This window comes from Marinobacterium sedimentorum (assembly GCF_024267675.1).
Taxonomy (GTDB): Bacteria; Pseudomonadota; Gammaproteobacteria; order Pseudomonadales; family Balneatricaceae; genus Marinobacterium_A; species Marinobacterium_A sedimentorum.
This window is the reverse complement of the sequence record NZ_JALDYX010000007.1, coordinates 1-57,155: the sequence shown is the minus strand read 5'-3', so window position 1 is coordinate 57,155 and position 57,155 is coordinate 1. Positions and strand designations below refer to the sequence as shown.

Here is a 57,155-nt window from a genome sequence, read left to right as displayed (position 1 = left end):
GGCGGCGTCACAGCCCTGGGCTGCAGCCTCAACATCCTTTGGCCGGCTGATGTCGCCGATGCGCCAGTCAATGGCGTCGGCGGGTGCGCCGATCTGGCGCAGGATGCTGCGCTCATCCCGTACATCCAATACTCTGGGCTCAATGCCTCGGCGACAGAGTTCGTGAATAATCCAGCTGCCAATAAAGCCACTGCCACCGGTTACCAGTACACGCATGGGGACCTCCGGTTATTTGTTATCGGGTGGGGCGGATCGCGTCAGGGTGTCGGTGCTGCGCTAATCACCTCCTCTTTTTGAGCTGCCGGCTAGGTTGTTTAAAGGCAGGCTTTATGGCTTAACGCTGCGGCAATCCCGGAATCTGCGCCATGATGCTGTCGCTGAAGCCGCCGTCGGCGGTGATCACCTGGCCGGTGATATAGGCGGCATCGGGGCTAGCCAGAAAGGCCACGACGGCGGCGATGTCATCGGGAGTGCCGATGCGTCCAAGCGGAATCACAGCCTCGCGTTTTGCCGTTACCTCGCTGTTCTGATAAATGCTGTCGGTCAGCGGTGTATGGATCATGCCGGGGGCGACTGCATTAACCCGAATGCCGTCAGCGGCTACTTCCTGCGCCAGCTGACGGCACAGCATGCTCAGCGCGGCTTTGCTGCTGGAATAGGCGCCACCGGCGGGTGTCGGGTTGTCGCCGGCCATGGAGGAGACCGCCACGATGGTGCCGCGACTGGCACGCAGTGCCGGTAAGGCGGCCTGGGCCAGCAGCCAGGGGGCGCGGACGTTGACATCAAACAGGCGGTTCCAGGATTCGAGTGACAGATCGCTCAGGCGGCCAGGGCCCATCATGCCGGCGTTGGCAATCAGCGTATCCAGTCCATCGGCGAATTCTACGGCCTCTTTGACAAACCGCTGGGCGACCTGCGGATCACTCAGGTCGCCGCTGAGCAGCAAGGTTTTGGCGCCGAGTTGCTCCAGTGCCTGCAGCGTTTTGTCCGGCGCGGGTTTGCGACCCGAGCAGGTCATCACGAGGGTTGGGGATTCATTGCGCGCCAGTGCCGCGCGTGCCAGACGCAGGCAGATGGCACCGCCGATGCCTTCGCTGACGCCGGTGATTAATGCTTTCATCGAAAGGCCTCCTGTGGGTTCAGGTGTTCTGTGCACCAGCGGCGTGTTGCTTCTAGGCCGCGACGTGCGCGCTCTTCGGACGTGCCCAGCTGCGGATTCGGGATTTCCACGCACAGGGGCAGTGCTGCCGGCAAGCGCGAAAAAATGTCGGCCAGCGGCATCCCGCCTTCGCCGGGCAGCAGGCGTTCCTCGCGCGCGGCACGGATCAGTTCGTCAATGCTGGTCGGCTTTTCGGCTGGCGCATCACAGATCTGGGCGTACTGCAGCCAGGCTGCCGGGATTTTCGCCAGATCGTCCAGATGGCTGTCGGAGCGGTCGAAATGAATCGCATCGACCAGCAAACCGGCATTAGACCGGTCGGCGGCTCTGAGAATATCCAGTGCCAGCTGTAGATTCGGCACCGCGGTCCAGGGCATGAACTCGATATTTGGCTTCAGATTAAAGGGTGCGGCTGCATCGCACAGGGTGGCGAAATTGGCGGTGAAGCGGCTGATATCGGGGTCATCGCCGGCCACGAGGATGCACTGGGCGCCGAGGGCAGCACCGGTTTCGAGAAAGGGCAGAAAATCATCGCAGTTGAAGTGCTCATTGATGCGCACGATTTCGAGGTCAAAAATTCGTATCCCGTTATCGCGCATGCGCGCCAGCGTTTCGCGCAACATTCTGCTGTCGCCCATCAGGGGGTAGGCGATGCCCTGCGGAGTCGCCGGCAGCAAGCGCAAGCCGGCATAATCATAGCCTGCGCGGGCGGCAACATCGACGACTTCCGGCGGCGCCAGATCCAGTACTGTCAGGGGGCCCAGTGCAAAGGGTCTTGAATCCTGCATCACAGTCTCCTTTAAGTTGCGGCAGGCTGGTGGCCTGCCGCAGTGGCTATGGGTTGTTATTTCAACGGCGATATCGCGGTGGGCAGGGCAATGGTGGATTTCATGTTGGTGGTCAGCCAGGCGGGTCCACCCTTGGGCGGCCAGACGCCGATCTCCACCGATTGTGCGCGGATGCGGGCACGCTCTTCCAGGCTGGCATAGGGCCAGATATGGGTGATGCGCTGGACGCCATCCACGCCATAGAGGCTAATGGTCAGAGGGGAAAGTTTGCTGCGCTCGGGTACGGCGTTGGACCAGGCTTCCAGCGTCGGCGCAAGGCCGCCCTGCTTGAGCTGATAGGTGCGAATTTCGTAAATGGGTCCTAAGTCACCCGGCTCGACCGGCGGCAAAAACGGGAAGGGCGCGTAGGATTCCAGCTTCATGTCGACCAGGTATTCCGCGCAGCCAAAGGGGTTGGCTGCGGTACGGGTACGCTCTCTTTCCTGGTCCAGTTGTTCGAGTGTGTCAAATCCGCGTAACACCGTCATTTCGTTCAATGCGCCGATTTCAGAGAACCAGCAGCCCAGCAGTCTGCCGCTGGCATCCGTTTCTTCACAGAAGGTCTTGATCGCTGCGGCAGCTTTTCCGGCGGTGCCCAGGTTCAGGGTCAGGGTGGCGATTTCATAACGTTGCATGTTGATCTCTCCGGTTCAGGATGAAGGTTTCTGGTGGCTGGCGATATGGTTGGCCGCGATAAAGCCAAAGGTCATGGCGGGGCCCAGGTTGATGCCGCCGGCCGGGTAATGCCCAGCCATGATGCTGGCCATGTCTGTACCGACGGCATAGAGCCCGGACACAGGGTCACCGTCGCCGTTAAGCACCCGTGCAACGGCATCGGTTTTAAGTCCGGCAAAGGTACCGAGGCTTCCCGGACGTACCTGCACAGCGTAAAGGGCAGCCTGATCTATAGGCGCGACACAGGGATTGGGTTGTTGATCGGCATCGCCCTGAATCCGGTTGTAGGCTGTGTCACCCCGGCCAAATTCCGGATCCTGGCCATTGCGGGCATGCCGGTTGTAGTTGTCCAGCGTGGTCTGCAGGCCGGCAGTATCCAGGCCACAGGCAAGCGCCAGCGCCGCCGGGCTGTTGCCACGCTTGAGGTAACCGTCGCGCAGGTGCGATCCGAACGGCAGCGGAAAAGGCTTGATGTTGCCCAGGCCATAGCGACGCAAAAAACGGTGATCGCAGACAAGCCAGGCCTCGACCGGCTCCCCGGTCGGGCAGGCATCCAGCAGCGCCTGAACAAAATCGTGATAGGAGTCTGCTTCATTGACGAAACGCTTGCCGCTGCGGGTGACGGCGATCAGACCTGGTTTTGCGCGTTCCATCAGATGCGGAAAGTGGGCCGTCTCACCGGATTCGCGCTGGACCAGCGAGACCGGCGCCCAGGCACCGGCGGCGGGGTAACCGTCTTCCAGTTGCCCGCCCGCGGTTTCACCCAGGCGGATACCATCACCGGTATTGGTTTTGGGTGCCGCCGAGTAGTGTTCGGCGCCCGTCGGGGCGTGCGGAAACAGTTGCTTGATACGCTTTTTGTCATGGGGAAAGCCGCCGCAGGCCAGCACAACGCCTGCGCGTGCATGAATTTCCTGCAGGCCTTCGGTTGTCGCGACCATGGCGCCTGTCACGCGGCCATCCTTGTCTTTCACCAGCGTCTCTACGGTTGTGGATAGCCGTATTTCGACAGACAGATCCAGTGCCGAGCGGGCGAGTCTTGCCACCAGTGCATTGCCATTCACCAGCAGCATGCCGCGGCGGTGCAGGGCCAGATCCAGCAGGTGGCGCGTCATGCGCTTGCAGACATGCCAGGTCGAGGGCACCGAACGCAGAAACTTGAGAAAGTGTCCCAGGTCCTGGCCCGAAGCGATGCCCATGCCCCAGAAGGACATTTCCTTCAGTGGTGGGCGCAGCTGGTCGATCATGGGGCCCAGTTCCCTGCCGTTGAAGGGGGCTGCGGTCACACTGCGTCCACCGGTGCCGGCGCCGTCGATGTTGCCGTGAAAGTCGGGCACCGTGTTGCCCGGCAGAAACTGCAGCGCGGTATTGCGGTGGAAAAATTCAACCATGGCGGGGCCGGCGTCGAGGAAGGCATCGACACGGGATTCGTCGTAATGCTCGCCCAGTTCATTGCGCAGATAGGTTTTCGGTGCTTGCGGGTCCTCGTCGATGCCGGCCTCGCGGGCCAGCGGATTACGCGGTATCCAGAGCCAGCCGCCGGACCAGGCCGTAGCACCGCCAAACACGGCTTCCTTTTCGATCACGATGACCCGCAGGCCATGCCAGGCGGCCCGAACGGCGGTCGCAAGGCCCGCAGCGCCGGAGCCTATGACCAGTACATCGCAGTCTGCTGTGTGTGTTTTCATGCTGTTGTTCTCGCTTCTTGTGGGCATCGATCGCAGGCTCTTAGCCGAGGCTGATCGTCTGTCCGGTCTCGGCGGCCCGGTGCAGCGCCATGACGATTTCAAGGTTGCGGGTCGCTTCGCGTACCGACACCACGGGCTCGGCGGTGCGGGCGATCAGCTCACCGAAATGCTGCAGCTGCGCGGCGAAGGGATCACCAGACTGATAGGTGCAGCTGAGTTTGGTCATTTCCTCTGTCCAGCTGATATTGCCGTCGTGGCGCCAGAGCTGGAGGCCCGGCAGGCTAATGCCACCTTCGGTACCGCAGAGGTAATGAGATAGCGCATCGTGCGCCGGGAAGCGCTCGACCTCACCCGAGGTCATATCCCAGCTCCAGGGCGCGGCCACGGTATCGGATATGGCGATCGAGGCGATGGCGCCATTGCGAAAGTGCAGCAGGGCGCCACCACTGTCCTCGACATCAAGCCCGCGTACAGCACTGGATTTCAGTGCCGCGACGCCGTCAATTTCGCCATAGAGGTGGCGCAGCAGGTCGATTTCATGGATCAGGTTGATCAGAAAGGGACCGCCCACAGCACGCTCGCGGTGCCACGGAATCTGGAAATAGTCCGCGGGCTTCATCAGCGCACAGCTGACCGATGCCATGACCGGCCGGCCAAGCGCGCCGTCGTCGATCAGCTTTTTGGCGGCCTTGATAATCGGGTTGTGACGCCGGTGATGTCCCACCAGCACCGGCACGCCGGTCTGCTCGCTTGCCTCGACCAGTCGCATCGCGTCACCCACCGTATTGGCAACGGGCTTTTCCAGCAGCACGGGAATGCCGCGATTCAGGCAGTCGATACTGACATCCACATGCAGTTCGTTGGGGGTGGCGATGATCACCCCGTGGGGCTGAACGCTATCCAGCATGCATTTATGGCTGGCGAACCAGGGTACTTGCAGCGAGTCAGCGATCTCTGCGGCGTTCAGGCCAGGGTCTGCAATGGCCACCAGGCTAAAGCCCGGTTGCTTCAAGATCGTGCTGATATGGGTCTGGCCGATGGCGCCGGCACCGATTAACGCGATTTTAAAATCACTCACAGAGATTGCCTCTTGCACTGTTTCTTGTTCTGTCGTTCCGCGCCGTGACGGGGTCGTGGAATGTCGCATTCACAGCCTGGGGATGCGAAGTTGAATAAACACTAACACTGTTCTTTTTGGAATAAAATATAAAACTTGAACAAAGTTCTAAAATATACAAATATGACGATATTCCCGAAGCGAGTGGATGCTTGCTTATCCCCGGGCTTACCCCACAAAAATTCGAAGTGACAGAGGTAGAGTGATGACTAACGCAACAGCGGCTGCGCAAACACTGAACATTCAGCTTGATGGTGCCACTCAGGTGATTCCCATTATTGGATCGCCGATAGCGCAGGTCCGGTCGCCAGCCGGCATGACCCAGGAGATGCAGTCCCACGGCTATAACGCCATTATCGTTCCTTTTCACGTTCAACCCGCTGACTGTAAAGGCTTTTTTGATACCGCCAGCAAGATGGGAAATGTTTCGGGAGTGATAGTGACGGTGCCGCACAAGGTGATGGCTTCTGGGGTCTGTGCCCGGTTGACCGAGCGGGCGCAGCTGCTGGGTGCAGTGAACGTCAGCCGGCGGGACAGCGATGGGACCTGGTATGGCGATATGTGTGACGGTGCCGCCATGGTCGGCCCCATCCTGGCCAATGGCTGTGAATTGAACGGCAAGAAGGCACTGCTGGTTGGAGCTGGCGGGGCCGGTATCGCCATTGCGCATTCACTGCTGCTGTCGGGTGTGGCTGAACTCGCCGTCTGCGAACTGGACGGGGCGCGCTTTGAGGTGATGGCGCAGCGGCTGTCGGCCTGGAGCGATCGCATCCGCCGGGCCGAGCGGGCGGACCCTTCGGGCTTTGACGTCATCGTCAACGCATCGCCCTGCGGTATGCGCGATACGGACCCTGTGCCCGTGGAGGTGGATAAGCTTGAGCCCCATATGTATGTCGCCGAAATCATCACCAAACCGGTCATAACCAAGCTGTTACAGGCCGCTGCCGAGACCGGTTGCCGTACGCAGAATGGCGGTGACATGTTCATTGAAGCGCAGCGGCTGATGGCCCGCTTCCTGATGGGTGCCGATGACGCCTGATTGGCTTTGCGATACTGGCTGGTGCCAGAAACCCACAAGCTTGATGCCGCCCGCAGCACATTCGACAGAGCGCTGCGCCGGTTCCTGGAGACTTCCACAATGAGCAAACTATCGATGTCACTTGAGGATATTGCTGAAAACGCTGTGTTTGATGTGGCCGTGATCGGTGCCGGCGGTGCCGGCATGGCGGCCGCACTTTTTGCCGCCCAGCAGGGGCAGCGGGTGCTGCTGGTAGAGAGTACCGAGTACGTCGGCGGCACGACTGCCTGGTCCGGCGGCACCACCTGGATTCCGAACACCCGTCACGCTGCGGCTGTCGGCGCCCAGGACAGCCGGGAAAAGGCGTCGTTGTTTCTGGATCTGGCCGTGGGTGAGCGTTCATCCCGGGTCATGCGCGATGCCTTTCTGGAAGCCGGACCCAAAGCCGTAGGTGTACTGGAAGATAATACCGAGATGAAATTCCGGCCGCGTCCTTTCCACCCGGATTATCTGTCGGAGCTGGAGGGTGCCACCCTGTGTGGCCGCGCGCTTGAGCCATTGCCTTTTGATGGCCGGCTGCTGGGTGGGGATTTCAAGCTGATACGCCCGCCCATCCCCGAATTTACGGTACTGGGCGGGATGATGGTCGATCGTGATGATATTGCCCATCTGCTGCGCCTGAGCAAGTCGATCAAATCCTTTGGGTATGCCATGAAGTTGGTGTTGCGCCATCTGTGCGATCGCCTGCGCTACCCCCGAGGTACCCGCCTGGTGATGGGTAACGCCATGATCGGCCGTCTGTTGTATTCATTGCGTAACCAGGGTGCGAGTCTGTTGATGCAGACCCAGCTTGAAACGCTGGTGCAGGACAAGGGCGCCGTGGTCGGGCTTGCTCTGCGACAGGGGGACGTAACACGCCGGGTCAGCGTTTCCGGTGGTGTGATTCTGGCCAGTGGCGGCTTTGCCCGTCATCCGCAGAGGCGCACAGAGCTGCTGCCCCATCCAACGCCGGCTTACAGCCCGGCAGCCCCCGGACATACCGGCAAGGCACATGACCTGGCTCTGCCCTTGGGCGCGCATTACGGAGAGACGAACCTGGAAAATGCCTTCTGGGCGCCCGTGTCGGTACGAAAGCGCACGGATGGCAGTACCGCAGTGTTCCCGCACTTTCTGCTCGATCGCGGCAAGCCGGGCATGATCACGGTCAATATAAAAGGGCAGCGCTTCGTCAACGAATCGACGTCCTATCATCTGTTCGGCCGCGCAATGTTCCAGGCCAACGAAGAGACGCCCTGTATTCCGGCCTACCTCATTACCGACAGCATGGGCCTGAAAAAGTATGGTCTGGGCATGGTGCGACCCGGCGGACGCGGGCTTAAACCCTTTCTGCAGGACGGCTATCTGAGCTGCGGCAACACACTGCACGAATTGGCGGATCGCCTGGGCATTGACGGCAATGGGCTTGCACAGACCGTTTCCACCTTTAACGACTATGCAAAAACCGGTGTCGATGCGGATTTCCAGCGCGGCAGTACACGCTATGAGCGCGCCAATGGCGATGCCGGCCATACGGGGCCCAACCCCTGTCTGGGCGCACTTGAGACCGGACCTTTCTACGCCGTGAGACTGTACCCCGGAGACATAGGTTCCTCTGCCGGGCTGGTCACTGATACTGATGGCCGGGTGCTGGGGCGGGATAATCAGCCGATTGCCGGTCTCTATGCCTGCGGAAATGACATGCAGTCCATTATGGGCGGAACATACCCTGGCCCCGGCATTACCTTGGGGCCGGGTATCACCTTTGGCTATGTCACGGCACTGCATGCCAGCAAACGAGCAGCAGGTGCGCAGCAAGCGCCGGTCTTCGAAACGGTCAGTACCTGATGGCGTCCGGATAGCCGGCAACGTCTGAACAGTCTGGGAAAGAAAACCCGACGGGCGATTTCAGCGACTATAGCGTTGGGTTTCGCAATATTCTACCCAGCCTTCGAGCCTGACCAGGGCGGCCGTTGACGGGTCGCCCTTTTTTCATTCAGGGCTTTGTTGTGCGCAGGTATTCGGATAAAACACCGATGCTCGAGATGTCTTTGGCTGTCTGCTGCAACGCTGGTGCAATGTCGGCCAGGGCTTGAGCCGTCAGCCTTGCGCTGGGGCCGCCGATGGCCAGTACGCCAATTACTTTTGCACCGCCTGCATCGGTCACTGGAACGGCAATGGCCGACATGCCGGGCGCCGACATGTCGTGAACCTGGCTATAGCCTTGGGTGCGCGCAGCGTGCAGGTGAGGCAAAATATCGGTTAGAGTGCGGGGGACATTGGGTCCTCGGTTTTCCAGATTCATGGGGCCCTGGGCGGCAATGATTCGTAAGGCTTCATCATCGGAAAAACTCGCCAGCCAGACAAATCCCGTTGCGGTGCAGAACAGGGGCGCGACCTCACCCGAGGGGGCATCGTAGCGCAGGCCCGAGCGGGCGCTACCCTGGGCCTTGGCGACAAACACCAGGCGCTCGCCATCGAGCACGGCCAGGCGTACCAGTTCACCACTGGCCTCGGCCAGCTGATCCAGATAAGGCTGCGCCACATCATCGAAACCGCTGTTAGCAAGATGCTGCATGCCCAGTGCCGCCAGCCGGGTCCTAAGCACATAATCACCGCTGACCTTGTCCTGGGCCACATAGCCAAACTGATTCAGGTCATTCAGCAGACGCTGGGCGCCGCTTTTGGGCATCGCTGTACGTTCGGCAAGATCCACCAGTCCGAGCCCGTGTGGATTCAGAGCCAGCTGCTCGATCATGCCGAGCGTGCGAGTAATCAGACTGGCCGCCATTAATAGCCTCTTTGGGTTGTAAAGTTGAACTTTGTTCAGATAGTTGGCCCGAATCGCCGGGCTTTTGCAAGTTGCCATGCTCTCAGATTTACCGGTGTCTGACGGGAAGCCCTGAAATGTACCGGCGGTTCAATGGCTGTCGACGCTTGTGCCTACGGTAGGTAAAGGCTGGTGACTGCGCACGCGCTCGCGAAATTCGGTGGGCGTCAGCTGCGTCTGCTTGCGGTAGAAGCGTGAAAAATAGGCCGCATCTTCAAAGCCCAGAGATTCGGCGATCTGCTGCACGCTAAGGAACCTATGAATAAGTCCCAATGAGTCTCTGGCTTTCAGCGCGATCCGGAATCGCGGCGCAGTTTCGATAGCATGCCGGGGCCTGTCGAGAAGCTGCAACAAAGAGTCCGGTTCGCGCTGAAAGCCCCGAAGGGCGGGCCCTGAAGCATGCATCTGCGTTGTTGCAGCGCTTGACAAGGACTAAGGCCAAGGTGCCCTTTAGGGTATTGCCTGCACACTGCGCCTAGCAGCTGCACGCTTCAGGACCCGCAGAGGACAACTGGGACTTGTTCATAGGTTCCCTAAGAGTTGAGTAGGCCAGATCCCTCTGGGCTGCGTGTACTGATCTGCCGGTTAGCTCTGCTAATTAATCTCAGTTTATCGCTATAGATGCCAATGTATGCAGCTACGGCGCCGTGTGGAATCATGCAGGGCGATCATCGAGGCATTGCCGTGCTCTGTTGCAGAGCCCGCAGCACGCTGTATTTGATTTGTCAGTGCCCCGTAATTAACCCATTACGTTAACGTTAGAGTAAAAAGTCCATCGCGTTTGTTGATCAATCAGCCAGTTTAAATACTTTCCAGTACGGCCAGGGGCGATAAAAGTCTGTCGAATCTCTGTTGCATAACGAACTGTGGCCGGAAAAGTCGGAAACTTAATTATCGAAAAGACGAATTTTATTAAAGCCATAAGAAATTTATTATGGCTAAAGGACTAATCCTAAAATATGACTAAAAAAGTCACAATTTCCCCTCGACTGAAACAATTGAAACACATACATTAGGCTAAATTAGACCCCAGGCTCGGTCGTCAGGGGCCGCCGGCCAGCTTGCCCAAAGACAATAAGGTGTCGTTATTGGTGAGATGGGGGCGTCCGAATTACGGCATAATCGAGTGACTTCAGCTGTCTGTGCGGCAAAGACTGTGAGCTTATGGTCGCGTGCGAATTTCAGGTGAACTGCCCGGCTTTGGGCAGCACCGCCCGTTTTTAAAAACCTTTAGTGTTGCGGAGCATAAAACAAGATGCGAATAGGTGTCCCCAAGGAGATCGACGACGGAGAAAAGCGCGTAGCGCTGACTCCCGATGTGGCGATTCAGTTAAAGAAACTGGGCTTTACCCTGGCGATCGAAACCGGTGCCGGCGACGCGGCCAGTTTCGACGATGACCAGTACCGCGAAGCGGGTGTCGAAATTGTCGAAGACCCGAAAGCGCTCTGGCACTCGTGCGATATCGTTATGAAGGTGCGCCCACCCAGCCCGCATCCGGAACTGGGTTTTTACGGTGTCGAGTTGCTGGGCAAGGGCCAGACCCTGATCAGCTTCCTCTACCCGGCGCAGAACCCGGAGATGCTGCAGGAACTGTCGGATCGCGGCGTTACCGCGCTGTCGATGGACTCTGTGCCGCGCATCTCCCGGGCGCAGAAAATGGATGCGCTGAGCTCGATGGCCAACATCGCCGGCTACCGTGCCGTGGTCGAGGCCGCGCAGCATTTCGGCCGTTTCTTCACCGGCCAGATCACCGCGGCCGGCAAGATTCCGCCGGCCAAGGTGCTGGTGATCGGTGCCGGTGTCGCGGGCCTCGCGGCTATCGGTGCGGCCAAGAGCATGGGTGCCATAGTACGCGCTTTCGATACCCGCCCCGAAGTCAAGGAGCAGGTCGAGAGCATGGACGCCGAGTTCCTGCTGCTCGACTTCAAGGATGAGGACGGCAGCGGTCAGGGCGGCTACGCCAAGACCATGAGCCCCGAGTTCATCAAGGCCGAGATGGACCTGTTCGCGGCCCAGGCCGCTGAGGTGGACATCATCATCACCACCGCGCTGATCCCGGGCAAACCGGCGCCGGAGCTGATCACCGAGCGTATGGTCGCGAGCATGAAACCGGGCAGCGTCATTGTCGATCTGGCGGCCGAAGCCGGCGGCAACTGCAAGCTGACGGTCGCCAACGAGGTGGTGGTCAAGCACGGCGTGACCCTGATCGGTTACACCAACCTGCCGAGCCGTCTGGCGGCGCAGGCGAGCCAGCTGTACGCTACCAACCTGCGTCACCTGCTGACCGATCTGTGCCCGGAGAAGAACGGCGAGATCGTCGTCAACATGGAGGACGAGGTCATCCGCGGTGCCACCGTGGTGAAGGAAGGCGAGATCACCTGGCCGCCACCTGCGCCGCGCCTGTCGGTCGCACCCAAATCGGACATGGGTGACAAGGCCCGGGCGGCCGTGGAGAAGGCGGCACCCAAGCCCGCCCATCCGCTGGCATTCCTGGCGCCGCTGGCGCTGGCCGGCCTGGTGCTGTTCGGGCTGGGTTCAGTCGCGCCGCCGGCCTTTATCGGCCACCTGACGGTGTTCGTGCTGTCCTGCTTTATCGGCTACATGGTGGTCTGGGGCGTGTCCCACTCGCTGCATACGCCGCTGATGAGTGTGACCAATGCCATCAGTAGCATCATCGTCATCGGTGCGCTGATCCAGATCTCGAGTGACAGTGCGCTGGTGGTGGTGCTGTCCACCCTGGCGGTCTTTATCACCAGCATCAACATCGTCGGTGGTTTCGCCGTCACGCAGCGCATGCTGCGGATGTTCCGCAAATAAGGTCCCCCAGATGAATACAGGTATCATCACAGCTTCATACATAGGTGCCAGTGCACTCTTCATCCTGGCGCTCGGTGGTCTGAGTCACCAGGAAAGCGCGCGGCGCGGCAACTTCTACGGCATGCTGGGCATGGGTCTGGCACTGGTCGTCACCATCTTCGGCCTGGTCACCAACAACCAGTTCTTCCTGATCGTCGGCATGCTGGCCGGCGGCGGTATCGGCTGGTACCTGGCGAAAACGGTCGAGATGACCCAGATGCCGGAACTGGTCGCCATTCTGCACAGTCTGGTGGGTCTGGCCGCGGTCTTCGTTGGCTACGCCAATGCGCTGGATCACGGCAGTAGTATCAGCGGCGTCGAGAAAACCATCCATGATGTCGAGACCTACCTAGGTATCCTGATCGGTGCGGTGACCTTCTCCGGCTCCGTCACGGCCTACCTCAAACTGAGCGCCAAGATCGGCGGCAAGCCACTGCAGCTGCCGGGCCGGCACCTGTTCAACCTCGGCTTGCTGGTGCTGTCTGTGCTGTTCGCCATCTTCTTCGTGCAGGGTTCGGCCGCCGGTGGCGGCCTGGTCTGGCTGGTGCTGATGACGCTGCTGGCGCTGGTATTCGGCGTGCACATGGTCATGGCCATTGGCGGCGCTGACATGCCGGTGGTGGTGTCGATGCTCAACAGCTACTCCGGTTGGGCCGCGGCAGCCATGGGCTTCATGCTCGGCAATGACCTGCTGATCGTGGTCGGTGCCCTGGTGGGTTCCAGCGGTGCCATCCTCAGCTACATCATGTGCAAGGCGATGAACCGCAAGTTCGTCAACGTCATCCTCGGCGGTTTCGGTACAGGTCCGAGCAAGGGCGGAGCCCCGGCGGGCCCGGCGGGGGAAGCCGGCGATGTCCAGCCGATCGAGGCGGAAGAGGCGGCAAACCTGCTGGCTGACGCCCGGGAAGTGATGATTCTGCCGGGTTACGGCATGGCCGTCGCCCAGGCACAGCACACGGTGTTCGAGATCACCAAGAAGCTGCGCGAGAAGGGCGTCAATGTGCGTTTCGGCATCCATCCGGTGGCGGGCCGCATGCCGGGCCACATGAACGTGCTGCTGGCTGAGGCGCGGGTGCCTTACGATATCGTCTACGAGATGGACGAGATCAACGGCGACTTCCCCAAGGTCGATGTATCCATCGTTATCGGTGCTAACGACATCGTTAACCCGGCGGCGCAGGAAGTGCCGGACAGCCCCATCGCCGGCATGCCGGTGCTGGAACCCTGGAAAGGCAAGACCACCATTGTGCTCAAGCGTGGTATGAGCACCGGCTATGCCGGCGTCGACAACCCGCTGTTCTACAAGGAGAACACGCGCATGCTGTTCGGCGATGCCAAGGACAGCGTTGATGCGCTGCTCAAATTCCTGAACGAGTGAGCAAGTAATCAGGGCGACCAGCTCCAACTGGTCGCCTCCTGAACCTGAAAATGCCGGTCAGTTGACTGGCATTTTTTATGGGTGTCTCAATAAGTGCGGCAAGCCGGCAGGCCTTGTCTGCGAAGGCCAACAGAAGCTATGAAAACTCCGGATAGCGCTTGCGCATGTCCTCGAGCAGGATCCGGAACAGCTCAGTGGCGGCCTGGGTCATGATGTCGCGTTTGGGTGTCACCATTGAAATCAGGCTGTCGGGAATGTTTTCGACCAGCGGCACTATGCTCAGCTCCGCCTTGATGTGGTCGAACTCCAGGGCTTCGAGGGAGTAGAGCGCAGCCAGGTTCGTGCTTTGAAGCAGCATGCGCGCCAGCATCATGGAAGTGCATTCCCGCACGCTCGTCGGTAGTGGCAGGCCATTGACCGCAAATAACTGGTAGTAATAGGTGCTCTGGTCCTGCGGCGGATCGAGGGTGATCCAGTCGGTTTGCTGCAGTGCGCGCAGTGATCTTGTATTGCGCAGGGGGTGATCCTTGCGTACCACCACGACATTGGGAATGCGGCAGATCGGCTGCCATTCCAGTGCGCTTTCCATCATCGGCACCTGGGATGTAATGGCGAAGTCGATGCCGCCCTGGCGCAGCTGTTCCAGTAGCTGGGCCGGACGCATCTCCAGCATGCGCAGCCTGGCAGCGGGGTGGCGGCGCTGAAATTCGTTGAGGCTGCCAACCAGCGGCTTGAGCAGCGACGACACCGGCGTGATGCCGATAGTCACCTCGCTGTTCAGCGCCCCCTGCATGCTTGCCAGGTCCTGTTGTGCCCGCCGGGCCGTTTCCTGCATCAGGCGGGCATAGCCGAGCAGGCGCTGGCCGTAGGGGGTCAGGGTGATGCCGTGAGCGCTGCGGTTGAACAGGCTGACGCCATACTGGTTTTCCAGTTCCTTGATCGCCTTGCTCAGGGCGGGCTGGGTTATATGCAGTTGCCGGGCGGCGGCCTGCAGGCTGCCGGCTTCGTGAACCGCCAGAAAAGCTCTCAATTGATGGGTTTTCATGGCGTTATTCTACACCGGGCTAGGAGGTTGTCTGGCAATATTCAACCTACTGCGATCCATCTGAGTTTGGCTGTTTTTTGTGCTGTTTTTCGTTAAATAGAACCACTATTCGCCTTAAAACACCGCAAAAACCCGCTCAAATCAGCCGGCTCTCGCTACGGCCAGTATTATCGGACAGCCTCCTGGTCGCAGGTCACCTGTCGCGGTCAGCAAAGGTAACGTTTTACCAGCTCGGCCCAGCAGGCGGCACCGAGGGGCACCAGTCGATCGTTGAAATCATAGTGGGGGTTATGCACAGAGCAGCCGACCCACTCACCGGTGCCGTTGGCCAGCAGGAAGTAGCATCCCGGCCTTTCCTTCAGCATCCAGGCAAAGTCCTCGCTGCCCATCAGAGGCTGGGCCTCATTTCCCTCTACAAAATCGGCGCCCAGTACCTCGCTGATGCAGTCGTGCACCAGCTGGGTTTGCGCCGCGCTGTTTTGCAGTGGAGGTACCAGGTGGTGGTACTCGATATGGGCATCGATGCCATAGGCGCTGCACTGACCCTGGACGATTTCGCGAATGCGTTTTTCCAGTAGTTCCCGGCTCTCGGGCGTCAGGGCACGCACTGACAGTGTCAGCGAGGCCTGATCCGGTATCACGTTGGAGGCGGTACCGGCTTCAAGCCTGCCGATGCTGAGTGCCGCCGCTTCGCTGGGGGCGAGGTTGCGCGAAATGATGGTTTGCAGTGCCAGTACGATGCTGGCCAGGGCTGGAGTCGGATCTATCGAGAGATGGGGCAGGGCGGCGTGTCCGCCCCTGCCCTGCAGGCGAATTTCGACGCGATCCGACGACGCCATGAAGACTCCGGCCTTTGCTACGCCGTGGCCCACCTCCTTGCCCGGCATATTATGCAGCGCATAGACCGCATCGCAGGGGAAGCGATCGAACAAGCCGTCCTCGATCATCGCCTTGGCCCCGCTCAGGCCTTCTTCATCGGGCTGAAAGATCAGGTTCAGGGTGCCGTTGAAATGGCGGTTGTGGGCCAGATACTGGGCCGCTGCCAGCAGGATGGCGGTATGGCCGTCGTGACCACAGGCATGCATTCGACCCTCGGTGGTGCTTGCATGGGGCAGCCCGGTGCGCTCCTGGATCGGCAGGGCGTCCATATCGGCCCGCAGGCCGATACTGCGGCCGCCGGTGCCGTTGCGCAGCACGCCGACTACGCCCTGGCCACCGATGCCGGTATGGGTCTCGTATCCCCAGTCTTGCAGCAGGCGGGCGACCAGTGCAGAGGTACGCGGGACCTCTGCGCCAAGTTCCGGGTGGGCATGGATATCCTGGCGGATGCGCACGAATTCTGCGCAGCTGTGCAGGAAGTCGGGATCTTCAATTAGTCGGGTCATTGGGGGGCTCCTGCTGTGTCCTGGTCTGCACGGGGCGGTGTGGGGAAGCGCCACATGGCAATGCTGCTCACCAGTAGCGCGGTCATGAGGTAATAGGCAGGCGCCATCTTGTCGCCGCTCCAGACAATCAGCATCGAGACCAGAAGCGGCGTGAAGCCACCAAAGACGGTGACACCGAAGCCATAGATGGCCGACATGCCGCTGGCCCGATATTGCTGGCGAAAGGCTTCCATGATCAGTACGAAGAGGGAGGACGAGCAGGTGGCAAACAGTGCGATCAGCACGCCGATAATCAACAGTGCCTGCCACAGGGCGCTGGTGTCGTGCAGGAGTGCGAACGCCGGGTAGATCAGTACGAACGCCAGTGCCATGCCGATCATTGGCAGGGTCTTGCGACTTTGCAGCTGATCGCAAAGGCGGCCAAGTATCGGGGGCAGCACAAAGAGGGTCAGGCCCGCGAGTACGGCAACCGCAAAGGCGGTGGTGGCCGGATAGTTGAGTTCGCGGATCAGGTAGGTGGGCATGTAGAACACTTCGACATACATCGAGGCGGTACCGGCCCAAATCATCAGCATGCCGCAGAGAATGGTACGCCACTGGGTTTTGAGCACGGTTTTGATGGGGGATGCCTCGGTACTGGTTCCGGCATGGGTCTCGTCCAGATTGCGGCGTATATAGAGTCCGACCGGGCCGATCAGCAGGCCGAGAATAAACGGAATCCGCCAGCCCCAGGCGAGGATCTCATTCTCTTCAAGCAGGCCGTTGACGGCAAAGCCCACCAGAGCGCCGGCCAGCGCGGCTGCGCCCTGGCTGGCGAGCTGCCAGCTGACCATGTAACAGCGGCGGTGACGGTTGTCCGATTCCATCAGGGCGGCGGAGGCGGCACCAATCTCGCCACCGGCGGAGAGGCCTTGCAACAGTCGGCCCAGAACCAGCAGCACTGTTGCTGCCAGGCCGATACTGTCGTAAGTGGGCGTCAGCGCAATCAGGGCGGTGCCCAGAGTCATCAGCGCTATGGTCAGTGTGAGGGCCGCCTTGCGGCCGTGGCGGTCGGCATAGTTGCCAATCAGCACGGCTCCGAGGGGGCGCATGACAAAGCCCACGCCGAAGGTGGCCAGCGACAACAGCAGGGCGGCGGCCGGGCTTGCGACGTTGAAAAACAGCTGGCCGATGACGGCGGCGAAAAAACTGTAGACGGTGAAGTCGTACATCTCGAGGCCATTGCCGATCGAGATGGCGATCACGTTTTTACGTGCTGTCCTGGCGGGCCGGGCCGAAACTGTTTCCCCCAGCGCTAAGGTTGTTTCCAGAGTGCCGCTCATAGTCTTCTCCTGTTTGTTATTTGGATAGATATGGAATGAAGTTGTCAGCATGCTGGTTATTGATAATACAGAGTGGGAAGTAATTGGCTTGTAACTAAAAGCTATTGGTATTCTTTATGGTTTGTTTGTGTTGTGGGGTTTCGGTAGAAGCGCACCGGCTTGGGGCGCCTGCTATATTGATGTGCCAGGTTGGGGTAGGGGTTAGTCCCGTTTTGGTAGCGTGATTGTGGCAGTTTTATTGGTGATGCTGAGGTCAGATCGGCGGGTAGGTGACGTTGCGGTTGCGGAACTGTCAGTTAGTCGCGATTAGCGCTAATTTTATTTTTAGTTATACATATAACTAATATTCATTGTTTTTTTGATTATTCCGGGGTGGTGTCGAAGTTGTTTTCGCTACGAAATCGGCCGGCGGTCAGCCCGGTGGCGCGCTTGAAGAAGCGAGAGAAATAGGCTGGATCCTGGAAGCCCAGGTCATAGGCGATTTCATCCAGGTTGCTGCGGGTATAGATCAGGCGACGTTTGGCCTCCAGCAGCAGGCGTTCATGGGGGATGGCCTTGGCGGTCTTGTCGAACAGCTGCTTGCACAGCCGGTTGAGGCGGGCTGCCGAGGTGCCAAGGGCGGCGGCATAGTCGACCAGGGTCCAGTGGTCGCGAAAGTGCGCCTCCACTAGCTGCCGAAAGGCCGCCAGGGTCGCGCTCGGAGTGGTGCTGGCGCCCTCGGCAATACCATGCAGATCGAGCTGGCGACGCAGGGTCATCAATACCGCCCGCGCCAGCCATTCGCACATCAGCGCCCCCCCGGTATCGGGTCGGTTGAGTTCCCGGTCGATCTGCTGCAGAAACTGCTGCAGCTGGGCGAACAGCGTGCCGTGCGGGTCGAAAGCGATGGTCAGCGGCTGGGCGAACAGCGGATCGAAATACGGCTGGCAGCGGCTGTAGGATTCGTCGGTCAGCATGGGTTCGGCCAGGGTCAGCACTATGCCAAGGGTCTCGGGCTCGAAGCGAAATCCATGTACAGCGCCCGGCGGTATGGTGATGGCCCAGGGGCCTTCCAGCTTGTGTACCTTTTCATCAATCTGTACTTCGACGGCCCCGCTGAACATGCAGATCATCTGAAACATGCGCCCGTGACGATGCGGTTTGATGACCCAGCCATGTGCGCTGCTGCGACTGGTGATGTTCTCTATGTGGACAAAGGCCGGGTCTTCAATGGTGGCGGCTTCACCATAGAGCCCGAAGTGGGGAATTCGGGCCTGGTCTGAGGGTGCGCGGGAACGGGTGGGTGCTGTCACGGGGCCGGCCTGCTGTAATTGTTTGACGGGGTTGGCGAGCGCTGGGGTCTGCGGAAAAGTACAGTTTGAACGCCTGTGGGTTGACCTTCTTCTTGCGATGAAAGCGGCCTGTCGCTTCTATCAAAAGCTGGGCAGGTAGAAGTGCAGGATAGCTGCGTTGCCTTGATGACTGGAGAACTTTCATGAACGAAAAGTACAAGTTTTTATTGGAAATGTGAATTCCTTCAGGCGCTCTATAGGCCGACTATAGAGCCATGCCAAGGGCTCGGCCTGGTACGGCTGCAGCTGAAACGAATAAAAATCACAGCGGAGATCATGTCATGAAAACGCAGGTCGCGATTATCGGATCAGGCCCGTCAGGCCTGTTGTTGGGGCAGTTGCTGCATTTGCAGGGCATCGATACGGTTATCCTCGAGGCGAAGAGTCAGGACTATGTGCTGGGGCGTATTCGTGCCGGTGTGCTGGAACAGGGCTTTGTCGATCTGCTGCGTGAGGCCAGGGCAAGCGAGCGCATGGATCGTGAAGGCCACATCCACGAAGGGGTGGAGTTTTCGTTTGGCGGGCGCACGGAGCGCATCGATCTGAAGGGGCTCTCCGGCGGCAAGACGGTGATGGTGTATGGCCAGACAGAAGTCACCCGGGACCTGATGGAAGCCCGGGCCAAAACCGGCGCCACCAGCATCTACGAAGCCAGCGACGTTCAGCTGCACGATTTTTACAGTGACAAGCCCCGTGTCACCTTCGTCAAGGATGGCAAGACGGTTGAGCTGGAGTGCGATTACATCGCCGGCTGTGACGGCTTTCACGGGGTCTCGCGCAAGTCCGTGCCCAAGGACAGCATCAAGACATTTGAGCGCATTTACCCCTTTGGCTGGCTGGGTGTGCTGTCTGAAACACCGCCGGTATCCGCTGAACTGATCTATGCCAACCATGAGCGCGGCTTCGCGCTTTGCAGCCAGCGCTCGGCAAACCTGAGCCGCTACTATATTCAGTGCCCGCTGGATACGAACCTGGATGAATGGAGCGATGAACGTTTCTGGAGCGAACTCAGGGCCCGCCTGCCCGCAAAGACCGCTGCCGCGCTGGTGACAGGTCCGTCCATCGAGAAAAGCATCGCTCCTCTGCGCAGTTTCGTGGTGGAGCCCATGAAATTCGGCAACCTCTTTCTGGTCGGCGATGCCGCCCATATAGTGCCGCCCACCGGCGCCAAGGGTCTGAACCTGGCGTCCAGCGATGTCTACACCCTCTACCATGCGCTGCGCAAAACCTACCAGGAAGGCCGCGCTGATCTGCTGGAAAAATATTCCGAGATCTGCCTGCGTCGCATCTGGAAAGCGGAGCGCTTTTCCTGGTGGATGACCTCGCTGCTGCACCGGTTCGATGGCGATGAATTTTCCCAGCGCATGCAGCAGGCGGAGCTGGAGTACTACACCCAGTCTGACGCCGGTCGGCGCACCATTGCTGAAAACTATGTCGGCCTGCCGTACGAGGCGGTTGAATAACGACTCGGCAGTTGCCGCGCGCAGCGCGGCTCGCCTCAGTTCAGTTTGATCACCACAACCGGAGCATAAAAATGATAACGCTCAGAACTCAATTTGCCGCTTTGCTGCTTTCGATCCTGGCCGCCCTGTCTTTTCTGGCACCTGCGGCTATGGCGCAGACCGATGTCGTTATTCTCGGGACCGGCACGCCGGTGCCGGATGCCGATCGTTCAGGTCCCTCAACGGCAGTGATTTATAACGATCAGGCCTATGTGTTTGATGCTGGCGGTGGCATGGTGCAGCGGGCCATTGAGGCGGCGCAGAAAAAGGGCATCAAGGCGCTCTATCCGACCAGTATCAAGCATCTCTTTCTGACCCATCTGCACAGCGATCATGTGCTGGATTACCCCGAGCTGGCTGCTACCTACTGGTGGCGGCGCACCGAGCAGCTGACCGCCTATGGCCCCACCGGCCTCAAGGCGATGACGGACGGCTACTATGCCATGCTGGCGCGGGATATCGAACTGCGTACCGATGGTCATCAGCCGGTCGAAAATCCGACTTTCTATCAGGTCAAGGTGAACGAGTACAGCGAGGGTGGTTGGATTGTGCAGGATGGCGACGTAAGGATCGAAGCCTTCAGTGTGCTTCATGGCAGCATTGAGCCCGCCTTCGGCTACAAGATCACCACGCCCGACAAGGTGGTGGTGATATCCGGCGATACCGCCTACAGCGAAAATCTGGCCGAAATAGCCAAAGGTGCCGATGTACTGGTGCATGAGGTGATCAATGAAGCGGGCCTGTCGAAACTGCCCGAATTCTGGCAGCGCTATCACGGCAGCTCCCACACCAAAACCAGCGAGCTGGCCAAGCTGGCGTCCGTTGCACAGCCGGGCGTACTGGTGTTGACCCATATACTGCACTACGGTGCACCCATCGAGTCTACCCTGACAGAAGTGCAGCAGGGCTATGACGGCAAGGTGGTGCTGGCCAACGATCTGGATGTTTTTTGAAGCGTCGGCCGAGCTAGGGTTTGCATATCGAAAGTGATATGTGACAAGGCAATAAATTCATTAGTGAAACACACCGGCAGGACTTAGGTTGAATGCCACCAGGCCCGCTAGGCACAACACCGAAGTCTTTGAATAGGGATGGCTTTCTGCTTGCAGGGCCGCCCTTTCTCCGAGTTCGGAACGCCGTTTTCGAACCGAGTTCTGTCGAGTCAGGCAGCCCGGCTTCGGCGCCATTGCTATAACAACAATAGACAGGTAGACCCATGAAAAAATTGACCACACTTGCCAAGACAACCGCCAAAACTGCCGCCGCCACGGCGCTGCTGAGCCTGCTGCCCTACAGCAGTGCCATGGCCGCCGACTTCAATCTGCGTTTTGCCCATTTCTGGCCGGCGAGCTCCGGCGTGCATGCAGGCTTTGAAGCCTGGGGCCAGTCACTGGAAACCGCCTCCGATGGCCGCATCAAGGTCGAATTCTATCCTTCCCAGACGCTGGCCAAGGCGCCCCAGAGCTACGATGCGGTCAAGAACCGCATCGCCGATATCACCGCCACAGTGCAGGGCTACAGCGCCAACCGCTTTCCGCTGACCCAGGTCGTTGAACTGCCGGGGCTGGCCAAGACCGCCACCCAGGGCTCCTGCGTGATCCAGTCGCTGTACGACGAAGGCCTGATCAGCAGCGAGTACGACGATACCCATGTGCTCTTTCTGTTCACCCACGGCCCGGGGGATATTCACACCCGCGAGAAGGCCATCAAGACCCCCGAAGATCTGGCGGGGCTGAAGATTCGCCGCCCGACCACCGTCGTCGCCGACATGCTGGAAGGTCTGGGGGCTCAGCCTGTCGGTATGCCGGCACCGGAGACCTATCCCTCCTTGCAGCGCGGCGTGATTGATGGCGTTGCGATGCCCTGGGAAGCCATGACCAGCTTTCGCCTGAATGAGCAGGCGAAATATCACACGGAACTGGGCCTCTATACGCTGTCTTTCGTGGTGACCATGAACAAGGGTGTCTACGACAGCATGCCGGCCGATCTGCAGCAGATCGTCGATCAGCATTCCGGCAAGGAGTGGGCGCAGAAGCAGGCGGTCAAGTTTGATGAACTCGACGCCAAGGGGCGCGCCGAAGCCGTTGCCGAAGGTCACGAGATTATTACGCTGGAAGGCGGCACTGAAAACGCGGCCTGGAAGCCGGTACTCGACAAGGCCACCGAAGGCTACCTGGCCGACCTTGAAGGTCGCGGGCTGGCCGCACGGGATGTCTTCGCCCGCGCCAAAGCGCTGAGCCTCAGCTGCGATAACTGAGACTGATCAAGACCGCGCGCCTGGTTGGCGGCGCGGTCTAGCGACGTTAAATTCCCGGCGCGAGGTGTGTGATATGAAGTGGCTGATCAAGGCAATAGATACGCTGGCGCTGATCCTGTATCGCCTCAGCGGCCTGCTGCTCGTCATGATGATGTTCAGTGTGGTGGCGGATGTCGCGGCACGCAGTCTGTTCGCCATGACGGACGGTACGGTGGACCTGACCTTCGTCGGCGGCATTGAGCTGGTTAAGTACGGCCTGCTGTTTTCGATGCTGTTTGCGTTCCCCCATGCCGTCGACAAGGGGCAGGTCGTGGTGGATCTGTTCACCCACAAGATGCCGGCGTCCCAGCTGCGCTGGTTCGACGGTTTCTACACTGTCTGCTTTGGCGTGTTCGGCGCCCTGCTGTGCTGGCGCTTTCTTGAGGCCGCCGAGGCCTCCCGCATGAGTGGCGAGCTGACCCAGGACCTGCTGGTGCCGCTGGCGCCCATGTATCTGGTGTCCGCCGTTGCACTGGCGGTACTGGCTCTGCGCGGCTTTAGCTGCGGGATTCTGGAACTAATGGGCAAGAAGGACGTAACGGCATGAGTGCACCCCTGATTGGATTGGTCTGCATGGGCCTGATGCTGGTGATGATCGCGCTGCGCTGCCCCATCGCTCTGGCCATGGCGGCCACCGGGGTCATCGGCTTTGGCACCATCGTCGCCTTTGATCCGGCGTTCGCCATTCTGGAGGCCGGGCCCTTTGAAACCCTGAGCAACTACAGCTTCAGCCCTATTCCGATGTTTCTGTTGATGGGGGTGCTGGCGTCCCATGCCAATATGTCCAGCGAGCTGTTCAATGCCGCGCGTTCGCTGTTTGGCGGCTGGCGCGGCGGTATGGCGCTGGCGGCGGTATCGGCCTGCGGCACCTTCTCGGCCATTTCGGGCTCGTCGGTGGCCACGGCTGCAAGCATGGCGCGGGTGGCGCTGCCGGAGATGCGCAAGCACGGCTATGCCGACTCCCTGGCCACCGGCACCCTGGCGGCCGGCGGCACCCTGGGGATCATGATTCCGCCCAGCATCGCGCTGCTGCTCTATGCGCTGATCACCGAGCAGTCGGTGGGCGACATGTTTATTGCAGGCCTCTTGCCGGGCATTCTGGGGCTGGCGCTGTACTGTGTGACCATCGCCCTGCTGGTGCACTTTTATCCGCAGCTGGCACGGGCCGGCGAGCCGACCACGCTGAAACAGAAGATCGTCGGCATGTGGGGTTTTGTGCCCTTCATGTTCGTGTTTGCGATCATTATCGGCGGTATCTACACGGGTATCTTCACCCCGACCGAGGCGGCCGCCATAGGCGCCTTTGCCACCCTGCTGGTAGCGCTGTACCGGGGGATGAAGTGGGCGGGCTTTATGTCGGCGGTGGAGGAGGCGCTGGCGCTCAGCGCGATGATTTTCTTCATGATCGTGGGAGCGGAGATCTTCGGCTACTTCCTCTCGGTGTCGCGCATTTCCTTCTTCCTGACGGAAACCGTGAGCCAGCTGGGCTGGCCGCCCTACGGCGTGCTCTTTGCCGTGCTGCTGCTGTTCATCCTGCTGGGCTGCGTGATGGACAGCATCGCCATGCTGCTGCTGACCGTGCCGGTGGTGCTGCCGCTGATCCTGGAAGCGGGTTTTGATCCGGTCTGGTTTGGCATAGTTACGGTCATCACGGTGGAACTGGGACTCATTACACCGCCAGTCGGTATGAACGTCTTCGTCATCAAAAGCGTGGCGCCGGACGTGCCCATGGGACAGATCTTTCGCGGCGTGTTCCCGTTCGTGCTGTCGGATGTGCTGCGCCTGTTCCTGCTGATCCTGTTCCCGGTGCTGGCGCTGGGGCTGGTATAGCCGCAGCACCGGACGCGTTTTACCTTGCATCATTGTGGTTGCCTCCGCTATGGCTCTTCGGATCCGTGGCGGGGGCTTTTTTCGTTTTGGCGCTTTTTAGGCGTTACCTTCCAATACCGCTGTCAGAAACGGCTTTGATAGAGTGCGGCCGGAGTGATGTCGCTGATGCGGGGCGTGCCGGCCAGGGCCATGCAGACCTCCAGTTCTTCGCGCAGTACGCGCAGCATATGGGCAACACCGACGGCGCCAGCCACGGCCAGGGCATAGATCTGCGGGCGACCTATCAGCACGGCGTTGGCGCCCAGCGCCAGGGCCTTGAACACATCGGTGCCGCGACTGATGCCGCCATCGAGCAGCAGGCTGAAGTCCGGGCCTGTGGCGGCGCGAATCTGCGGCAGCATCTCGATGGCAGAGGGAACGCAGTCCAGCGCCCGGCCGCCGTGGTTGGAAACGACCACGCCGGCCAGACCCATGCCCGCCACACGGATGGCATCCTGAGGGTGCAGCACGCCCTTGACGATAATCGGCAGACGGCTGTGGCGGGACAGCCATTCGAGCTGCTCCCAGCCGGGGGCTTCGCTCATCATGCCCTGAAATACAATGCTCTGGCTCGGCTCCAGCAGGGCCCGGGGCAGCGGTGGGCGCTCACGCAGGTTTACCGCTTCGACATCGTCTGGCAACACGAAGCCTGCGCGCTGGGCACGGTTGCGGATGCCGTGCAGCGGTGCATCCACCGTGACCACCAGTTTGCTGTAGCCGGCCTGTTCGGCACGCCTCACCAGGGACAGAGTGAAGTCGCTATCCTGCTGAAAATACAGCTGAAACCATTTTCCGGCCCGTGTTTCGGTGGCAATATCCTCCAGGCTGCGGGAGGCCAGGGTGCTGACCACCATGGGGGTGTCCAGCGCATCGGCGGCCCGGGCCGTGGCCAGCTCGCCGTCTGGGTGCACCATGCGCTGAAACGCCACCGGTGCCAGCAGGATGGGGTGGCGCAGGTCTTCATGCAGCACTCTTGTGTGGGTGGAGCCGGCGGTGACATCGCGCAGTACCCGGGGTAGCAGGCTGATGCGGTCCAGCGCGCTGCGGTTGCGTTGCAGTGTCAATTCATCGGCACCTCCACCTGCGATGTACTCGAACAGCTTGTGGGGCAGCAGCTGGCGTGCGTAGCGCTCGTAATCGGACAGGCTAACAAGGTCGGCGGGGATTTGGCTCAGGGGGGCATGCATGCGGTTTTTCCGTGCTGCGTCTACAGGCGGGCTGGAGGGGCTTGGAGGGCTCATGTCTCGGCCCACTGGCGTACAAGGTTGTGGTAGAGCCCGCTCAGGCGCATCACGTCTGCATGGGTCTGGCCAAGCTCGCTGCCCAGCGACTGTAGGCTCTGATCAAGATCGAACAGCATTTCACGCTTGCTGCTGTCGCGCACCATGCTCTGCAGCCAGAATACGGCGCAGGTGCGGTTGCCGCGGGTGACCGGCGTGACGCGATGCTGGCTGCTGGCCGGATAGAGGATCAGGTCGCCGGCTGCAAGCTTGATGCTCTGGGCGCCGAAGCTGGATTCTATTTCCAGTTCGCCGCCGTCGTAGTCATCGGGGTCGTTGAGGAACAGGGTGGCCGACAGGTCGGTGCGCAGCGGGGTCGCCGAACCCGGCGGGTAGCGTACGGCGTTATCGACGTGCAGGCCGTAGCTTTCGCCTGCTTCGTAGCGGTTGAACAGCGGCGGCATGATGCGCAGCGGCAGGGCCGCCGAAATGAAAGTGGGATGGCGCGACAGGGCCGCCAGTATGACGTCGCCCAACTGTTGGGCCAGCGGGCTGCCGGCGGGCAGCTGCCGGTTGTGTTTGACTTCCAGCGCCTGGGCGCCGGCGCTGCTGCGACCATCGATCCAGTCGGCACGGTCGAGCAGGGCGCGTATCTGGGCCAGCTGAGCGCTGCCAAGCAGTGAGCCTATAGGGGTAATCAAGCGGCCTCCGTTACACGGGTGAAAGAGGAAAGTGGACAGTTGCAAGGATAAAAGCGGCGAAGATAAACGTCCGGCAGGCGCTCAGGCAGGAGCGGGGCTGCCGGGCATATGCATCAGAACTTGTAGTTCAGGCTCAGGTTGGCGGAGCGGCCGTCACCGATGTAGACGATGCTGCCACCGCGATAGACCGCGGTGTAGTAGTCCTCATCCAGCAGGTTCTGGATGTTGGCGCTTACACTCAACTGCGGGCTGAACGCGTAGCGGGCAAAGGCATCGAACACCCAGTAATCCGGCAATTCGATACTGGTGCGTGCCGCCGCATCGGGCTGGCCGCCAAAGATCTCGCTGGAGTAGGTGGCGGTACCGCCGAAGGCAAACGCGGGCGTGGCCTGGTAGCGCAGCTGCAGGTTGGCGCTCTGCTCGGCAAAGTTGGCCTTGGGCTTGCCGATGTTATCGGCGTTGTAGGAATCCAGTGTCTCGGAGTCCATTAAGGCAATGCCGAACTGGCCGCTGAGGCGTGATGTGAGGTTGCCGGACAGACCCAGCTCGATACCCTCGACCCGGTTTTTGCCGGTATTGAGGTGGCCGCCGCTGGCGTAGGAGTCGCCGTTGTCTTCGATGACATCGTCCTTGGTGGTCTGGAACAGGGCAGCGGTGAGCAGCAGCTGTTCGTCCATCAGGTTCCATTTGGTACCCAGCTCCAGGTTAACGGACTGCTCGGGTTCGGCGGCACTGAAGTTGCCGTCGGCATCGGTGCACAGGCCACCGTAGCCACAGTTGGTGCCGGCATCGGACTCGCCGCCGTTGATGTTGGACGAGGTGCTCCAGCTGGCGTAGACGTTGCCGTGCTGCCAGGGGGAGTAGACCGCACCCAGGTGGCCGTTTACAAAGCCGTCGCTGTACTGGTAGCGGGTTTCGGGGGTTACCGAGCCATCGCGGTTGGTTTTTTCCGCCGCCCAGAGGTCATAGTCGAAGCGGTCGTAGCGCAGGCCGCCGAACAGTTCCCAGTCGTCGTTCAGGGTGAGGGTATCCATCACGTAAGCCGAGAGGGTGGTCAGGTTCAGGTCTGTTGCGGCGCTGTTGCGCCGGGTGGAACCCTGCCAGCTGCCGTTGTCCGGATTATAGGGGTCAATTGAGACACTGTCGGTGGTGACGCTGTAGTTGCCGGCCTTGGTATCTTCGCTGGCGTACTCGATACCGGTGATCAGGGTGCGCCGCATGCCACCCAGGCGGGTATCCAGTATCAGGTTGGTCTGGTTGCCGAGGTAGTCATTTTCCTGCCAGCCGGTGAAGTTGCGCAGGCTGCCACTGCGGGAACTGTAGGTGGAAATGATGTAGTCGTTGCTGGTGGAGCCCAGACGCGTCTTGTTCTCAAGTCGCAGTGCATTGCTGAGCTGATAGTCGAGCTTGAGCGTGGCGATATCGGCGGCGGTGTCCTGGAAATCGAGCCCGTGCTGGCCGACGTACTGCACGCGCTTGTCGGGTTTGCCGGCGCTGAGGAAGGTGCCGCCGTCGGTCTTGTCGTTGCCCCGGAAATAGTAGTAATCAGCGGAGATTTCCAGGTCGTCGGTGGCCTGGTAAACGCCGGAGATCAGCGCGCCCTGGCGCTGCTCGCGGGCCGGTGCCCGGTCGGGGACATCGGCGTCGGTGTAGAGGGCATTGAAGCGCAGGGCCAGGTCGTCACTGACGACCTTGTTGGCATCCAGGCTGTAGCGCTGGTATTTGTCGCTGCCAAGCCCGGCCTGCACACTGCTGAAATCATCGTCCAGCGAGGCTTTTTTGGTGACGCTGTTGACCGCGCCGCCGGTGGAGCCGCGGCCGGCGAAGGTGGAGCTCGGGCCCTTGGCGATTTCGATCTGCTCCAGCGCGAAGGTTTCGCGGGTGATAAGACCCGGGTCACGCAGACCGTCGGTGTAGATGTCGTTGCGTGCTTCATAGCCGCGGATGATGTAGCGGTCGCCGAAGGAGTTGCCGCCCTCACCGGTGCCCAGGGTAATGCCGGGCTGGGCGCTGAGGATGTCCTTGAGTTCAGTCTTGCCGGACTCCTCGATCACGGACTTGGTCAGTACCGTCATGGTCTGGGGCGTATCGGCGATGTCGCGCACGTGGCGGCTGTCGGCGCTGCGTTTGGCCTTGTAGGGGGCATCGGGCTCGGCATAGGGGTTGGCATCGGCGGCGATGCGGCCGTCCTCGATAACCAGCGTATCCAGTGAAACTTCCTCGGCATGAACCGAGCCTATCATGGCAGTTGAGATCGCCAGGGTCAGGCTGCCGGCCAGGGAGGCGCTGCGGCTGAAATCCCGTTCCCGGCGCAGGCTGAGGGGTACCCTGATAGCGGGATTCGAGTTGCCGAGCCCGGGTTGGGTGTTGTCGGAGATTGCTTCTGACACTGTTGCTTTCCTTGAAATTAGGCATAGAAATACCCGGCCACCGCGATCTGGGCAGCCATGCCTGGGGTTATGTTTATGGCTGAAGATTCAGCCCGCTTTACAGGGAGTTGCTTTTAAAAAGAATTTGTTTTCAGGGCCTTTTCAGTTAATTGAAAAGACCACAGGAATATTAACTGTGAGCGTCTGCATCGGCATATCCGCCGGGAATGCCGGCAGGGGCGCTGCGCTTTTCAGCATGTCGATCACGGCGCGGTCCAGGCTTTTAACGCCGGAACTTTCACTCAGACGATATTCAATAAGGCTGCCGCGGCGATCGAGTATGAAAAACAGCCGGGCGGTGCCTTCCTCGCCTTTTTTGCGTGCCCGAATCGGGTAGCGCTTGTGCTGTGCCAGGCGTGCGGCGATTAATGCATAGTAGGACTGCTCGGCTGCTGGATTGCCGCCGGAACTCAGCGCATTCTGGCTGCCGGTGGTCATGCGGCGGCTGTCGCTGCTGTCTTTGCCCGCGCTACTGCTGGGTGTTACAGGCTTTGATTTCTGTTTTGGCACCGGTTTCGGTGTAGGCTCTGGCGCCTTGACCTCTAGCTCTGGCGTTTGCCCGGCGGAAATAGGCTCAGGTGCCACTGCGGGCTCGGGTGTCGGAGCCTGCTGCGGCTGAAGCGACTCTGGCAGCTGTTCGGGCATCTGTTCGGGCTTGGCCGCCTGCCTGTTCTGGGTGTCTGCGCCGAGGTCGCCGAGCATACCCAGATCAATCTCGATACCCTGCTCCCCCGGGGCTCGGGCGCCTTGGGCCGGTTCGCGGGCCAGCACCAGGCCCAGGGTGAGCAGATGCACGCCCAGGGCCAGGCCCAGCGCAATAATCCAGTGCCGCGGGCGGATCATGCCGGGCGCTCCGCAACACGGGTGGCCAGGGATATTTTCAGCATGCCGGCGGCCTTTATCTGCTCCAGGGTCTGCAACAAGGTATCCACCGGTGTGGCGGCATCCACCTTGAGTAATATCGACAGCCCTTGTGGATCATGGCTGTTATCAAGCGCAGTGGTGACGGCATTGGTTAGTTGCTCGGATTCCAGTGCCATATCATCCATGTAAATCACGCCGGTAGCTGACAACAGAATTCTGATCGGTTCTTTGCTGGAGGCTGTTGTTTCACTCGTCGATGCAGGCGGATTAATGGCAATGGCATCGGAGTGGCTTATTTTCCCGGCCACCATAAAAAAGATCAGCATTAGAAACACGACGTTAATCAGCGGAATCAGGTTGTCATCCCGGTTCGTCGCGTGAGGGCTGGTCTGGGCTGCAAATTTCATGGTCGCTGCGCCAGTGACAGCTGTCGTGCGCCGGCGGCGTTCAGGGCATCCAGCAGACCGATCAAGGCCTGGGTCGCGATGCCGCTGTCCGCACTGACAACAAACAGATCATCGCTCTGCTGGCTGAGTTGTCGGGTCAGTGCGCCGCTATCCTGCAGGTTCAGTTCCATGCCATCGAGCAGAAAGCGGCCGTCGTCGGATAGCAGCCGGACCTGATGCTGCACAGGCGGCGTTGCAGTGCCCGTGCCGGGCACGACCAGATCGAGCTGACGCCACTGGGTAAAGGTGGATGACAGCATGAAGAACAGCAGCAGAATAAAGACGACATCAATCAGCGGTGTCAGGCTGATGGCGCGCCGGCGCGCAGGTGCTGTCAGATCAAGCCGCACGGCGCAGCGCCTCACTGTGGTCGCTGGCGGCGCGGTATTGCAGTGCCGGGGCGCTGGTAAAGACCTGGGTGACTGAATCGCTCATGAGGGCGGCGACACGTTCGGTTTTACGCTCCAGCCAGCTGTGGGCCAGGGTCACCGGAATGGCCACGGCTATACCCACGGCGGTGGTGAGCAGTGCCTGCCAGATGCCGCCGGACAGCACGGACGGATCGACCTGATTGCCCGCGGCTTCCATCTGCTGGAAGGCACCGATCATGCCCAGTACGGTGCCCAGCAAGCCTAACAACGGGCTGAGCATGGCGATGACCTCGAGCGGGCGCAAAAAGGCACGCAACTGATTGAGGCGCAGGCTGGCAATCCGCGCCAGTTCGTCCCGCAGCAGCGGGGTGTCACCGCCGTTTTGCAGCCCGACCATGGCCAGTGCCACCAGTTCGTATATAGGGCCCTGGCCCTTGATGCCCTCCAGGGCTTCGTCGGTGCGGGAGGCGCGCCAGAGGCCAAGGCTGTATTCCAGTCGCGGGCTGGACTCGGGGCGCAGCAGGGTAAACTGCCAGATCTTTAGCAGCACAATGCTGAGGGCAATAACGGAGAAGCCAAGCAGGATCCAGACGACAGGCCCGCCGACGTTGAGAAACTGCTGCAGCGGGTCCAGCAAGGTTGTGGGCAGGGCGGCCGGGTCTGCCAGGGGGAGTTCTGGGCTCAACAGCTCTGTGGCATCAGTTGCACTGGGCAAGGTGGCGCCGGTATCGGTGTTCAGTCTTGTGGGAAGAGCCGCGTTCAGAGCAGAGGGGACCACCGTATCACCGGTTAGGGTTGGGTCCTGCTGTACTGGCGTTGTTGCTGTCTCCATTGAGGGTTCCACCTTGAGCTCCGACGGTCTGTCATTGAAATAGTATTGCCAATGATAATCGTTATTATTTAGATTTCAATAATGGATTGAACTATTATCGACTTTCAGTTGATCCTGCGGGAACTCTTTACGGGTAGCGGACTTTTGGGCGTGAGGCCAGGGAGGGAACCGGGCTCCAGTACTGGCTATCTTAAAAGGTACAGAGCCTCGCGGGTGACCTGGCAGGGTGCGCATCGGTTGACGCCGCCGGACGAATGCAATAGCATTCCCCGCGCTGCAAACAAGTCGCCCTGGCACCATGCACAGCGCTGACTTTACGTCTCTCCGTAGTTCAACTGGATAGAACGAGGCCCTCCTAAGGCTTAGATCGGGGTTCGAGTCCCTGCGGGGAGACCATTTCACGCCAGACGCCTGACGGGCGTTAGCCTCGGCGGTGATGGTCTCGATTGTTTGGCTGACGCTGTTGTGCCCCTGCACTGTGGCTGGCTTTGCGTTAATGGTTATTCCTTCTTTTTTGTGCCTTCATCCCATTTTCGATCATTGTTCAGCCATCACCGAACTTCCTGACCGGTGTTGCGGTTGCCGTATTTCCGATTGTGTTTCCGTATTTTCTGGATTCTCCTTGCTGTCAAGTTTTCCTGCCTGTTTTTTGTACTTGTTGACATAGGTTTGCCGCCGGGTGTTCAACGCGTGCTATCTTTCCTTGTACATTCAAAGCCCTGCAAGAAGATGTCGCATGAGTGCCAATAGAAACATCCTGATTGCCGCCGAAGATGTGGATGATGCAAAGGTTGTCCGCGAGCTGCTGTGCAAGGAATTTGAACAGGTGTTTATATCCACAGACTCGGACAGGTCGGTGGCGGACTTTGAGCAGTACAGTCCTGCCGTTTTGGTACTGGCGTTTCCGACACTGGCCCGCGCTCAAAGCTACTATCTGGGGCTCTATCGCCTCAGCGCTCAGGCACACGCACATCCCCACAGAACCCTGATTCTGTGCACCAAGGCCGAGTTGCAGGAAGTGTACAGCCTGTGCAAGAAAGGCCACTTTTCAAGCTATGTGCTGTTCTGGCCGCTGGGGTATGACTCCACGCGCCTGGGTATGGAAGTGCATCACGCGCTGCGACAGGTGGCGCTGAACGAAGCCGAGACCCCCACCACCAGTGAATTTGCCGCCCAGGCGAGACGTATCGCCGGGCTCGAAGCGTTGCTGGAGATGAGCCTTAGTCAGGGTAGGGAGCATATCGCATCGAGTCAGCAAGTGGCGGAGCAGGCCGGTGATGATATTCGCCTGGCGCTGGATGGTTTTGCGTCTCGATTCTCGACCCAGGGGCAGCGGCTGCTGCGTGAGGCCGAGGGTGTGGTGGATCTTTCGGTGCTGGATCTGCTGCAGACCGAGTTTGCGCGCCTGCAAACTGAGCAGGTCGATGTGCACCTGCGTACCGCGTCCAGCGCGATACAGCCGGTGAGCGACTGGGAGGAGCAGTTTCGTCAGAAACTGGTACCTGAGATGGAGTCCGTACGGGGGCTGCAACAGCTCGCAGAGACCCGCAAACCGCTGGTGCTAGTGGTGGATGACGATGCCTTTCAGCACAAGTTGGTGGCGCGTCTGCTGAAGGATGCGGGTGTCGAGCTTATGTTTGCACTATCCAGTCAGGAGGCGATGGCGGCCATGCGTGCGCGTCGACCTGAACTTATTTTCATGGATATAGGCTTGCCGGATCTGAGTGGCATTGAAACCACGCGACGTATCAAGGCTATTGAGTCCTTTGCCAGCATCCCGGTGGTCATGATCACTGGGCACAGCAAGAAAGAAGTGGTCGTTGAATGCCTTAAGGCCGGTGCCCGTGACTTTGTGGTCAAACCGCTCGACAAGGCCGTTTTGCTGAAAAAACTTAGTACTTTGCTGCATATGGAATAACCCTGTAACCGCTGTTGTCGTGCGCCCGCACGCTATGACTAGGCAAGGACGATGACCTCAATATCCCCGGACACTGCCCAGACTGATACTGCCCAAACGGCGGCGGCCAGACCTCTGTCTGCCAGCGCTATCGCCAGCGGGCCGCAACTCGTGCGTATTCTGGCCATTACGCTGACCTATGTGACCCTGGCGCAGCTGGCGGTACGATTTCTGTCCCCGGACTCGGTGCTGGCCTTTATCTGGCCGCTGGCGGGCCTGTCGATAACCGCGTTGCTGATGTTTGGGCGCAACTGCTGGCCCGGCATTGCGCTGGGGGCTTTTGGCTCTGCGGTGATCAGCCTGAATCAGCTGGGCGACCCCGGCAATGCTGCAGCCATGCTGGTTCCTGCGGTGACGACGGTTGGCGTTACGCTGCAGGCGGTAACAGGTGCCTGGGTGTTGCAGCCCTTGTATCGGGGGCTGGTCCGGCACTATGACCAGACCCCTTTGCTGGTGCCGTCGATACTGCTGGTGCCGGTGGTCTGTCTGGTGTCCGCCAGCATTGCAACGGCGGCACGCTTTGGCTTTGGCGCAGCAGATAGTGCAGCGCTGAGTGGCATCTGGTTCCGCTGGTGGGCAGGAGACAGCCTTGGTGTTCTGTTGATCATGCCGCTGATCATGGCCTGGATGCTGTACCGGCGCCATCAGCAGGCGCGAGCGGGCCTGGTGCTGCTGTTGCCGCTGCTCACGGTGGCCCTGGTGCTGAGCGGTTATTACTGGCTGACGCGCAGCGAACAGCTTGAAAAGCAGGCAGACCTGGCGGCTCGAGGGCAGGATCTGAGTACCCAGTTAAGCGGTCTCTATGCCGGGCAGGAACACGCGGTCATGATGGGGGCGGCTTATATAGCATCCAGTCGGAGCCTAAGCGCTGCCACCTTCAGCGAGTTTACCCAGCGGGCGCTGAGTACCGAAGGCGTTCTCTGGCTCGGCTGGGCCGAGCCAGAGAACGCGGCGGGCAGCTACCGGCTAAAGTTTGCAGCAGGCCCCGCTGCAAAAGCGGTTAAGACCGGGTTGGACTTTAGTGCCGATGCGCGTGTCAGCGAAGCCCTGGTGAGTGCGGCACAGAGCGGCCAGCCGGTCCAGATACTGCGCCCTGAGCTGGAGTCTGGCGGTGCCCGTTTATTCTTTGTGCCCGTATATCGCGGGGATCTGGATGTTGGCAATGCAAGCCTCGAAGAGCGTCGTGCCGGCGTGCGTGGTTTTGCGGTGGGTGCGCTGTCGCTGGAGCCCGCGCAAGCACTGGCAGGTGCGTCGGTAGGGATTCGCTTTAGCGTGGCTTTGGCCGCCGCGCCAGCGCCTCTGGTATTGTTTGAACGCCAGGTTCCGCAGGACAGCCTGCCTGGCTGGGCTGAGCCGCTGCATGCAAGGCCGGGCGAGGACCGGCTGCTGGAACTCTGGGCGCTGACGCCCTGGCGGCCAGGGCAGAGCTTCAGTGTAAAAATCTACCTGGTGGCGGCGGTACTGGCGGCGCTGTTAGCGACCCTGCTCACCTTTCTTTCCGCAGGACAGCAGGCGCGTGTGCGTCACGAAGTGATCCATCGTACCGCCGAACTGAGCGAGGCCAAGGCGCGGTTGCAGCGGGTCATTGATGGCAGCAGGCTCGGCTTCTGGGACTGGGATCTGGTCAGGGGCAAAATTCAGTACAGCGGTTGCTGGGCCAGCATGCTGGGCTACCGCCTCGATGAGCTGGAGCATACCTATGAGACCTGGGCTGATCTGGTTCATCCGGACGACAAGCCGGTGGTGGAGCAGGCCATGGATGATCTGCTGCACGGGCGCTGCGAGCTTTATGAGCACGATCACCGGCTGCGTACCGCCAGTGGCGAGTGGCGCTGGATCCGTACCAGTGCCGCTGCCCTGAGCCGGTGCGAGAATGGCAAGCCGCTGTTCATTTCCGGCATTCATACCGACATCCACGACAACAAACAGCTCGAGCTGGCACTTAAGGCCAGCGAGCAGCAGCTGCATGAGGCCAACGCCACGCTGGAGCGGCGTGTCGCAGCACGCACGGCCCAGCTGCGGGTCAGCGAGGGCTTTATGCGTGCGCTGATCAATGCGCTCAATGTGCATATAGTGGTGCTGGATACCGATGGCGGCCTGATTACCTGCAACGAGTCCTGGCGCCGCTTTGTTGAAAGCAACTGGCGCCAGAGTCAGCCGATCCGCCGGGGAGTGAATTACTTCAGCGTCTGTGGCCCGGAAGAACAGGAGGGCACCCGGGCGGCCGCGCTGATTCAGGCGGTCATGCAGGGGGCGCGGGATCAGGGTGCCTTTGAATATGCCTGTCACAGTGGCGATCAGCAGCACTGGTTCCAGTGCAAGGTCAGCCGTTTCCGGGTGGGAGAGGGCGCCCTGCGGGTGGTGCTGTCGCATGAAAACATTACCCAGCGCAAACAGGCCGAGGTTGCGCTCAAACAGCTGAATGATCAGCTGGAGCAGCGCGTGCTGGCGCGTACCGAGCAGTTGCAGCAGGCGCAGCTGCGGGCTGAAGAGGCCAGCCAGGCAAAATCACAGTTTCTTGCCACCATGAGTCATGAAATACGTACCCCGCTGAACGGGGTGATCGGCATGGTTGACGTCCTGGAGCAGACCCGGCTGGAACCCAAGCAGAAAGGCATGGTGGATCTGATTCGCATATCCGGCCTGTCGCTGCTGAGCATCATTGACGACATTCTTGATTTCTCCAAGATCGAAGCCGGGCACCTGGAGCTGGATCCGGCGCCCTTTTCCATTGCCGCGATGGTGGAGCAGTGCTGTGCCATGGTGGACAACCAGGCCAGCAACCGCGGTGTGGAGCTGCGCATGTTTACCGACCCGCAGCTGGCGCCGCTGCTGCTGGGGGATGAGCTGCGCATACGCCAGGTGCTGCTGAATCTGGCCAGCAACGCCATCAAGTTTTCCAGCGAAGGCGACGGCGGCCGGGTGTCGGTGCGGGTCTCGCTGGAGCAGGAAACGCCGCAGCAGGTGCGGGTGCTGTTGCAGGTGGCCGACAATGGTATCGGCATGAGCGAACAGGCGCAGGCCAGCCTCTTTACCGCGTTCAAGCAGGCCGATGCCTCCACTACGCGCCGTTTTGGCGGTACCGGGCTGGGACTCGCGATTTCGCTGCATCTGGTGAACATGATGCAGGGTGAAATCAAGGTACAGAGTGCGCCCGGTGAAGGCTCGGTGTTTAGCGTATCACTACCGCTGCAGCGCCTGCCGGCTGGGCAGGAGATGCCTGTCACCGAGTCGAAGGTGGCAGGGCTGACCTGTCTGGTAGTGGGCTCGGCGCAGAGTCTGGCGGATGACCTGCAGCTTTATCTGCAACACGCGGGTTGCCTGACCGACAGGGTGAATACCCTTGAAGAGGCGCAGCGCTGGCAACTGCAGCAGGGCCATGGGTTCTATATCTGGGTGGTGGATATCGAGCACCAGGCAAGGGAGAAGCCAGGGTTTGAACTGGCAGCCGACCTTGCCCCCGGCCAGGATCTGGTGTTCGTGCAGATCGAGCGTGGCCAGCGGCGGTATCCGCGCCAGGCTAGCCCCAACCGGGTGGAGGTGGACGGTAATGTGCTGTCGCGGGGGATGCTGCTGGCCGCCGTAACCTACGCCAGCCGGCGTGAAATACTCGAACCGGTGAAATGGGGTCAGACCGAGGCGGTAGAGGCCGTTGTCCTGCCGACCCGTGAGGAGGCGCTACAGCAGGGACGCCTGATTCTGGTGGCCGAGGACAACAAGGTGAACCAAAAGGTGCTTGTGCATCAGCTGGGTCTGCTGGGCTATACCGCGGATATTGCCGATAATGGGCTCGAGGCGCTGGAGCTGTGGCGCAAGGGTGACTATGCGGTGCTGCTGACCGATCTGCATATGCCGGAGATGGACGGCTATCAGCTTACCAAGGCACTGCGGGCCGAGCAGACGCAGCGGACCCGCCTGCCCATCATTGCCCTGACCGCCAACGCGCTCAAGGGCGAGGCGCAGCGCTGCAAGGATATCGGCATGGATGATTTCATCAGCAAGCCGGCCCGGCTGGAACTGCTGCGGGCCATGCTGGACAAGTGGATACCGAGCGCCGCTGCAGCTGCGAATGGCGCCGGGGACGTCGCCGATGAGACTGAAGTCGTGCAGCCGATCACAACAGCAGAGCCGCCAGAAACGGTCTTCCTGCAAGCGGCGACCGCGGGCGATGCGGCAATTGCTGAGGTTGAGACCGGCCTTGTAGACGAGCCTGCACTGGCAAGCACGGACGAGAGCGAAACCGTGAGCGCAGTGCTGGATACTGCCGAGTTGGCGGCGCTGGTGGGGGACGACCCGGAGGCCATTCTGGAACTGTTGCAGGATTTCCGTCACTACGGTCTGCAGACCTCCGTTGAGCTGCTGCAGGCCTATGAGGATACTGATGCTGAGGGTGTCAGTGCCATGGCCCACAAGCTGAAATCATCCGCCCGCTCGGTCGGTGCGATACGCCTGAGTGACTATTGTGAGCAGCTGGAGCATGCCGCCCGCGAGCAGGATATGGTCAGGGTGGATGGCCTGATTCCGCTGTTCAGGCAGCAGATGAACGAAGTGGAGCAGCGCATCGCAGCGCTCTGATCCGCCGGCGCAGGTGCTTTAGCGCGCTTGTTGCGGCCAGGTAAGGTACCTGGCTTTGATGGCGTCCGCATTGGCCTGCAGCCAATGATGAAGTTTCCCTGCTTCATATCAACCCGCCGGGTTGATATTTTGGGCTGGCCTTTAGCGTCGGGTTCTTGGGTGACAGCAGACTTGAGCCGTCAGCGTTCAGGCCTTGCCGAGGCGGTTCTGGGCTGAAAGCTGGCCCTTGCCGCCGCTGGCATCGTACAGGGTGTGACGCTGATTCTGTCCGCGTAGCAGTGCCAGCAACTGGTCGTTGTTGCGGCTGTTGCGTCGCAGCACCTGTTCATTGCGCAGATTCAGACGCTGGATCTGCTCAAGCGCCTGTTGCAGTGACTGCCACAGGGTTTCGCTGGCGGGGCGTAAATCTTCGGGCAGGGCTGCAAACCACTGTGCCATGCCGTTGGTCGTTGCGCTGTAACCGAACTGCGTCATCAGTTGCTCGCGCTGCGCATTCGTCTGGGCAAGTTGTTCGAGCAGCAGCTGCTTGCTGGCAGTGGACTGTTGCAGGTCTTGGAGGTTGTGCTGTGAAAGGGCGGTGAATTCGATCTCGAGCTGGGCCTGCAGATCAGTCAAAACAACAACACCCTGACGAGTCAGGGTGTCAAATGCGTTCTGGTGCGGTAGCGAAAGGGGTGTCAATCCAGCGTGCTCTCAAAGTCGACCATGCGCTGGGCAAGGCGCTCGTAGTTGATCTCGTAACTACCCGACTCGATGGCGTTGCGCAGTGCCTGCACCCGGCTTTCATTTACCTCGGGCGTATCCGCCAGCGCCTTGTCGGCGCCCTGCAGGGCCTGGGCGGCTTCGCTCAGCCGAACCTCGGCAGCACTGCCGGCCTTGGGGGCGGGCGACGTCTGCGGCTGGGCCTGATCGCCAACGCGGTTGTTGTCTGTCTGGGCACGGGTTCCGCTGGCCTGACTTTTCGGCGGCAGCCCCGTGAAATCAATAACCATCCTGCTGATCCTCAATTTCGCTTCTGATGAGGTTTATCGGATGTATCTGGCAAAACTTTAGTACTTTTTCCCAAGGCTTTTATCACTGCGATGGCAGTGGCGTTACCTCGCTGCAGTATATCCCAGACCAGCGCCGTGGTCATGGGCCCTACTGAACTGCCGAAGCCTTCTTTAGCCCTTGCCCTGCTTTACCGCGTCAGCGGTCGCACCAGTCCGCGTGCCACCACCAGGGCCTTGATTTCCTGCCCGGAGCGGTCGTTGCGTACCCTGATCTGCGCACCATCCTCGCCGTCTTCCAGGGCTGTGCCCTGGGCACGCAGGAGCATGGCGCCGGTACGGACTTCGATAATCACACTGTCGCCGCGCTCAATCAGGGTGCTGTTGGTAAGCATGCCGGCATTCAGGATGCTGGCATTGGGCAGGTGGCGGCTGGCACTGCGGCCTATGACATCCTCCGGTGCCAGATAGTAACCGCGGGTTTCGTCGCTGATATCCAGCAGGCGGCTTTCGATATCGTCATTGCCAAGCACTTCGCCGCGGCCCACCGGGCGGCGGGTGATCATGACCTGGTGCAGTATGCCGACCTTTGCCGTCACGAAGAGCGCCCAGTGTTGCGGCCCATCGCAGGCAACCCTTGTGGTAATGCGGCTGCCGCTGCCCCTGGGGGCTTCAACTGTCAGGGGGGCGGCGCAGTCGGGCAGGCGCAGGCGGGTGCTGACCGGGTTTATGTGCACGTCGATCCGGGCGGCGGGATTCTGCTGCCGGTACAGCTGGGTCAGGTAGTCGCGGGCACTGTTCTCGACGGCGGCGGCGGAGGTATCAGCCTGGGTCACCGCCGAGAGGAGCAGGCTGGCGCACAGGGCGAGGACAGAAAGAGAAAGACGCGTCACAGGGATATCCTGAGTGAATGGGCAAAGCGGGCGTCGCAGGTAAATGCTGCAATGCCCGTCGATGATGTCAGGTCTGTCCCGGGCTGTAAACCGCAGCGGCAGACGCGGATTGCCGCTTTGCCGCAGGCCAGTCCTGAGCGGTAAAAGGTTGCCGCTCAGGCCGCTACAAAAATATGCAGCGCCCGCGGTGACTGGGGTTTTCGGCTTTGGCATGTGGATTGCTTTAATGATTGGCAGTCATGAAAAGAGGCAATCGGATGACCATCAGCTTTGACAGCGCACTGGGGATTCACGAGTCGGCAACACTGTTGCGGGCCCGCCGGGCGGAGGTTTTATCCAACAATATCGCCAATGCCGATACCCCTGGCTTCAAGGCGCGTGACCTGGACTTCGCCAGCATGCTCAAGGGTGCGCAGGCGCCAGCCAGCGGTCTTGCGATGCAGACAACCCAGGCCGGGCACCAGCAGCTGACGTCTGATCCGTCAGCGCTGGCGGCAGACATGATGTTCCGCACCCCGACCCAGCCCAGCATTGATGGCAACACGGTTGAAGTGCAGGAAGAAATGGCGCGTTACACCGAAAACGCCCTCGACTATCAGGCTTCCTTCGACTTTTTGAACCGCAAGTTCAAAGGGTTGAGCAAGGCCATCACCGGGAACTAAGCGATGTCTTTATCCAACGTATTCAGTATCGCGGGCTCCGCAATGAACGCCCAGAGTGTGCGCCTGAACACCACCGCCAGTAACCTGGCGAATGCTGAGAGCATCAGCTCCAGCACCGGTGAAACCTACCGCGCGCGCAAGCCGGTGTTCGAGGTGCGGGCGCCAGAGGCCATGCAGCCGTTTGCAGCTCCTGGGCTTGAGGCGGGAGTTGGCGTGCATGTGGCCGCGGTGGTGGAGAGTGATGCGCCACTGCGCCAGGAATACAGCCCGAATCATCCGATGGCCGATGACAATGGCTTCATTTACTACCCCAATGTAAATGTGGTGGAGGAGATGGCCGACATGATTTCGGCGTCGCGCTCCTTTCAGATCAACGCGGACATCATGAATACAGCCAAGCAGATGTTGCAGCGCACCCTGCAGCTGGGGCAGTAGGCCTGGGAGCTAACCGATCATGAGCACCATTGACAGCAACAGCAATATTTTCAATCAGATTAACCAGACCAACCAGAGCAACAGCAAGGCGACCAGCGCCGACGAGTCGGACAGTGAAATGTTCATGAAGCTGATGATCGCCCAGTTGCAGAATCAGGATCCGACGAGTCCTGCGGATACGTCCGATTTCATGCAGCAGATCGCCAGCATGAGCACCGTCGAGAGCATCGCCAATCTGAGTACCTCGGTGGATCTGCTCGGCCAGTCGCTGATGAGCAGCCAGGCGGCACTGCAGGCATCCTCAATGGTGGGGCAGCAGGCCTACGTCAAAACGGACCTGGCGGTGTTGCCCGAGGGCGGCAAGGCTGAGGGGCTGGTGTCACTCGACAGCAGCGCATCGAACGTCTGGGTGTCGATTTACGACCGCAACGGCGTGCTGGTGGATACCCAGCAAATGGGGGCTCAGAGCGCGGGTGATCACAGTTTCGTCTGGCGCGGCACCGAGAATACGCCGCCCGGCCAGTATCGCGTTGTGGCGCAGGCTCAGGTGAATGGGGAGGTCAAAACCCAGGATCTGTACATGGGGCACCGAATCAACAGTGTGACGCTGGGCCAGAATGGCATCGGCATGAAAGTAAATACGGATGTCGGCTCCGCCGGAATCAACGATATCAAGCAACTCGGATAGGTGTCTTTCAGGCTGAGCTGATCCTGCATTAGCGTCGGCCAACAGACTCCCCAAAGGAGAGCAGCATGGCAGGTTTCAATACGGCAATTACCGGGCTCAAGTCGGCGTCCACCGACCTGGATGTCACCGGCAACAACATAGCGAACTCCAGTACGGTGGGTTTCAAGTCCTCGCGCACCGAGTTCGCCGATATCTATGCCACTGCCGTGGTGGGGGCCGGGTCCAGCAATACGGCAGGGTCCGGCGTGACGGTATCCGATATTGCCCAGGACTTCAGCGCCGGTACCATCGAATTCACCAACAACAATCTCGATCTGGCGATTAACGGCTCGGGGTTCTTCCAGCTGGATGATGGCCAGGGCAGTGTGACCTATACCCGCGCCGGTGCCTTTGAACTCGACAAGAACGGCAACATCGTCTCCAAGGACGGCAAGAACCTGCAGGGCTACGGCCTGGACGATCAGGGCAATCTGTTGCCGGTGGGTGATCTTTCGGTGACCCAGAAAGAGAGCCCGCCCAAGGCCACCGAAAGCATAGACCTGTCCGTCAATATCGACGCCCGGGCCGATTCCACCAAACTGCTGACGCCCTACGATAAGGACGAGCCGTCGTCTTTCACTTACAGCACCACGGTGCGCACCTTCGACAGCCTGGGTAACGAGCACACCATCAAGCTGAACATGGTGGAGCAGCCGCCGGTGCGCGAAGTTCAGACGCTGGAGTTCGATGCGCTGCCCAACTCGGTCACGATCTCGGGCTACACCTTTGATCCCAGTGATGGTATATCCGCCGCAGAGTCGATTTCGCTGATTGCGACGGATCCGCGTATCGCTGATATCAGCGTCAGTGGTAGCAACCTGGTGGTGCGGATGAATGCCTCGGCCACCGATATAAACGAGCTGCAGGTGGTGAATAATGATGGCGCCGTGAACTTCAGCGGTATCAGTTCGGATGAGCTGGCGGCCAATGAAACCCATACGTATTCTCTGGCAGCGGGGCCTCTGGCAGCGGATACGACGGTTGAAATTGGTGGCATTGAAGTTTCCCTGGATGCCGGCATGACACAGGATCAGATGGGCGCTGCGCTGGCTTCGAGCCAGGGCGCGATCAAGGATCTTAACCCCGATGTCGAGTCCGTGATCTATGATGCCACCAGCAACGAGCTGATCATTACCTTCAAGGCGGCCTCCGGCGATGTGGCGGACGGCCTGCTGGCAGTCAGCGATCCGGATACCATCATGGGGGCTCCGGCGATCATGCCCGGTGACAATTCTTACCAGGGCGTGTATCAGGTGTACGCTTACCTGAACGGGGAGGAATTGCTCGATATCGGCAAGGTAGTGGACCCAGGCGAAACCGGTTTTGCGTCCGAACAGACGGAAGTCGGGCCTGTGCTGATTACCTTCGACCCCAGTAGCGGCCTGCTCAACAGCATTAACGGCCAGCAGTTCCTGGCCGGCGGCAGCGTTCCAGCCATTACCATTACCGGTGCCGACCCCGCCAACAGTGAAACTGAAATTCGGCTGGACCTGAGCAATACCACCCAGTTTGCCTCGACCTCGATCGTGAAGACGCAAGACCAGGATGGCTATTCCAAGGGCGACCTGGTGGGGGTGAGTTTTGGCGGCAACGGCGAAATGATTGCATCCTTCAGCAACGGCCAGAATCAGCAACTGGGTGTGGTGGCCATCGCAACCTTTGAAAACCAGTCCGGCCTCAGGCCCAGTGGTGGCACCGAATGGAGCGCGACCCTGGATTCGGGGTCTGCGATCGTCAATCCTCCGGGCTCGGGTCTGAGCGGCAGTCTGCGCTCGGCGGCGCTGGAGCAGTCCAACGTCGACCTTTCGGCCGAGCTGGTACGTCTGATCGAGGCGCAGCGTAACTTCCAGGCCAATTCCAAGACGCTGGAAACCCTGAATACCGTAACCCAGACCATCCTGCAAATCTGATCGGGTTAGCTGGCACTATTAAAAAGCGGCGCTGAGGCAACTCCAGCGCCGCTTTTTTGTGCCTGGCCTCTTTTGTCTTTCACCATATTTCATGGCACAGCAATTGCTTTATATCCGTAAAGGTCGCGAAAGCGGCAACGGTTTTCCCAGCAGGAGCGGTCGATGGACAAAGTGCTGTATGTGGCAATGAGCGGAGCCCGCGAAAGCATGGTGGCGCAGCAGGCCCATGCCAATAACCTGGCCAACGCAACCACGACCGGATTCAAGACCGATCTGGCCCAGGCCCGCGCCATGCAGGTGTTTGGCGAGGGGCTGCCGAGCCGGGTTTATGCCATGACCGAACGCCCGGCTACCGATACCGGCACCGGCACCCTGATGCAGACCGGACGGGATCTGGACGTTGCCATCAATGGTGAAGGCTGGGTTGCGGTAGTGGCACCGGATGGTACCGAGGCCTACACCCGTGCCGGCGAGCTGCAGATCAATGCCGCCAACCAACTGATGACAGGCAGCGGATTGCCGGTGCTGGGTGCCGGCGGCATTGCCGTTGTGATTCCGCCCTCTGAAAAGGTCGATATCGGCAACGACGGCACCATTAGCGCCCGCCCGTTGGGTGAGGGTGCGGCCGAGTTGCTGCTGGTGGACCGCATCAAGCTGGTGAAGCCCGATGATGGCACTCTGTTCAAGGGCCTGGATGGCCTGATGCATAGCCCCGGCAACGCCCCCTTGCCACCGTCGCTGGATGTGAGCCTGCGTTCGGGCTACCTGGAGTCCAGCAATGTCAACGCGGTGAACGAATTGACCGAGATCATCAGCCTGGCCCGCCAGTTCGAAATGCAGGTCAAGCTGATGAAAACCGCCGAAGAGAATTCAAGTGCTGCGGCCCGTATCCTGCAGCTCAGCTAATGCAATGCCGGCAATAGTCTGATGGCTGCTGTCGGTAAAATGCCAAGGAGTTAACGCTATGAATGGAGCTTTGTTTGTCGCCAAGACGGGCCTCAGCGCGCAGGATACGTCGCTCAAGGTTATTTCCAACAACCTGGCCAACGTCGCCACTGTGGGTTTCAAGAAAGACCGCGCCGTGTTCGAGGATCTGCTCTATCAGATCAAGCGCCAGCCCGGTGCTCAGTCGGCGCAGGAGTCCCAGTTGCCCTCAGGCCTGCAGCTGGGCAGCGGTGTTCGCACCGTGGGTACCCAGAAGCTGTTTTCAACCGGCGACCTGCAGGTCACCGACGAGCCCTTTGATGTCGCCATCAATGGCCGTGGCTTTTTGCAGGTAGTGCAGCCCAGCGGCGAGATCGCCTATACACGCAATGGCCAGCTGCATCTCAATGGCGATAATCAGCTGGTAACCGCCGAGGGCTTCCTGCTCGAACCTGCCATTACCCTGCCCGACGAAGTGCAGACCTTCAGCGTGGGGCTTGATGGCACAGTGCAGGTGACGATCGCGGGAGATGTGAATCCGCAGACGGTCGGCCAGCTTGAGCTGGCGGACTTCGTTAACCCACAGGGCCTGCAGGCCATCGGCCAGAACCTGTTTATAGAAACGGCCGCCAGCGGCGCACCCGTGGTGGCAACACCGGGGGATGGCGGCACCGGTCTGTTGCAGCAGGGCATGCTGGAGGGCTCCAACGTCAATGCGGTGGAAGAGCTGGTAAACATGATCACTACCCAGCGGGCCTACGAGCTCAACTCCAAGGTTATCTCCACCGCCGATGAAATGCTGTCCTTCGTGACGCAGCAGCTGTAAACCGGCTGAAGGGGGCAAGGTGAAAGGTGCAGTCAACAAGGTAAAAGCAATGACACAAGCCATGATGATGACGCGCAGGCTGCTGCTGGTGGCGCTGGTGCTGGTACTGGGCGGCTGTGTGACCAAGGCGCCGAAACCGGATAATCCGTATTTTGCGCCCATCCCTGCACAGTCCTACGAGACGGTGCCCCCGGCGAATGGCTCCATCTATCAGGCGGCCACCAGCATTAACCTCTACGGGGATGGCCGTGCGCTGCGGGTCGGCGATGTGATTACCGTACTGCTGTCTGAAAAGACCCAGTCGTCCAAGTCTGCCTCGACCGATGTCGATAAAAGCAACCAGATCAATCTGCCACAGCCACAGCTGTTTGGGCGCGGTATCAGCGCCTTTGGCAACCCGCTGAGCCTGTCGACCCAGAGTGACAGCGCTTTTGCCAGTGAAGGCAGTTCGGACATGAGCAACAGTCTGAGCGGCAGCATTACGGTAACAGTGCACGAAGTGCGCCCCAACGGCCTGTTGCTGGTAAAAGGCGAGAAGTGGCTGACGCTGAACCAGGGCGATGAATATATCCGTGTCAGCGGCATGGTGCGGGCGCGGGATGTCACAGCCGACAATACCGTATCGTCAACCAAGCTCGCGGATGCGCGCATTGCCTACAGTGGTACCGGTGCCGTGCATGACTCCAACGTCATGGGCTGGCTGGGCAAATTCTTTATCAGCCCGTTCTGGCTGTTCTAGGGGGTACGATCATGTGGCAGCGCCTTCTCAATTCCGGCCTGGTGGCAACGGTGCTCTGGCTTGTGCTGGTAGCGCCGGCTCAGGCCGAGCGCCTCAAGGATATCGCCTCGGTCCAGGGCGTACGCAGCAACCAGCTGGTTGGCTACGGTCTGGTGGTGGGGCTGGATGGCACCGGCGACAAAACCAGTTTTACCTCCCAGACCTTTCGCAACATGCTGACGAATTTCGGCGTGATCCTGCCGGCCAATCAGAATCCGTCATCCAAGAACATTGCCGCCGTGGCGATTCATGCCGAGCTGCCGGCCTTCGCCAAGCCTGGCCAGACCATCGACATTACCGTGTCTGCCATCGGTGATGCCAAGAGTCTGCGCGGTGGCAGCCTGCTGATGTCGCCGCTCAAGGGCGCCGATGGCCAGGTTTATGCCATTGCCCAGGGCAATCTGGTGGTATCGGGCTTTGGCGCCGAGGGGCTGGACGGCTCGCGTCTGTCGGTGAATATCCCCAGCGTCGGGCGCATTCCCAATGGTGCTTCGGTTGAGCGTGCTGTGCCCAGCGCCTTTGCCCAGAGCGATACGCTTACACTGAACCTGCATTACGGCGACTTCACCACAGCCAGGCGCGTGGCCGAACAGATCAACGGTCTGCTGGGCCCCGACATGGCGATCGCGATGGACTCCACCTCCATTCAGGTGCGCGCCCCGCGGGAGCCGTCGCAGCGGGTGTCCTATCTGTCGGTGCTGGAAAATCTGGAAGTGCAGCCGGCCGAAGAAGTGGCAAGGGTCATTATCAACTCCCGCACCGGCACCATCGTCATCGGCCAGAATGTGCGCATTTCACCGGTGGCCATCACCCACGGTGGCATGACGGTCTCCATTACCGAAGCCATTGATGTGAGTCAGCCCGATGCTTTGAGCGGCGGTGTGACAGTGGTTTCGCCGCGCTCCGGGGTGGAAGTGGATGAAGGCTCGGGCCATATGTTCGAATTTACCCCCGGCGCCTCGCTGCAGGATATTGTCTCTGCGGTAAACCAGGTGGGGGCGGCACCGGGGGATCTGATGGCGATTCTCGAAGCGCTGAAACAGGCCGGGGCCCTGCGGGCCGAGCTGGTGGTGATATGAACATCTTTAGTGGCGCTTTGCTGCCTGGCTTATTGCTACCTGAACACAAGGGGCTGATCTGATGGAACGCAATAACGGTTTGGGTAGCAAGGCGCAGGTCTATACCGACCTGAGTCAGCTGACGCAGCTCAAGCGTGATGCCAAAAGCGATGGCCCCGAGGCGCTGGCGCAGGTGGCCAAGCAATTCGAGCAGATGTTCATGAGCATGATGCTCAAGAGCATGCGCGAAGCCAATGCGTCCCTGGCCGAAGACAGCCCGTTCAACAGCGGCGATGTGAAGTTCTATCAGGACATGCTCGATCAGCAGATGACGCTGGAGCTCTCTACCGGCAAGGGCATGGGGCTGGCCGAGGTGCTGGTCAAGCAGCTGGGGCAGCAGCTCAATATGCCGGCCACGCAGGGTGACGCTGAACTGCGGCCGCTGGATGAATCCGAACGCATGCTCAAGCGGGCGTTTGATGGCGGTGCCCAGCTGGCGGCGCTGGCACAGTTGCAGCGTTCGCAGCTGCCTGAGGCCGCGGAATTACCGCCCCATGTCAGCTCGGCGCAGCAGAGCGTCGCGAAAAACCTGGCAGCCGAGGCTAGCGGGAGCGTCGCACAAGCGGAGCCCGAGACCTTTGAAACACCCGCCGACTTCGTCGCGACCCTGCTGCCGTTGGCGCAGCGGCTGGCGCCGGAGATTGGCGTAGACCCCAGGGTGCTGGTGGCCCAGGCGGCGCTGGAAACCGGCTGGGGCCGGCATATCAGTCAGGACAGCAGTGGTCGCAACAGCCGCAACCTGTTCAATATCAAGGCAGACAGCAGCTGGCAGGGCGAACGGGTAGGGGTCAGCACGCTGGAATACCGCGGTGGTGTGGCGATGCGCGAGTCGGCGGCCTTCCGTGCCTATGGCTCCTTCGAACAGAGCTTTGAAGACTACGTCAGCTTCCTGCAGCAGAATCCGCGCTACCGTCAGGCGCTGGAGCAGGCCGCCGATCCAGAGGCTTATCTGCAGGAACTGCAGGCGGCGGGCTATGCCACGGATCCGGCCTATGCCAAAAAAATCGGGCGTATCTTTGACAGTGAACTGCTGTTGCAGGCGCGAGCAGATTCGGCTCAAGAATAACCGCGGCCGGCCGCTAATAATTTAGCAGCCTGTCGGGCTTGGCCGGTCGTAGCGAGGGAGAGAGTCAATGTCCAGTTTCAATCTGTTGAGCATCGGTACCCAGGCGTTGCAGGCTAATGCCAACGCGCTGTCGGTGGTCGGGCAGAATATTGCCAACGTCAACACACCGGGTTACTCGATGCAGCGGGCGGATCTGGTCTCGCTGGAGAGCCCCGGCGGCGTGCAGGTGCGCGATATACAGCGCATGGCCAACGATTTCCTCACCGGCCAGATCAATTCCGATACCTCGGCCTACAACAGCGCCCAGGCCTTCGAGCAACTGGCCAATCAGCTCGACAACCTGCTGGCCTCGGACGTATCCAGCATTTCCAAGTCCATGGATGACTACTTCGCCGCCCTGCAGGGCGCGGTGGATGATCCGAGCAACCTGGCCGATCGTGAACTCCTCCTGGCCCAGGCCGATGCGCTGGTGCGCCGTTTTCACGACCTGGACGCCAGCCTTGCGCGCCAGCAGGATACCATTAGCGGCCAGATCGAAAGCTCTGTGGCCCAGATCAACAGCCTGGGCCAGGGGCTGGCCCAGATCAACGATCGGGTGCGCCTGGCCACGGCTTCCGGCGCCTCGACCAACGAGCTGCTGGATGAGCGCGACCGGTTGATGGAATCCCTGGCAGGCTACATCGGTTTTACCACCGTGGCCGAGGCGAATGGCGAGATGAGTGTTTTCATCGGTAATGGCGAGCCGCTGGTGGTGGGCAGCAATGCCAGCCGGCTACTGACGGTGCAGGACAGCCTGGATCCCAGCCAGCGCAATATTGCGCTTCAGGTCGGCAGTAGCATCAGAGACGTTACCGGCCAGGTCAGTGGCGGCCAGATAGGCGGTTTGCTCGAATACCGCACTGATGTGCTGTATCAGACCCAGGATGAAATGGGCCGCATCGCCATGGTGTTCGCCTCCAGCATGAATGCGCAGCAGCTGCAGGGGCTGGATCTGGATGGTAATGTTGGTCAGCGCCTGTTCGCAGATATTAACGCCAGCGCGGCAGCCACTGACCGGGTACTGGCGGACAGCGGCAACGCCCGCAGCGCGACATCCCGGGTGGATATCGCCGATGCCGGTGCGCTCAGGGCGTCTGCCTATGAACTGGTGTTCAATACCGACAGCAGTTTTACCGTTACGCGCCTGAGTGATGGTGTACGCTGGAACAGCAACCAGCTGAGTAGCGAAAGCGGTGCTGCGGGCGTGGATGCGAATCAGGAGTTTTATTTCGATGCCGCCAGCGGCAGCCTGACGCTGCAGGTCGATGGCTTTAGGCTGGAACTGGATTCCAGCGAGCGCTTTGTCAAGGGCGACAAGTTCGAGATTCAGCCCACCCGCAGCGGCGCCTCCGAGTTTGCACTGGAGCTGAGCAGCGGTCGCGCTCTGGCACTGGCCGACAGCGCAGGCGGCGTCTCCAATAACCGCAATGCCCTGGCCATGTCCGATCTGCAGTTTGCCAAGCTGGTGGATGGCAGCTCGTACCAGGAGCAGTATGGGCGCCAGATCGAGCGCGTCGGCAGCCTTACGGCCACCGCCCAGATCAGCACCCAGTCAAGCAAGGCGGTGCTGGATGCCAATCTGCAGACAAAATCCAGCCTCACCGGGGTCAATCTTGATGAGGAAGCGGCCAGGCTGGTGCAGTTCCAGCAGGCCTATCAGGCGTCGGCGCGTTTGATCGCGGCGTCCCAGACGATCTTTGACTCACTGCTGGCCGTGGTTTAGCGGCTGGTTGTTTGACAGCAGATGAGGAGGAACACCAATGCGCATATCCACCCAGCAAGTCTTTTTGAACAATGTCGATAACCTCAGCCGGACCAACAGCGAGCTGATCAAGACCCAGCAGCAGATGGCCACCGGCAAGCGGGTGCTGCAGCCCTCGGATGACCCGCTGGCCGCCAGCCAGATTATCAAGCTGGAGCGGGAGCTGGCCCGTACCGAACAGTTTCAAACCAGCATAGATACGGCCAATCGACGCCTTAGCCTGGAAGAAGTGACGCTTGATCAGTTATTTAATGATTCGATTCGTCTTAAAGAGCTGACCATTCAGGCGGGCGGTGGTGCGCTGGGGTCTCAGGACCGGGCATCCCTGGCAACTGAGATCGACGGTATTATCAACCAGATGCAGGGGTTGATGAATACCAAGGATTCACAGGGCGAGTATCTTTTTTCCGGCTTTCAGGGCGATAAGCAGGCGTACAGCTTTAATGATGTAACCCAGCGTTACGAGTTTCAGGGAGATGCTGAGCGGCGTTTTGCTCAGATAGGTCCGGATAATCGTATAGCCATTACGGATTCGGGCGCGCAGCTGTTCGATCCCACCAATGTGCTGAATGTCGCGCTGGATCTGAGCAACGGGCTCAAGACTATAGATACCAGCACCGCCGCCGGTAAACTCGAGCTGGACACCCTGGTGGCCGATACCCTGACTTCACTGGAAGGCGTCCAGGAGTTGAACATCCAGGGCCGCGCATCCATTGGCGCACGGATGAATGCGCTGGAGCAGCAGCAGCTTGTGAACGAGGATTACAGCCTCTTTACCCAGGAAGCGCTGTCGTCGTTTCGGGATCTGGATTACAACGAGGCCATCAGCCGCCTGACGCTGCAACAGACAACGCTGGAAGCCGCCTACGCCAGCTTTAGCAAAATCAGCGGCCTGAGTCTGTTCGATTACATTCGGTGACAAGCCGCACGTCTTGAAAACCTGATACTGGGATCAAAGCCCGCGATAGGCATTAATGCCGGCGTGGGCTTTTTTCTGTTTGTTGTGGGCGTCGCTGATGGCGCTGCGACGGGCGCTGAACAGTGCCTGCAATTCAGTGTTCATCGCTACCAGTTCTTGCAGCAGAGGCGGGGCAAAGGCGGGGTCGTCGGCCAGCTGGCTGATATCCAGTGACCGGATGCTGGTGTTCCAGCGCTCAAGCAGGGCGGCGGGATCGATCGGCTCGGTAATGGGTTGCCGTGCCAGCTGGCGCAGCTCTTCAAAGCATTCCACAGCAATGGCGTGTTGCGCGCGCCACTGCTGCTCGTTCAGGCGTGCGTAGGGAGATTCGCTCGGCTTATCATTCACGGTTGCCATCAGGCAGGCTCTGCGGTGCCTGCCTGGAGAGTGCCGATGGCATCCCAGCCGGCCTTGATTTCGATGATCAGCTGCGCCACTTCGTTGAGCTTGTCGTTCGAGGATTCCAGGTTGGCCTGCAGCAGAGTGCGGGACATATAGTCGTACAGTCGGTCCAGGTTGCCGGCCACTTCATTGGTCTCGATATCCCGCAATGAGCCCTGGAGTTCGCCGATAATGCTGATGGCCTTGCCAATGCTGGCGCCCTTGGCAGCGGTATCACTGCGATCTATGGCGCCCTTGGCCTCGGCCAGGCGCTTGAGTACACCTTCAAGCAGCATGCCGATCAGCCGGTGTGGCGTGGCGGTCTGGGCTTCGGAACTGATATTGATCTGCTGGTAGGCTTTGGTGGCCTGGAGTCTGTTCATCTGGATTCGTTCCGGTTTGATAGCTGTTATTTGTTACGGTATTTACTGATCTGACTGATGCTCTCCAGCTGCTGGGTCAGAAAATCACCGGTGCTGCTGAGCTGTGCCACTATGGCATCCATGGCATTAAATTGGCTGAACAGTCTGGCTTCCAGGGAGGTCAGACGGCGGCTCAGGGACTCGCGGTCATCGTCAATCTTAGCCATCTGGGTATTGATGGAATCGGTACGGCTGTCAAAGGTGCCATCGCTCTGCAGATAACCCTTGAGGCTTGACTCCAATGCTTTTGCCAGCCCGTTCTCGCCGGCAAAAAAGGATGCGGTGTCCGAGAAACTGTTTGTCAGGGCTGTGCTCAGCTTGTCGCTATCCAGCTGCAAGGAACCGTCCCTGTTACTGGAAATTCCCAGGCCAAACAGGCTGGTGATGGCGCCGCCTGAGTTGTAAGAGCCTGAGAGTACGCTGCGAAGCTGGTTTTGCACCGTGCGGGTGAGTGAATCGCCCTGTAGGGTGCCTGCCACGCCGGTTTCCGAATTGTAACTGGTCTGATCACTGATCAGGCTTTGCAGGCTGTTGTAGGCCTTCACAAAGCCTTCAATGGCGGACTTCACTTTGGTTGTGTCTGAGCTGATGTTCAGTTCAACGGGCTTGTCAGCTTCGGTGGTTGCCTTGAGGGTTAGGGTGACGCCGGGAATAATCGAATCGACGCTATTGCTGGCAGAGGTCAGCGCCTGACCTTCCAATGTGAAGGCGGCATCGCCCGCTGCCCGTACCTGATCGTAGTTGCCAGTGTCACCGTCCAGCAGCGGATCGGCGTCGCTGGCATAGCTGTAGTCAAAGCCCGACAGATCGCCGCTGGTGGTGGTGCTGCTGATCGAGGTGATGCGGTTTTCTTCGCCGGTGTCGTTGGCCGTGAGCACTAGGCGCGGGCCACTGGTGAGGTTCAGAATGGTGGCGGTAATGCCAAAGTTGTCCGAGGCGCCGTTGATGGCATCGCGCACGCCTTCAAGGGTGGCATTGCCGGTGGCAATATCCACGCTGAAACTGTCGCCGGCGGCGTTCCCAAAACTCAGGCTGCCAGTATCGCCGCTGTTATAGCCCTGCTGTCCGACCAGCTTGTGTGCAGTGGCGAGGCGGGAGACTTCAAGGCTGTAACTGCCGTTGCTGGCGGATTGCTCAGCGCTGATCGATGCCAGGGTACTGTCAGAACTTGTCGTTGCGCGGCTATTGAGTTTGCTGGTATCAAGCAGCGTGCTGTAGCTGGACTGGAATGCCGACAGTGCACCCTGAAGAATGCCGACGGCAGAGAGCTCGGCTTGCAGGCTGGCTTCGCGCTTGTCGAATCGGGCCTGGGCAGGAGAACCTTCGGCGGCCACCAGCTGTGATACCAGGTCGCTGATCGGCAATCCCGAACCAAACCCGGTGGATGTAATAACAGCCATGATTACGCCTCCTGTCTGTCGCTACTCAGTACGCTCACACGACCTCGTTGAACAGAATGCTCTGCATTTCCTGCATATGGTTGACCAGTTTCAGCAGGTCTTCAGAGGGCATCTGTTTTATCACATCGCCGGAGTCCCGGTCGATCACCTGAATCACCTGGCGACCGCTCTGGTCATCCACCTGGAAGCTGATGCCGCGCTGCATCTGCTGCATCACGCTGTTGAGTGCTTCTACGGTTTCGGCCACTTCCTGCACTGTCAGCTGTGCATTCTCGGTGGCAACCGAGGTACTGTCGCTGTTGCCACTCTGGGGCGCGATGGTGCCGCTATCCCGTGCAGGGGCGCTGCGCTCTGCGGCGCTGTTGACTGAACTGCCCGATGCCGGAGATGACGCAGGGGAGATAATATTCATGCAGGATTCTCCTTAAACCAAAAGGGGGCCCAAGGGCCCCCGTCAAGTATAACCACTAACGGGGAATGCCCGTTACTGCAGCAGCGACAGAACCGACTGCGGCAGACTGTTGGCCTGGGCCAGGATGGAGGTGCCGGCCTGCTGCAGGATCTGCGCGCGGGTCAGGTTCGCAGTTTCGGCCGCGAAATCGGCATCCTGAATACGTGAACGGGACGCCGAGGCGTTTTCCGATACGTTCTGCAGGTTACTGATCGTGGTTTCGAAGCGGTTCTGAATGGCACCGAGGGACGCACGGGTGGTGTCCACTTCTTTCAGGGCCGCGTCTATGGTTGCAATCGCATCCTGAGCACCGGCAACGGTGGAGATGTCGACCTTCTCTATCGACTTGGTGGCGTCGGCACCTTCGTCGGTACCCGCTGCAGTATCTGCGGTTGTAAAGCCAAGGTTGGTAATGCCCGCAGTATTGCCGGAGGTTTCAGTCAGGGTGATGTCTGCGCTGGTGCCCTTGTCTGTGGTCACAAACTGCAGCTTGCCCTGGTCTACGGTTGCACGAACCTCGCCGACCAAGGTGGCGTTGCCGGCAATCTGCTGGTTGATATTGTCGGCCAGTGATTCCAGCGTGGTGTAGGTACTATCATCAATGGTAATGGTTTGCGCTGCTCCGCCATTGACCGCCAGGTCGAACTGGGCATTGGTTTCAGCTGGAGTAGATGCAACACCAGCAGTGGTCATAGCACCATCAACAAGAGTCGCGTCAGTGCCGGCGATAGTGAATGTTAGCGCGTTATAGTCGCCACTTCCGTCTGTGTCTTCTGTTATTGTCAGAAATCCAGTAGTTCCATCAATAGTCGCGGTTGCATTAATACTCGCAAGGTCCAATGCGGCCTGCAGAATAGTTTCATTTGCACCGGTTGTAGCGCCATTCAGAGTTATAGAGCTTGTGGTATTAGTGCCATCACCAATGGTAAATATAAAGCCCCCGTTGCCGGCACCGGAGCTGGAAGTGTCGCCACTGATGTCATTGTCACCAGTATATACGGCTGCACTACCTGCCCCGGCTGCAACCGTTTCACCAATAGTGAGTGTGCCTACTTCATTACCAGCGCTCAAAGAGGCTGTGGTCGCATCGCGGCTACCGGTGGTACCCATGTCGGTGGTCCGGAAGCTGTCAATCTTGACGCTGATGGTTTCGTTTGCCTGAGCACCCACCTGGATGTTTTCAGCGAAGCTGCCGCTGAACAGGTCCTTGCTGCCAAAACGCGTGGAGGTAGAGATACGATCCAGTTCGTTCTTGAGCTGCACCACTTCATCATTCAGTGCCTTACGCTCGGAGTCACCCAGGCCGCCGTTGGCCGACTGCAGCGAGAGTTCACGCATGCGCTGCAAAATGTTGGTGCTTTCCTGCATCGCGCCTTCAGCCGTCTGGGCGAGGGAGATACCATCGTTGGCGTTACGCACAGCAACATTGAGGCCGTTAATCTGGCTGGTCAGTCGGTTTGCTATGGCAAGACCGGCTGCATCGTCCTTGGCGCTGTTGATACGCAGACCCGAGGAGAGACGCTGCAGTGAGGTCTGCAGATCGCCTTCGGACTTCATCAGGTTACGCTGGGCGTTCAGGGACGCGATATTGGTATTGATAACAGCCATGGTCGTTCTCCTTTTACCTCCGTGGCCGTTCAAATCTGGCAGGAGGTGTTCTGGGTCATACGTAGGGATCGTTAGATCCGTGTTCGGTGTGAATGTGTTAACGGCGCTTTACAGGGGAACTTTAGAAATTTTTTTTTTGGCCCAGGCCTTATTTGTTGTGGGCTATTCGCGCCGGCATCGTTGCAGCCTGCCTCCGGGAGCCTTTTCAGGTGGCGTTATTGGGACTGTGCCGGCCAAGCGGCGCTTGGGTCAGCGGGGTCTGATTGGGATAAGTGTCAAATATATGTGACAGTTGCGGTTGTGCCCTGCTGCGGGATGTCATAAATTTGACTATCAAAAATTCAGGTGCCGGCGAAGGATGATGCTGCCAGGTGTTCAGATACAGCTGATCGAAGATGATGCGCCGCGCCGCGAGCGCCTTGTGCAGGCGCTGGAGTTTGTCGGTCTGCAGTGTCAGGCGACGGATTTTGTCTCCTGGCTGCAACGCGGCGACGAACCGGTACGGTGTTCGGTGATTCTGCTGGGTGAATGCCGTCTGCCGTTGTCTCTGGGCAAGTTGCTCACGGAGCTGCGCCGCCAGGATGGTGCCATGCCGGTGATTCTGCTGGCTGACTGGAGTGAGCAGGCAACGCTTGCGGAGGAGCTGCAGGCCATGCTGGTGGGCGCTCTGACGCCCACACCCAGCTACAGCGCCCTGGCAGATCTGTTGCATGCGGCCCTGGTGTACCGTCAGCAGTGTGGCGCGGGCCATGTCGATCAGGTCGGGCTTTTTCCGGATCTGGTGGGGGCCAGCGAGTCGCTGTTAAAGGTGCGGCGCATCATGGCGCAGGTGGCCGAGCGCGATGTCAGCGTGCTGATAACCGGCGAGTCCGGCACTGGCAAGGAAGTGGTGGCGCGCAGCCTGCACGAGCATTCGCTGCGCAGCAAGGGCCCCTTCGTGCCGGTAAACTGCGGTGCCATTCCGGCGGAGCTGCTTGAAAGCGAACTCTTTGGCCACGAAAAAGGCGCCTTTACCGGCGCCATATCTAACCGCGCCGGGCGCTTCGAGCTGGCCCAGGGTGGCACCCTGTTTCTGGATGAAATCGGCGATATGCCATTACCCATGCAGGTGAAGCTGCTGCGAGTGCTGCAGGAACGCCAGTTCGAGCGGGTGGGCGGCAGCAAGACGCTGGATGTGGATGTACGCATTCTGGCAGCGACCCACAAGAATCTCGAGCAGATGATCGCCAAGGGCCTGTTCCGCGAAGACCTCTATTATCGCCTTAATGTATTCCCCATAGAATTGCCGGCACTGCGTGAGCGCAGCGAGGATATTCCGCAGCTGATCAGTGCGCTGGTCGGGCGCCTGAATCACCAGGGCTTCGGCCAGCTGATGTTTCACCCCGTGGCCATCGAATCCCTGCTGCGTTATCCCTGGCCCGGCAATATCCGCGAGCTGGCCAATCTGGTTGAGCGCCTCGCCATCATGCACCCCGACGGCGTTGTCGGCGTATCCGAGCTGCCGGAGAAGTTTCGCCTCATTGATGAGCCTAACCCCGAGCGTTATCGTCGTGCTTCATCGGGCGCAGCAGCGGGCGGCTCAGCCCTGTCTGCCACCGACTCTTCACACGCGACAGGCGCCGCGGCAACCGCGCCCGACCTGGCACGGCTGCCCGATGCCGGGATCGATCTGAAAAGCCATCTTGAATCCATTGAGCAGCGCCTTATCGAGCAGGCGCTGGACAGCTGTGATAGCGTCGTCGCCCGCTCCGCCGACCTGCTGCAGATTCGAAGGACCACCCTGGTGGAGAAAATGCGCAAATATGGAATCTCGCGCAAATGAGCCATACATTCACCCAGGGAAAAGGCCGGTTTAAGGCTTGGATCACAGTGTCTCAACATGAGGTGAACGGCTGCGCCAGTTTGCTGCAGATCCGCGACAGTACCTTGGCCCTGGTGGAGAAAATGCGCAAATATGGAATCTCGCGCAAATGAGCCATACATTCATCCAGGGAAAAGGCCGGTTTAAGGCTTGGATCACCGTGTCTCAACATGAGGTGAACGGCTGCGCCAGTTTGCTGCAGATCCGCGACAGTA

At 60.0% G+C, this 57,155-nt stretch carries 50 protein-coding genes and 1 tRNA gene (1 of these 51 running past the window's edge); 24 read left to right on the top strand and 27 right to left on the bottom strand.

Annotated elements, in window-relative coordinates; translation table 11 throughout:
- From MRS74_RS08490 to MRS74_RS08465, 6 genes are all read right to left on the bottom strand, one after another.
- On the bottom strand, window positions 1-216 hold the start of the coding sequence (locus tag MRS74_RS08490) for an NAD-dependent epimerase/dehydratase family protein (RefSeq protein WP_254579847.1). The gene continues 726 nt to the left of window position 1, outside the view; only the first 216 of its 942 coding nucleotides appear in the window; the start codon lies at window positions 214-216; its stop codon lies beyond the left edge, outside the window.
- A 118-nt stretch (window positions 217-334) separates the two neighbouring features.
- Entirely contained in the window at window positions 335-1,120 is a 786-nt protein-coding gene (locus MRS74_RS08485) for an SDR family NAD(P)-dependent oxidoreductase (protein ID WP_254579846.1), read from the bottom strand.
- Entirely contained in the window at window positions 1,117-1,947 is an 831-nt protein-coding gene (locus MRS74_RS08480; protein ID WP_254579845.1) for a sugar phosphate isomerase/epimerase family protein, read from the bottom strand. Before MRS74_RS08480 ends, MRS74_RS08485 begins: the two co-directional genes overlap by 4 nt.
- Window positions 1,948-2,003: 56 nt before the next feature.
- Complete coding sequence (locus tag MRS74_RS08475; RefSeq protein ID WP_254579844.1) at window positions 2,004-2,621, bottom strand: NIPSNAP family protein; 618 nt, start codon at window positions 2,619-2,621, stop codon at window positions 2,004-2,006.
- A 15-nt stretch (window positions 2,622-2,636) separates the two neighbouring features.
- A complete protein-coding gene (locus MRS74_RS08470) occupies window positions 2,637-4,349 on the bottom strand; it encodes an FAD-dependent oxidoreductase (protein ID WP_254579843.1) in 1,713 nt (570 codons plus the stop codon).
- Window positions 4,350-4,389: 40 nt separating this feature from the next.
- Complete coding sequence (locus MRS74_RS08465) at window positions 4,390-5,427, bottom strand: Gfo/Idh/MocA family protein (RefSeq protein WP_254579842.1); 1,038 nt, start codon at window positions 5,425-5,427, stop codon at window positions 4,390-4,392.
- 244 nt (window positions 5,428-5,671) lie between these two features.
- Here MRS74_RS08465 and MRS74_RS08460 point away from each other — a divergent pair, with 244 nt between their 5' ends.
- Both MRS74_RS08460 and MRS74_RS08455 read left to right on the top strand, forming a co-directional pair.
- Entirely contained in the window at window positions 5,672-6,505 is an 834-nt protein-coding gene (locus MRS74_RS08460; RefSeq protein ID WP_254579841.1) for a shikimate dehydrogenase family protein, read from the top strand.
- A 99-nt stretch (window positions 6,506-6,604) separates the two neighbouring features.
- Window positions 6,605-8,368, top strand: coding sequence for an FAD-dependent oxidoreductase (locus MRS74_RS08455; protein ID WP_254579840.1), 1,764 nt, complete (start codon window positions 6,605-6,607; stop codon window positions 8,366-8,368).
- A 148-nt stretch (window positions 8,369-8,516) separates the two neighbouring features.
- On the opposite strand, the gene MRS74_RS08450 is transcribed toward MRS74_RS08455, so the two are convergent.
- Window positions 8,517-9,311, bottom strand: coding sequence for an IclR family transcriptional regulator (locus MRS74_RS08450; RefSeq protein ID WP_254579839.1), 795 nt, complete (start codon window positions 9,309-9,311; stop codon window positions 8,517-8,519).
- A 129-nt stretch (window positions 9,312-9,440) separates the two neighbouring features.
- Window positions 9,441-9,755, bottom strand: a complete 315-nt coding sequence (locus MRS74_RS24015) for a helix-turn-helix domain-containing protein (protein ID WP_256557866.1) — start codon at window positions 9,753-9,755, stop codon at window positions 9,441-9,443.
- A gap of 850 nt (window positions 9,756-10,605) precedes the next feature.
- Here MRS74_RS24015 and MRS74_RS08440 point away from each other — a divergent pair.
- Together MRS74_RS08440 and pntB are read left to right on the top strand one after the other, a co-directional pair.
- Window positions 10,606-12,168 (top strand): Re/Si-specific NAD(P)(+) transhydrogenase subunit alpha, encoded by a 1,563-nt coding sequence (locus MRS74_RS08440; RefSeq protein ID WP_254579837.1) that lies wholly within the window; start codon window positions 10,606-10,608, stop codon window positions 12,166-12,168.
- Between the two features lie 10 nt (window positions 12,169-12,178).
- Window positions 12,179-13,585, top strand: coding sequence for a Re/Si-specific NAD(P)(+) transhydrogenase subunit beta (gene pntB / locus MRS74_RS08435; protein ID WP_254579836.1), 1,407 nt, complete (start codon window positions 12,179-12,181; stop codon window positions 13,583-13,585).
- 136 nt (window positions 13,586-13,721) lie between these two features.
- On the opposite strand, the gene MRS74_RS08430 is transcribed toward pntB, so the two are convergent.
- From MRS74_RS08430 to MRS74_RS24210, 4 genes are all read right to left on the bottom strand, one after another.
- A complete protein-coding gene (locus tag MRS74_RS08430) occupies window positions 13,722-14,630 on the bottom strand; it encodes a LysR family transcriptional regulator (protein WP_254579835.1) in 909 nt (302 codons plus the stop codon).
- Window positions 14,631-14,836: 206 nt separating this feature from the next.
- Window positions 14,837-16,015: a M20 aminoacylase family protein gene (locus MRS74_RS08425; protein ID WP_254579834.1), complete on the bottom strand. Its 1,179-nt coding sequence runs from the start codon at window positions 16,013-16,015 to the stop codon at window positions 14,837-14,839.
- Window positions 16,012-17,337 carry an MFS transporter gene (locus MRS74_RS08420; RefSeq protein ID WP_254579833.1) on the bottom strand — a complete coding sequence of 442 codons (1,326 nt, stop codon included), beginning with the start codon at window positions 17,335-17,337 and terminating at the stop codon, window positions 16,012-16,014. The genes MRS74_RS08425 and MRS74_RS08420 overlap by 4 nt, the downstream gene beginning before the upstream one ends.
- 362 nt (window positions 17,338-17,699) lie before the next feature.
- Window positions 17,700-18,629 (bottom strand): helix-turn-helix domain-containing protein, encoded by a 930-nt coding sequence (locus MRS74_RS24210; protein ID WP_254579832.1) that lies wholly within the window; start codon window positions 18,627-18,629, stop codon window positions 17,700-17,702.
- Between the two features lie 320 nt (window positions 18,630-18,949).
- On the opposite strand from MRS74_RS24210, the gene pobA reads away from it, so the two are divergent.
- The 5 genes from pobA (at window position 18,950) to MRS74_RS08390 (ending at window position 24,296) form a co-directional block, all read left to right on the top strand.
- Window positions 18,950-20,131 carry a 4-hydroxybenzoate 3-monooxygenase gene (pobA, locus tag MRS74_RS08410; RefSeq protein WP_254579831.1) on the top strand — a complete coding sequence of 394 codons (1,182 nt, stop codon included), beginning with the start codon at window positions 18,950-18,952 and terminating at the stop codon, window positions 20,129-20,131.
- Between the two features lie 71 nt (window positions 20,132-20,202).
- A complete protein-coding gene (locus MRS74_RS08405) occupies window positions 20,203-21,123 on the top strand; it encodes an MBL fold metallo-hydrolase (protein ID WP_254579830.1) in 921 nt (306 codons plus the stop codon).
- A gap of 263 nt (window positions 21,124-21,386) precedes the next feature.
- Entirely contained in the window at window positions 21,387-22,427 is a 1,041-nt protein-coding gene (locus tag MRS74_RS08400) for a TRAP transporter substrate-binding protein (protein WP_254579829.1), read from the top strand.
- Between the two features lie 73 nt (window positions 22,428-22,500).
- The gene (locus tag MRS74_RS08395; RefSeq protein ID WP_254579828.1) at window positions 22,501-23,013 is read left to right on the top strand and encodes a TRAP transporter small permease; all 513 of its coding nucleotides are present in this window, start codon (window positions 22,501-22,503) and stop codon (window positions 23,011-23,013) included.
- The gene (locus MRS74_RS08390) at window positions 23,010-24,296 is read left to right on the top strand and encodes a TRAP transporter large permease (protein ID WP_254579827.1); all 1,287 of its coding nucleotides are present in this window, start codon (window positions 23,010-23,012) and stop codon (window positions 24,294-24,296) included. The genes MRS74_RS08395 and MRS74_RS08390 overlap by 4 nt, the downstream gene beginning before the upstream one ends.
- A 122-nt stretch (window positions 24,297-24,418) precedes the next feature.
- Here MRS74_RS08390 and MRS74_RS08385 read toward each other — a convergent pair whose 3' ends face one another.
- From MRS74_RS08385 to MRS74_RS08355, 7 genes are all read right to left on the bottom strand, one after another.
- Complete coding sequence (locus tag MRS74_RS08385) at window positions 24,419-25,522, bottom strand: alpha-hydroxy acid oxidase (protein WP_254579826.1); 1,104 nt, start codon at window positions 25,520-25,522, stop codon at window positions 24,419-24,421.
- Between the two features lie 50 nt (window positions 25,523-25,572).
- Complete coding sequence (locus MRS74_RS08380) at window positions 25,573-26,256, bottom strand: Fe2+-dependent dioxygenase (RefSeq protein WP_254579825.1); 684 nt, start codon at window positions 26,254-26,256, stop codon at window positions 25,573-25,575.
- Window positions 26,257-26,369: 113 nt separating this feature from the next.
- Window positions 26,370-28,646, bottom strand: a complete 2,277-nt coding sequence (locus tag MRS74_RS08375) for a TonB-dependent receptor (protein WP_254579824.1) — start codon at window positions 28,644-28,646, stop codon at window positions 26,370-26,372.
- Between the two features lie 141 nt (window positions 28,647-28,787).
- Window positions 28,788-29,528, bottom strand: a complete 741-nt coding sequence (locus tag MRS74_RS08370; RefSeq protein WP_254579823.1) for an energy transducer TonB — start codon at window positions 29,526-29,528, stop codon at window positions 28,788-28,790.
- Window positions 29,525-29,956 (bottom strand): ExbD/TolR family protein, encoded by a 432-nt coding sequence (locus MRS74_RS08365; RefSeq protein ID WP_254579822.1) that lies wholly within the window; start codon window positions 29,954-29,956, stop codon window positions 29,525-29,527. The genes MRS74_RS08370 and MRS74_RS08365 overlap by 4 nt, the downstream gene beginning before the upstream one ends.
- Entirely contained in the window at window positions 29,953-30,345 is a 393-nt protein-coding gene (locus tag MRS74_RS08360; RefSeq protein ID WP_254579821.1) for an ExbD/TolR family protein, read from the bottom strand. The genes MRS74_RS08365 and MRS74_RS08360 overlap by 4 nt, the downstream gene beginning before the upstream one ends.
- The gene (locus tag MRS74_RS08355) at window positions 30,335-31,198 is read right to left on the bottom strand and encodes a MotA/TolQ/ExbB proton channel family protein (protein ID WP_254579820.1); all 864 of its coding nucleotides are present in this window, start codon (window positions 31,196-31,198) and stop codon (window positions 30,335-30,337) included. The genes MRS74_RS08360 and MRS74_RS08355 overlap by 11 nt, the downstream gene beginning before the upstream one ends.
- A 320-nt stretch (window positions 31,199-31,518) precedes the next feature.
- On the opposite strand from MRS74_RS08355, the gene MRS74_RS08350 reads away from it, so the two are divergent.
- From MRS74_RS08350 to MRS74_RS08340, 3 genes are all read left to right on the top strand, one after another.
- Window positions 31,519-31,594: transfer RNA gene (locus MRS74_RS08350), tRNA-Arg, on the top strand.
- Window positions 31,595-31,934: 340 nt separating this feature from the next.
- Window positions 31,935-33,116: a response regulator gene (locus tag MRS74_RS08345; RefSeq protein WP_254579819.1), complete on the top strand. Its 1,182-nt coding sequence runs from the start codon at window positions 31,935-31,937 to the stop codon at window positions 33,114-33,116.
- A 51-nt stretch (window positions 33,117-33,167) separates the two neighbouring features.
- Entirely contained in the window at window positions 33,168-37,730 is a 4,563-nt protein-coding gene (locus tag MRS74_RS08340; RefSeq protein WP_254579818.1) for an ATP-binding protein, read from the top strand.
- A gap of 186 nt (window positions 37,731-37,916) precedes the next feature.
- Here the strand turns inward: MRS74_RS08340 and MRS74_RS08335 are convergent, their stop codons facing one another.
- The 3 genes from MRS74_RS08335 to flgA all read right to left on the bottom strand — a co-directional run bounded on the left by MRS74_RS08335 (window position 37,917) and on the right by flgA (window position 39,612).
- Window positions 37,917-38,345, bottom strand: a complete 429-nt coding sequence (locus MRS74_RS08335) for a flagella synthesis protein FlgN (protein ID WP_254579817.1) — start codon at window positions 38,343-38,345, stop codon at window positions 37,917-37,919.
- A gap of 62 nt (window positions 38,346-38,407) precedes the next feature.
- Entirely contained in the window at window positions 38,408-38,722 is a 315-nt protein-coding gene (gene flgM, locus MRS74_RS08330; RefSeq protein ID WP_254579816.1) for a flagellar biosynthesis anti-sigma factor FlgM, read from the bottom strand.
- Between the two features lie 188 nt (window positions 38,723-38,910).
- Window positions 38,911-39,612, bottom strand: a complete 702-nt coding sequence (gene flgA / locus MRS74_RS08325) for a flagellar basal body P-ring formation chaperone FlgA (RefSeq protein WP_254579815.1) — start codon at window positions 39,610-39,612, stop codon at window positions 38,911-38,913.
- Between the two features lie 257 nt (window positions 39,613-39,869).
- Between flgA and flgB the strand changes: the two genes are divergently transcribed.
- The 11 genes from flgB (at window position 39,870) to flgL (ending at window position 50,778) form a co-directional block, all read left to right on the top strand.
- Window positions 39,870-40,274, top strand: coding sequence for a flagellar basal body rod protein FlgB (flgB, locus tag MRS74_RS08320; RefSeq protein ID WP_254579814.1), 405 nt, complete (start codon window positions 39,870-39,872; stop codon window positions 40,272-40,274).
- 3 nt (window positions 40,275-40,277) lie between these two features.
- Window positions 40,278-40,709 (top strand): flagellar basal body rod protein FlgC, encoded by a 432-nt coding sequence (gene flgC, locus MRS74_RS08315; RefSeq protein ID WP_254579813.1) that lies wholly within the window; start codon window positions 40,278-40,280, stop codon window positions 40,707-40,709.
- A 19-nt stretch (window positions 40,710-40,728) separates the two neighbouring features.
- Window positions 40,729-41,397: a flagellar hook assembly protein FlgD gene (locus tag MRS74_RS08310; protein ID WP_254579812.1), complete on the top strand. Its 669-nt coding sequence runs from the start codon at window positions 40,729-40,731 to the stop codon at window positions 41,395-41,397.
- A gap of 65 nt (window positions 41,398-41,462) precedes the next feature.
- On the top strand, window positions 41,463-43,346 hold the full coding sequence (locus tag MRS74_RS08305; RefSeq protein ID WP_254579811.1) for a flagellar hook protein FlgE: 1,884 nt from the start codon (window positions 41,463-41,465) through the stop codon (window positions 43,344-43,346).
- A 162-nt stretch (window positions 43,347-43,508) separates the two neighbouring features.
- Window positions 43,509-44,252 (top strand): flagellar basal body rod protein FlgF, encoded by a 744-nt coding sequence (locus tag MRS74_RS08300; RefSeq protein WP_254579810.1) that lies wholly within the window; start codon window positions 43,509-43,511, stop codon window positions 44,250-44,252.
- 58 nt (window positions 44,253-44,310) lie between these two features.
- Complete coding sequence (gene flgG, locus MRS74_RS08295; RefSeq protein ID WP_254579809.1) at window positions 44,311-45,096, top strand: flagellar basal-body rod protein FlgG; 786 nt, start codon at window positions 44,311-44,313, stop codon at window positions 45,094-45,096.
- 49 nt (window positions 45,097-45,145) lie between these two features.
- Complete coding sequence (gene flgH / locus MRS74_RS08290) at window positions 45,146-45,835, top strand: flagellar basal body L-ring protein FlgH (protein WP_254579808.1); 690 nt, start codon at window positions 45,146-45,148, stop codon at window positions 45,833-45,835.
- Window positions 45,836-45,846: 11 nt separating this feature from the next.
- Window positions 45,847-46,953, top strand: a complete 1,107-nt coding sequence (locus MRS74_RS08285; protein WP_254579807.1) for a flagellar basal body P-ring protein FlgI — start codon at window positions 45,847-45,849, stop codon at window positions 46,951-46,953.
- 61 nt (window positions 46,954-47,014) lie between these two features.
- Window positions 47,015-48,058: a flagellar assembly peptidoglycan hydrolase FlgJ gene (flgJ, locus tag MRS74_RS08280; protein WP_254579806.1), complete on the top strand. Its 1,044-nt coding sequence runs from the start codon at window positions 47,015-47,017 to the stop codon at window positions 48,056-48,058.
- A 67-nt stretch (window positions 48,059-48,125) separates the two neighbouring features.
- Entirely contained in the window at window positions 48,126-49,820 is a 1,695-nt protein-coding gene (gene flgK / locus MRS74_RS08275; RefSeq protein WP_254579805.1) for a flagellar hook-associated protein FlgK, read from the top strand.
- A gap of 37 nt (window positions 49,821-49,857) precedes the next feature.
- The gene (gene flgL / locus MRS74_RS08270; RefSeq protein ID WP_254579804.1) at window positions 49,858-50,778 is read left to right on the top strand and encodes a flagellar hook-associated protein FlgL; all 921 of its coding nucleotides are present in this window, start codon (window positions 49,858-49,860) and stop codon (window positions 50,776-50,778) included.
- Between the two features lie 33 nt (window positions 50,779-50,811).
- Here the strand turns inward: flgL and MRS74_RS08265 are convergent, their stop codons facing one another.
- From MRS74_RS08265 to MRS74_RS24095, 5 genes are all read right to left on the bottom strand, one after another.
- Window positions 50,812-51,174 carry a hypothetical protein gene (locus MRS74_RS08265; RefSeq protein WP_254579803.1) on the bottom strand — a complete coding sequence of 121 codons (363 nt, stop codon included), beginning with the start codon at window positions 51,172-51,174 and terminating at the stop codon, window positions 50,812-50,814.
- A complete protein-coding gene (fliS, locus tag MRS74_RS08260; RefSeq protein ID WP_254579802.1) occupies window positions 51,174-51,581 on the bottom strand; it encodes a flagellar export chaperone FliS in 408 nt (135 codons plus the stop codon). The genes MRS74_RS08265 and fliS overlap by 1 nt, the downstream gene beginning before the upstream one ends.
- Before the next feature lie 26 nt (window positions 51,582-51,607).
- Window positions 51,608-53,020: a flagellar filament capping protein FliD gene (gene fliD / locus MRS74_RS08255; protein ID WP_254579801.1), complete on the bottom strand. Its 1,413-nt coding sequence runs from the start codon at window positions 53,018-53,020 to the stop codon at window positions 51,608-51,610.
- A gap of 34 nt (window positions 53,021-53,054) precedes the next feature.
- Window positions 53,055-53,432: a flagellar protein FlaG gene (locus tag MRS74_RS08250; RefSeq protein WP_254579800.1), complete on the bottom strand. Its 378-nt coding sequence runs from the start codon at window positions 53,430-53,432 to the stop codon at window positions 53,055-53,057.
- A gap of 72 nt (window positions 53,433-53,504) precedes the next feature.
- Window positions 53,505-55,079 carry a flagellin N-terminal helical domain-containing protein gene (locus MRS74_RS24095; protein WP_306421972.1) on the bottom strand — a complete coding sequence of 525 codons (1,575 nt, stop codon included), beginning with the start codon at window positions 55,077-55,079 and terminating at the stop codon, window positions 53,505-53,507.
- A 358-nt stretch (window positions 55,080-55,437) separates the two neighbouring features.
- Between MRS74_RS24095 and MRS74_RS08235 the strand changes: the two genes are divergently transcribed.
- Window positions 55,438-56,901, top strand: coding sequence for a sigma-54 dependent transcriptional regulator (locus MRS74_RS08235; protein ID WP_306421971.1), 1,464 nt, complete (start codon window positions 55,438-55,440; stop codon window positions 56,899-56,901).
- Window positions 56,902-57,155: the final 254 nt, after the last annotated feature.

What these genes read in the sequence shown, in the direction of transcription:
- MRS74_RS08485 (WP_254579846.1), bottom strand. Translation starts at nt 1,120, where the DNA reads ATGAAAGCATTAATCACCGGCGTCAGCGAAGGCATCGGCGGTGCCATC.
- MRS74_RS08480 (WP_254579845.1), bottom strand. Translation starts at nt 1,947, where the DNA reads ATGCAGGATTCAAGACCCTTTGCACTGGGCCCCCTGACAGTACTGGAT.
- MRS74_RS08475 (WP_254579844.1), bottom strand. Translation starts at nt 2,621, where the DNA reads ATGCAACGTTATGAAATCGCCACCCTGACCCTGAACCTGGGCACCGCC.
- MRS74_RS08470 (WP_254579843.1), bottom strand. Translation starts at nt 4,349, where the DNA reads ATGAAAACACACACAGCAGACTGCGATGTACTGGTCATAGGCTCCGGC.
- MRS74_RS08460 (WP_254579841.1), top strand. Translation starts at nt 5,672, where the DNA reads ATGACTAACGCAACAGCGGCTGCGCAAACACTGAACATTCAGCTTGAT.
- MRS74_RS08455 (WP_254579840.1), top strand. Translation starts at nt 6,605, where the DNA reads ATGAGCAAACTATCGATGTCACTTGAGGATATTGCTGAAAACGCTGTG.
- MRS74_RS08450 (WP_254579839.1), bottom strand. Translation starts at nt 9,311, where the DNA reads ATGGCGGCCAGTCTGATTACTCGCACGCTCGGCATGATCGAGCAGCTG.
- MRS74_RS24015 (WP_256557866.1), bottom strand. Translation starts at nt 9,755, where the DNA reads ATGCATGCTTCAGGGCCCGCCCTTCGGGGCTTTCAGCGCGAACCGGAC.
- MRS74_RS08440 (WP_254579837.1), top strand. Translation starts at nt 10,606, where the DNA reads ATGCGAATAGGTGTCCCCAAGGAGATCGACGACGGAGAAAAGCGCGTA.
- pntB (WP_254579836.1), top strand. Translation starts at nt 12,179, where the DNA reads ATGAATACAGGTATCATCACAGCTTCATACATAGGTGCCAGTGCACTC.
- MRS74_RS08430 (WP_254579835.1), bottom strand. Translation starts at nt 14,630, where the DNA reads ATGAAAACCCATCAATTGAGAGCTTTTCTGGCGGTTCACGAAGCCGGC.
- MRS74_RS08425 (WP_254579834.1), bottom strand. Translation starts at nt 16,015, where the DNA reads ATGACCCGACTAATTGAAGATCCCGACTTCCTGCACAGCTGCGCAGAA.
- MRS74_RS08420 (WP_254579833.1), bottom strand. Translation starts at nt 17,337, where the DNA reads ATGAGCGGCACTCTGGAAACAACCTTAGCGCTGGGGGAAACAGTTTCG.
- pobA (WP_254579831.1), top strand. Translation starts at nt 18,950, where the DNA reads ATGAAAACGCAGGTCGCGATTATCGGATCAGGCCCGTCAGGCCTGTTG.
- MRS74_RS08405 (WP_254579830.1), top strand. Translation starts at nt 20,203, where the DNA reads ATGATAACGCTCAGAACTCAATTTGCCGCTTTGCTGCTTTCGATCCTG.
- MRS74_RS08400 (WP_254579829.1), top strand. Translation starts at nt 21,387, where the DNA reads ATGAAAAAATTGACCACACTTGCCAAGACAACCGCCAAAACTGCCGCC.
- MRS74_RS08395 (WP_254579828.1), top strand. Translation starts at nt 22,501, where the DNA reads ATGAAGTGGCTGATCAAGGCAATAGATACGCTGGCGCTGATCCTGTAT.
- MRS74_RS08390 (WP_254579827.1), top strand. Translation starts at nt 23,010, where the DNA reads ATGAGTGCACCCCTGATTGGATTGGTCTGCATGGGCCTGATGCTGGTG.
- MRS74_RS08385 (WP_254579826.1), bottom strand. Translation starts at nt 25,522, where the DNA reads ATGCATGCCCCCCTGAGCCAAATCCCCGCCGACCTTGTTAGCCTGTCC.
- MRS74_RS08370 (WP_254579823.1), bottom strand. Translation starts at nt 29,528, where the DNA reads ATGATCCGCCCGCGGCACTGGATTATTGCGCTGGGCCTGGCCCTGGGC.
- MRS74_RS08365 (WP_254579822.1), bottom strand. Translation starts at nt 29,956, where the DNA reads ATGAAATTTGCAGCCCAGACCAGCCCTCACGCGACGAACCGGGATGAC.
- MRS74_RS08355 (WP_254579820.1), bottom strand. Translation starts at nt 31,198, where the DNA reads ATGGAGACAGCAACAACGCCAGTACAGCAGGACCCAACCCTAACCGGT.
- MRS74_RS08345 (WP_254579819.1), top strand. Translation starts at nt 31,935, where the DNA reads ATGAGTGCCAATAGAAACATCCTGATTGCCGCCGAAGATGTGGATGAT.
- MRS74_RS08340 (WP_254579818.1), top strand. Translation starts at nt 33,168, where the DNA reads ATGACCTCAATATCCCCGGACACTGCCCAGACTGATACTGCCCAAACG.
- flgM (WP_254579816.1), bottom strand. Translation starts at nt 38,722, where the DNA reads ATGGTTATTGATTTCACGGGGCTGCCGCCGAAAAGTCAGGCCAGCGGA.
- flgB (WP_254579814.1), top strand. Translation starts at nt 39,870, where the DNA reads ATGACCATCAGCTTTGACAGCGCACTGGGGATTCACGAGTCGGCAACA.
- flgC (WP_254579813.1), top strand. Translation starts at nt 40,278, where the DNA reads ATGTCTTTATCCAACGTATTCAGTATCGCGGGCTCCGCAATGAACGCC.
- MRS74_RS08310 (WP_254579812.1), top strand. Translation starts at nt 40,729, where the DNA reads ATGAGCACCATTGACAGCAACAGCAATATTTTCAATCAGATTAACCAG.
- MRS74_RS08305 (WP_254579811.1), top strand. Translation starts at nt 41,463, where the DNA reads ATGGCAGGTTTCAATACGGCAATTACCGGGCTCAAGTCGGCGTCCACC.
- MRS74_RS08300 (WP_254579810.1), top strand. Translation starts at nt 43,509, where the DNA reads ATGGACAAAGTGCTGTATGTGGCAATGAGCGGAGCCCGCGAAAGCATG.
- flgG (WP_254579809.1), top strand. Translation starts at nt 44,311, where the DNA reads ATGAATGGAGCTTTGTTTGTCGCCAAGACGGGCCTCAGCGCGCAGGAT.
- flgH (WP_254579808.1), top strand. Translation starts at nt 45,146, where the DNA reads ATGACACAAGCCATGATGATGACGCGCAGGCTGCTGCTGGTGGCGCTG.
- MRS74_RS08285 (WP_254579807.1), top strand. Translation starts at nt 45,847, where the DNA reads ATGTGGCAGCGCCTTCTCAATTCCGGCCTGGTGGCAACGGTGCTCTGG.
- flgJ (WP_254579806.1), top strand. Translation starts at nt 47,015, where the DNA reads ATGGAACGCAATAACGGTTTGGGTAGCAAGGCGCAGGTCTATACCGAC.
- flgK (WP_254579805.1), top strand. Translation starts at nt 48,126, where the DNA reads ATGTCCAGTTTCAATCTGTTGAGCATCGGTACCCAGGCGTTGCAGGCT.
- flgL (WP_254579804.1), top strand. Translation starts at nt 49,858, where the DNA reads ATGCGCATATCCACCCAGCAAGTCTTTTTGAACAATGTCGATAACCTC.
- MRS74_RS08265 (WP_254579803.1), bottom strand. Translation starts at nt 51,174, where the DNA reads ATGGCAACCGTGAATGATAAGCCGAGCGAATCTCCCTACGCACGCCTG.
- fliS (WP_254579802.1), bottom strand. Translation starts at nt 51,581, where the DNA reads ATGAACAGACTCCAGGCCACCAAAGCCTACCAGCAGATCAATATCAGT.
- fliD (WP_254579801.1), bottom strand. Translation starts at nt 53,020, where the DNA reads ATGGCTGTTATTACATCCACCGGGTTTGGTTCGGGATTGCCGATCAGC.
- MRS74_RS08250 (WP_254579800.1), bottom strand. Translation starts at nt 53,432, where the DNA reads ATGAATATTATCTCCCCTGCGTCATCTCCGGCATCGGGCAGTTCAGTC.
- MRS74_RS24095 (WP_306421972.1), bottom strand. Translation starts at nt 55,079, where the DNA reads ATGGCTGTTATCAATACCAATATCGCGTCCCTGAACGCCCAGCGTAAC.
- MRS74_RS08235 (WP_306421971.1), top strand. Translation starts at nt 55,438, where the DNA reads ATGATGCTGCCAGGTGTTCAGATACAGCTGATCGAAGATGATGCGCCG.